General features: G+C 54.5%; 54 protein-coding genes and 3 tRNA genes (1 of these 57 running past the window's edge). 35 read left to right on the top strand and 22 right to left on the bottom strand.

The genetic code is table 11. The features are described from left to right. From AC1DUO_RS08350 to rimJ, 5 genes are all read right to left on the bottom strand, one after another. A partial coding sequence (locus AC1DUO_RS08350; protein ID WP_477987075.1) for a transposase domain-containing protein occupies nt 1–150 on the bottom strand: 150 nt, incomplete at its 3' end. A 119-nt stretch (nt 151–269) separates the two neighbouring features. Then, entirely contained in the window at nt 270–1,805 is a 1,536-nt protein-coding gene (gene murJ, locus AC1DUO_RS08355; protein ID WP_013575020.1) for a murein biosynthesis integral membrane protein MurJ, read from the bottom strand. A gap of 193 nt (nt 1,806–1,998) precedes the next feature. Next, nucleotides 1,999–2,910: a Gfo/Idh/MocA family protein gene (locus AC1DUO_RS08360; protein ID WP_112198647.1), complete on the bottom strand. Its 912-nt coding sequence runs from the start codon at nt 2,908–2,910 to the stop codon at nt 1,999–2,001. A 12-nt stretch (nt 2,911–2,922) separates the two neighbouring features. Continuing rightward, nucleotides 2,923–3,582 carry a DUF480 domain-containing protein gene (locus AC1DUO_RS08365; RefSeq protein WP_013575018.1) on the bottom strand — a complete coding sequence of 220 codons (660 nt, stop codon included), beginning with the start codon at nt 3,580–3,582 and terminating at the stop codon, nt 2,923–2,925. A gap of 10 nt (nt 3,583–3,592) precedes the next feature. After that, nucleotides 3,593–4,180 (bottom strand): ribosomal protein S5-alanine N-acetyltransferase, encoded by a 588-nt coding sequence (gene rimJ, locus AC1DUO_RS08370; protein WP_013575017.1) that lies wholly within the window; start codon nt 4,178–4,180, stop codon nt 3,593–3,595. A gap of 212 nt (nt 4,181–4,392) precedes the next feature. Here rimJ and mdtH point away from each other — a divergent pair, with 212 nt between their 5' ends. From mdtH to AC1DUO_RS08385, 3 genes are all read left to right on the top strand, one after another. Continuing rightward, nucleotides 4,393–5,598 (top strand): multidrug efflux MFS transporter MdtH, encoded by a 1,206-nt coding sequence (gene mdtH, locus AC1DUO_RS08375; RefSeq protein WP_013575016.1) that lies wholly within the window; start codon nt 4,393–4,395, stop codon nt 5,596–5,598. Nucleotides 5,599–5,775: 177 nt separating this feature from the next. Continuing rightward, a complete protein-coding gene (gene grxB / locus AC1DUO_RS08380) occupies nt 5,776–6,423 on the top strand; it encodes a glutaredoxin 2 (protein WP_013575015.1) in 648 nt (215 codons plus the stop codon). A 150-nt stretch (nt 6,424–6,573) separates the two neighbouring features. Next, entirely contained in the window at nt 6,574–7,137 is a 564-nt protein-coding gene (locus AC1DUO_RS08385; RefSeq protein WP_013575014.1) for a lipoprotein, read from the top strand. Between the two features lie 73 nt (nt 7,138–7,210). Here the strand turns inward: AC1DUO_RS08385 and AC1DUO_RS08390 are convergent, their stop codons facing one another. From AC1DUO_RS08390 to AC1DUO_RS08405, 4 genes are all read right to left on the bottom strand, one after another. After that, complete coding sequence (locus AC1DUO_RS08390) at nt 7,211–7,795, bottom strand: TorD/DmsD family molecular chaperone (protein ID WP_013575013.1); 585 nt, start codon at nt 7,793–7,795, stop codon at nt 7,211–7,213. Nucleotides 7,796–7,855: 60 nt separating this feature from the next. Further along, nucleotides 7,856–8,596 (bottom strand): phosphatase, encoded by a 741-nt coding sequence (locus AC1DUO_RS08395; RefSeq protein WP_013575012.1) that lies wholly within the window; start codon nt 8,594–8,596, stop codon nt 7,856–7,858. 68 nt (nt 8,597–8,664) lie between these two features. After that, nucleotides 8,665–9,606, bottom strand: a complete 942-nt coding sequence (gene ghrA, locus AC1DUO_RS08400) for a glyoxylate/hydroxypyruvate reductase GhrA (RefSeq protein WP_013575011.1) — start codon at nt 9,604–9,606, stop codon at nt 8,665–8,667. 125 nt (nt 9,607–9,731) lie between these two features. Beyond that, entirely contained in the window at nt 9,732–11,213 is a 1,482-nt protein-coding gene (locus AC1DUO_RS08405) for a peptide MFS transporter (RefSeq protein ID WP_013575010.1), read from the bottom strand. A 395-nt stretch (nt 11,214–11,608) separates the two neighbouring features. Between AC1DUO_RS08405 and AC1DUO_RS08410 the strand changes: the two genes are divergently transcribed. From AC1DUO_RS08410 to AC1DUO_RS08420, 3 genes are all read left to right on the top strand, one after another. After that, nucleotides 11,609–11,698 (top strand) — tRNA-Ser (locus AC1DUO_RS08410). Continuing rightward, nucleotides 11,656–11,799 carry a hypothetical protein gene (locus tag AC1DUO_RS08415; protein WP_153375011.1) on the top strand — a complete coding sequence of 48 codons (144 nt, stop codon included), beginning with the start codon at nt 11,656–11,658 and terminating at the stop codon, nt 11,797–11,799. The genes AC1DUO_RS08410 and AC1DUO_RS08415 overlap by 43 nt, the downstream gene beginning before the upstream one ends. 94 nt (nt 11,800–11,893) lie before the next feature. Then, a tRNA-Ser gene (locus AC1DUO_RS08420) sits at nt 11,894–11,983 on the top strand. A 246-nt stretch (nt 11,984–12,229) separates the two neighbouring features. Here AC1DUO_RS08420 and astE read toward each other — a convergent pair. The 6 genes from astE to AC1DUO_RS08450 all read right to left on the bottom strand — a co-directional run bounded on the left by astE (nt 12,230) and on the right by AC1DUO_RS08450 (nt 18,840). Continuing rightward, nucleotides 12,230–13,210 (bottom strand): succinylglutamate desuccinylase, encoded by a 981-nt coding sequence (gene astE, locus AC1DUO_RS08425; RefSeq protein ID WP_126124762.1) that lies wholly within the window; start codon nt 13,208–13,210, stop codon nt 12,230–12,232. A 20-nt stretch (nt 13,211–13,230) separates the two neighbouring features. Then, nucleotides 13,231–14,574, bottom strand: coding sequence for an N-succinylarginine dihydrolase (gene astB, locus AC1DUO_RS08430; protein ID WP_126124761.1), 1,344 nt, complete (start codon nt 14,572–14,574; stop codon nt 13,231–13,233). Nucleotides 14,575–14,584: 10 nt separating this feature from the next. Then, nucleotides 14,585–16,063: a succinylglutamate-semialdehyde dehydrogenase gene (gene astD, locus AC1DUO_RS08435; RefSeq protein ID WP_477987020.1), complete on the bottom strand. Its 1,479-nt coding sequence runs from the start codon at nt 16,061–16,063 to the stop codon at nt 14,585–14,587. Next, complete coding sequence (astA, locus tag AC1DUO_RS08440) at nt 16,060–17,133, bottom strand: arginine N-succinyltransferase (RefSeq protein WP_013575006.1); 1,074 nt, start codon at nt 17,131–17,133, stop codon at nt 16,060–16,062. Before astA ends, astD begins: the two co-directional genes overlap by 4 nt. 28 nt (nt 17,134–17,161) lie before the next feature. Next, complete coding sequence (locus tag AC1DUO_RS08445) at nt 17,162–18,382, bottom strand: aspartate aminotransferase family protein (protein WP_015689662.1); 1,221 nt, start codon at nt 18,380–18,382, stop codon at nt 17,162–17,164. Between the two features lie 260 nt (nt 18,383–18,642). Continuing rightward, nucleotides 18,643–18,840: a hypothetical protein gene (locus AC1DUO_RS08450; protein WP_126124174.1), complete on the bottom strand. Its 198-nt coding sequence runs from the start codon at nt 18,838–18,840 to the stop codon at nt 18,643–18,645. Nucleotides 18,841–19,198: 358 nt separating this feature from the next. On the opposite strand from AC1DUO_RS08450, the gene AC1DUO_RS08455 reads away from it, so the two are divergent. The 6 genes from AC1DUO_RS08455 (at nt 19,199) to AC1DUO_RS08480 (ending at nt 26,216) form a co-directional block, all read left to right on the top strand. After that, on the top strand, nt 19,199–20,185 hold the full coding sequence (locus tag AC1DUO_RS08455; RefSeq protein ID WP_013575004.1) for an autoinducer 2 ABC transporter substrate-binding protein: 987 nt from the start codon (nt 19,199–19,201) through the stop codon (nt 20,183–20,185). A 280-nt stretch (nt 20,186–20,465) separates the two neighbouring features. Then, a complete protein-coding gene (locus tag AC1DUO_RS08460; protein ID WP_112151794.1) occupies nt 20,466–22,004 on the top strand; it encodes a sugar ABC transporter ATP-binding protein in 1,539 nt (512 codons plus the stop codon). Further along, a complete protein-coding gene (locus tag AC1DUO_RS08465; RefSeq protein WP_379671644.1) occupies nt 21,997–22,986 on the top strand; it encodes an ABC transporter permease in 990 nt (329 codons plus the stop codon). Before AC1DUO_RS08460 ends, AC1DUO_RS08465 begins: the two co-directional genes overlap by 8 nt. 1 nt (nt 22,987) lies before the next feature. Next, complete coding sequence (locus AC1DUO_RS08470) at nt 22,988–23,941, top strand: ABC transporter permease (protein WP_013575001.1); 954 nt, start codon at nt 22,988–22,990, stop codon at nt 23,939–23,941. Nucleotides 23,942–23,970: 29 nt separating this feature from the next. After that, on the top strand, nt 23,971–25,611 hold the full coding sequence (locus tag AC1DUO_RS08475) for an FGGY-family carbohydrate kinase (protein WP_013575000.1): 1,641 nt from the start codon (nt 23,971–23,973) through the stop codon (nt 25,609–25,611). Next, entirely contained in the window at nt 25,608–26,216 is a 609-nt protein-coding gene (locus AC1DUO_RS08480) for an SIS domain-containing protein (RefSeq protein ID WP_477987025.1), read from the top strand. Before AC1DUO_RS08475 ends, AC1DUO_RS08480 begins: the two co-directional genes overlap by 4 nt. 9 nt (nt 26,217–26,225) lie before the next feature. Here the strand turns inward: AC1DUO_RS08480 and AC1DUO_RS08485 are convergent, their stop codons facing one another. Then, on the bottom strand, nt 26,226–27,659 hold the full coding sequence (locus AC1DUO_RS08485; protein WP_153375015.1) for an aminotransferase-like domain-containing protein: 1,434 nt from the start codon (nt 27,657–27,659) through the stop codon (nt 26,226–26,228). A gap of 367 nt (nt 27,660–28,026) precedes the next feature. On the opposite strand from AC1DUO_RS08485, the gene spy reads away from it, so the two are divergent. The 4 genes from spy (at nt 28,027) to AC1DUO_RS08505 (ending at nt 31,769) form a co-directional block, all read left to right on the top strand. Further along, a complete protein-coding gene (gene spy, locus AC1DUO_RS08490; protein WP_037035864.1) occupies nt 28,027–28,536 on the top strand; it encodes an ATP-independent periplasmic protein-refolding chaperone Spy in 510 nt (169 codons plus the stop codon). A gap of 286 nt (nt 28,537–28,822) precedes the next feature. Continuing rightward, entirely contained in the window at nt 28,823–30,889 is a 2,067-nt protein-coding gene (locus AC1DUO_RS08495; protein WP_477987028.1) for a carbon starvation CstA family protein, read from the top strand. Next, complete coding sequence (locus AC1DUO_RS08500; protein ID WP_477987030.1) at nt 30,882–31,187, top strand: YbdD/YjiX family protein; 306 nt, start codon at nt 30,882–30,884, stop codon at nt 31,185–31,187. The genes AC1DUO_RS08495 and AC1DUO_RS08500 overlap by 8 nt, the downstream gene beginning before the upstream one ends. 246 nt (nt 31,188–31,433) lie before the next feature. Beyond that, on the top strand, nt 31,434–31,769 hold the full coding sequence (locus tag AC1DUO_RS08505; RefSeq protein WP_015689658.1) for a phage holin family protein: 336 nt from the start codon (nt 31,434–31,436) through the stop codon (nt 31,767–31,769). A gap of 83 nt (nt 31,770–31,852) precedes the next feature. On the opposite strand, the gene nac is transcribed toward AC1DUO_RS08505, so the two are convergent. The 3 genes from nac to AC1DUO_RS08520 all read right to left on the bottom strand — a co-directional run bounded on the left by nac (nt 31,853) and on the right by AC1DUO_RS08520 (nt 34,853). Next, nucleotides 31,853–32,779 carry a nitrogen assimilation transcriptional regulator NAC gene (gene nac / locus AC1DUO_RS08510; protein WP_013574993.1) on the bottom strand — a complete coding sequence of 309 codons (927 nt, stop codon included), beginning with the start codon at nt 32,777–32,779 and terminating at the stop codon, nt 31,853–31,855. Nucleotides 32,780–33,128: 349 nt separating this feature from the next. Further along, the gene (locus tag AC1DUO_RS08515) at nt 33,129–33,914 is read right to left on the bottom strand and encodes an SDR family oxidoreductase (protein WP_443566564.1); all 786 of its coding nucleotides are present in this window, start codon (nt 33,912–33,914) and stop codon (nt 33,129–33,131) included. A gap of 39 nt (nt 33,915–33,953) precedes the next feature. Further along, a complete protein-coding gene (locus AC1DUO_RS08520; protein WP_013574991.1) occupies nt 33,954–34,853 on the bottom strand; it encodes a GntR family transcriptional regulator in 900 nt (299 codons plus the stop codon). Between the two features lie 192 nt (nt 34,854–35,045). Between AC1DUO_RS08520 and AC1DUO_RS08525 the strand changes: the two genes are divergently transcribed. The 7 genes from AC1DUO_RS08525 to AC1DUO_RS08555 all read left to right on the top strand — a co-directional run bounded on the left by AC1DUO_RS08525 (nt 35,046) and on the right by AC1DUO_RS08555 (nt 41,869). Next, a complete protein-coding gene (locus AC1DUO_RS08525) occupies nt 35,046–35,864 on the top strand; it encodes an ABC transporter substrate-binding protein (protein WP_477987034.1) in 819 nt (272 codons plus the stop codon). Nucleotides 35,865–35,910: 46 nt separating this feature from the next. After that, nucleotides 35,911–36,624 (top strand): amino acid ABC transporter permease, encoded by a 714-nt coding sequence (locus AC1DUO_RS08530; protein ID WP_013574989.1) that lies wholly within the window; start codon nt 35,911–35,913, stop codon nt 36,622–36,624. A 10-nt stretch (nt 36,625–36,634) separates the two neighbouring features. Continuing rightward, nucleotides 36,635–37,378: an amino acid ABC transporter ATP-binding protein gene (locus tag AC1DUO_RS08535; RefSeq protein ID WP_013574988.1), complete on the top strand. Its 744-nt coding sequence runs from the start codon at nt 36,635–36,637 to the stop codon at nt 37,376–37,378. Nucleotides 37,379–37,461: 83 nt separating this feature from the next. Further along, a complete protein-coding gene (locus AC1DUO_RS08540; protein WP_477987037.1) occupies nt 37,462–38,625 on the top strand; it encodes a M20 family metallopeptidase in 1,164 nt (387 codons plus the stop codon). Nucleotides 38,626–38,635: 10 nt separating this feature from the next. Beyond that, the gene (locus AC1DUO_RS08545; RefSeq protein ID WP_013574986.1) at nt 38,636–39,733 is read left to right on the top strand and encodes a mandelate racemase/muconate lactonizing enzyme family protein; all 1,098 of its coding nucleotides are present in this window, start codon (nt 38,636–38,638) and stop codon (nt 39,731–39,733) included. After that, a complete protein-coding gene (locus AC1DUO_RS08550) occupies nt 39,730–40,914 on the top strand; it encodes a M24 family metallopeptidase (protein WP_013574985.1) in 1,185 nt (394 codons plus the stop codon). The genes AC1DUO_RS08545 and AC1DUO_RS08550 overlap by 4 nt, the downstream gene beginning before the upstream one ends. A 34-nt stretch (nt 40,915–40,948) precedes the next feature. Then, on the top strand, nt 40,949–41,869 hold the full coding sequence (locus AC1DUO_RS08555) for a dihydrodipicolinate synthase family protein (RefSeq protein WP_013574984.1): 921 nt from the start codon (nt 40,949–40,951) through the stop codon (nt 41,867–41,869). Between the two features lie 59 nt (nt 41,870–41,928). Here the strand turns inward: AC1DUO_RS08555 and AC1DUO_RS08560 are convergent, their stop codons facing one another. After that, entirely contained in the window at nt 41,929–43,131 is a 1,203-nt protein-coding gene (locus tag AC1DUO_RS08560) for a glutamine amidotransferase-related protein (protein WP_162906059.1), read from the bottom strand. A gap of 203 nt (nt 43,132–43,334) precedes the next feature. Between AC1DUO_RS08560 and AC1DUO_RS08565 the strand changes: the two genes are divergently transcribed. Beyond that, nucleotides 43,335–44,543 (top strand): pyridoxal phosphate-dependent aminotransferase, encoded by a 1,209-nt coding sequence (locus tag AC1DUO_RS08565; protein WP_013574982.1) that lies wholly within the window; start codon nt 43,335–43,337, stop codon nt 44,541–44,543. 151 nt (nt 44,544–44,694) lie between these two features. Next, nucleotides 44,695–44,770: transfer RNA gene (locus AC1DUO_RS08570), tRNA-Asn, on the top strand. 297 nt (nt 44,771–45,067) lie between these two features. On the opposite strand, the gene AC1DUO_RS08575 is transcribed toward AC1DUO_RS08570, so the two are convergent. Further along, nucleotides 45,068–45,718, bottom strand: coding sequence for a DUF1028 domain-containing protein (locus AC1DUO_RS08575; RefSeq protein ID WP_112151786.1), 651 nt, complete (start codon nt 45,716–45,718; stop codon nt 45,068–45,070). A 143-nt stretch (nt 45,719–45,861) separates the two neighbouring features. Here AC1DUO_RS08575 and AC1DUO_RS08580 point away from each other — a divergent pair, with 143 nt between their 5' ends. From AC1DUO_RS08580 to AC1DUO_RS08600, 5 genes are read left to right on the top strand one after another with little or no spacing between them, the layout of a single operon-like run. Next, nucleotides 45,862–47,436, top strand: coding sequence for an ABC transporter substrate-binding protein (locus AC1DUO_RS08580; protein ID WP_153375024.1), 1,575 nt, complete (start codon nt 45,862–45,864; stop codon nt 47,434–47,436). Between the two features lie 14 nt (nt 47,437–47,450). Then, nucleotides 47,451–48,398 (top strand): ABC transporter permease, encoded by a 948-nt coding sequence (locus AC1DUO_RS08585; protein ID WP_013574978.1) that lies wholly within the window; start codon nt 47,451–47,453, stop codon nt 48,396–48,398. Further along, complete coding sequence (locus AC1DUO_RS08590; protein WP_013574977.1) at nt 48,395–50,191, top strand: dipeptide/oligopeptide/nickel ABC transporter permease/ATP-binding protein; 1,797 nt, start codon at nt 48,395–48,397, stop codon at nt 50,189–50,191. Before AC1DUO_RS08585 ends, AC1DUO_RS08590 begins: the two co-directional genes overlap by 4 nt. Further along, the gene (locus AC1DUO_RS08595; protein ID WP_013574976.1) at nt 50,188–50,973 is read left to right on the top strand and encodes an ATP-binding cassette domain-containing protein; all 786 of its coding nucleotides are present in this window, start codon (nt 50,188–50,190) and stop codon (nt 50,971–50,973) included. The genes AC1DUO_RS08590 and AC1DUO_RS08595 overlap by 4 nt, the downstream gene beginning before the upstream one ends. 16 nt (nt 50,974–50,989) lie before the next feature. Continuing rightward, nucleotides 50,990–51,763, top strand: a complete 774-nt coding sequence (locus AC1DUO_RS08600) for a FadR/GntR family transcriptional regulator (RefSeq protein ID WP_013574975.1) — start codon at nt 50,990–50,992, stop codon at nt 51,761–51,763. Between the two features lie 274 nt (nt 51,764–52,037). On the opposite strand, the gene AC1DUO_RS08605 is transcribed toward AC1DUO_RS08600, so the two are convergent. Next, the gene (locus AC1DUO_RS08605; RefSeq protein ID WP_015689651.1) at nt 52,038–52,742 is read right to left on the bottom strand and encodes a B3/B4 domain-containing protein; all 705 of its coding nucleotides are present in this window, start codon (nt 52,740–52,742) and stop codon (nt 52,038–52,040) included. A gap of 43 nt (nt 52,743–52,785) precedes the next feature. On the opposite strand from AC1DUO_RS08605, the gene AC1DUO_RS08610 reads away from it, so the two are divergent. From AC1DUO_RS08610 to AC1DUO_RS08630, 5 genes are all read left to right on the top strand, one after another. Beyond that, a complete protein-coding gene (locus AC1DUO_RS08610) occupies nt 52,786–53,382 on the top strand; it encodes a helix-turn-helix domain-containing protein (RefSeq protein WP_013574973.1) in 597 nt (198 codons plus the stop codon). A gap of 338 nt (nt 53,383–53,720) precedes the next feature. Further along, nucleotides 53,721–54,635 (top strand): GGDEF domain-containing protein, encoded by a 915-nt coding sequence (locus tag AC1DUO_RS08615; protein WP_013574972.1) that lies wholly within the window; start codon nt 53,721–53,723, stop codon nt 54,633–54,635. Nucleotides 54,636–54,848: 213 nt separating this feature from the next. Then, on the top strand, nt 54,849–55,886 hold the full coding sequence (locus AC1DUO_RS08620; protein ID WP_013574971.1) for an extracellular solute-binding protein: 1,038 nt from the start codon (nt 54,849–54,851) through the stop codon (nt 55,884–55,886). Beyond that, complete coding sequence (locus AC1DUO_RS08625; RefSeq protein ID WP_013574970.1) at nt 55,870–57,558, top strand: ABC transporter permease; 1,689 nt, start codon at nt 55,870–55,872, stop codon at nt 57,556–57,558. The genes AC1DUO_RS08620 and AC1DUO_RS08625 overlap by 17 nt, the downstream gene beginning before the upstream one ends. Nucleotides 57,559–57,568: 10 nt before the next feature. Further along, a protein-coding gene (locus AC1DUO_RS08630; RefSeq protein WP_015689650.1) for an ABC transporter ATP-binding protein crosses the window boundary here: on the top strand, nt 57,569–57,671 show its 5' portion. 593 nt of this gene lie beyond the right edge of the window; the window shows 103 of its 696 coding nt (coding positions 1–103); its start codon is at nt 57,569–57,571; its stop codon lies off the right edge, out of view.

The raw sequence follows: 57,671 nt of genomic DNA on the forward strand, positions 1-57,671 counted from the left end.
CTCGAGGGGGAGTTTACGCTTGCGTAGGGTGACGGTGTCAGTGAGAGAAAAAGCTTGCTGAATGAGGTCAGGAGACAGGAGGTCAGCGAGGCTTTGAACTTCATCGGGGGCAGTGAGATTGATAATACCGAGAGCTTGTGAAAGTTCCATTTAAAAAGGGTCCATGATGAGCATGAACCCTTTTTACACGAGCCACCGGATCGGTCAACTGATCCTTAAACGATCGGCATTAGGCGCTCATGCGCCCTTTTGTGTTTCTGTAATCTGCGTCAGTCCAGCTTACGGGCAAATTCTTTCACCCTGAAGCCCAGCAGGCCAAGCACGGCAAAGTAAGCGACTACGCCGACAGCAACCACTGCCGCCAGACGCGCCAGACGATACGCCATTCCCCCCACATCCCATGCAGGCATCAGCCACATCATGCCGAGCAATGCTGCTGACATGGCAACCACCGCGACAATCAGCTTAATCAGGAACACTCTCCAGCCCGGCAAAGGCTGGAAGATATCCTGCTTACGCAGTTGCCAGTAAAGCAGCGAAGCATTCAGACAGGCGGCCAGACCAATCGACAGGGAAAGCCCCGCGTGTTTGAGTGGGCCGATAAAGGCCAGGTTCATCACCTGCGTCATCAGCAAGGTAATGATGGCGATTTTCACCGGCGTTTTGATGTTCTGACGTGAATAAAAGCCCGGAGCCAGCACTTTCACCACGATCAGCCCCATCAGCCCGACGGAATAGGCCACCAGTGCACGTTGCGTCATCGAAGCATCAAACGCGCTGAACTTGCCGTACTGGAATAATGCCACCGTAAGCGGTTTGGCCAGAATCCCCAGGGCGACGGAACTTGGCAACGCCAGCAGGAAACACAGACGCAAGCCCCAGTCCATCAGGCGATTGTATTCACCGTGATTTCCGCTGGAAAAGCTTCGCGCCAGCGAAGGCAGCAAAATCGTGCCCAGCGCCACGCCCAGCACACCGGAAGGAAACTCCATCAGGCGGTCAGCGTAATACATCCATGAAACTGAGCCGGAGACCAGAAACGAGGCAAAAATCGTGTTGATGATCAGTGAAATCTGGCTGACGGAAACACCCAAAATCGCCGGTCCCATCTGGCGCATTACGCGCCATACACCGGCATCTTTCAGGTTCAGGCGCGGCAGCACCAGCATGCCGATTTTCTTCAGGTGTGGCAGCTGATAACCGAGTTGCAGCAAGCCACCGGCCACCACGGCCCAGGCCAGCGCCAGCACCGGCGGGTGAAAATACGGCGCGGCAAATAACGCAAAACCGATCATGCTGACGTTCAGGAAGGTCGGCGCAAACGCCGGTATCGAGAAGCGGTTCCAGGTGTTGAGTATCGCTCCGACCAGCGAGGCCAGAGAAATAAGCAGGATATACGGGAAGGTGATCCGCAGCAGAGAACTGGTGAGCGCAAATTTGTCCGGTGAATCCACAAAACCCGGCGCAGTGATATAAATCACCCACGGCGCCGCGAGCATGCCCAGCACGGTGACAATCGCCAGAACCAGCGTCAGCAACCCGGAGACATACGCAATAAAGGTGCGCGTAGCTTCTTCGCCCTGCTGAGTTTTGTACTCGGCAAGAATTGGCACGAACGCCTGTGAGAATGCGCCTTCGGCAAAAATACGACGCAACAAATTGGGCAGTTTGAACGCCACAAAAAAGGCGTCGGTGACCATTCCGGCGCCAAATACACGTGCCACAATGGCATCGCGGGCAAAACCTAATACACGTGAAAACATCGTCATGGAACTGACGGCTGCCAGAGATTTAAGTAGATTCATGTCACTTTTCTTGTTTACCGGTTTACATGTATATCAAATAGTTAAACCATCACGCCTGCATCAGCAGGCGTGAGAGATGAAGCCGCATGGCTCAAAGATGCGCTTAGTCTACGCATCCGCAATACAATAGCCACCGGCAGTTGTTTTATGTTGTTATAGAGTGTTAACCACGCCATCCCGCGCGGCTTTTTTGTTAAGAATTCAGAATCTTCTCGATCATTGCCTGCGCATAAATCGCCTGCTCGCCGCTGGTTTCCGGCGCCGTCTGATTACTCACGCAGGCCACAAAGTGTTCAATGGCACCGACAAATCCGCGCTGTGTCAGGGTACTTTGCCAGCCCGGTACCGGCAGTTGTGTGAGAATATCCTGCTGTTCCTCGCGCCAGATTTGCATATTGTCCAGCTGATACACCGCGCCTTCAGTCACCGCCTGCACGCTCTCGCGGAAAGTCCCTGCCCGGCGATGCATCGATGTCGTCACCAGCGTTTCGCCACAGAGGAAATGATGTTCGCCGTACAACATCTGATTCGCTTCGTTAATCTGAATCAGACCGCTTTCCAGACTGGCATTACCGCCTGCCAGCCACAGCGCGGTATCGACCACGTGCAGATAATCGTCCAGCAAGGTGAATCGCAGATCGTTTGGCCCCACGCTATCGGTCCGGTGTTTGTCCATGCGCAAAGATGCGGCGCTCTGCATGTTATCTTTGAGCTGACGATACAACGGTGCAAAGCGACGGTTGAAGCCGACCATCAGCGTTTTGCCTGCCTTGCGCGCCTGTTCAACCAACTGCTCAGCCTGCTCAAGTTCAGCGGCCAGCGGTTTATCGACATACACATGCACGCCCTGCGCCAGCAGTTGTCCAACCACATCGAAATGGCTGGCGGTGCTGCTGTGCACAAAAACCGCGTCGCACTGGCCCGCCAGTTCATCCATGCGGGAAAAACACGCCATACGATAACTGTCGCAAATGGCCTGCGCCTTTTGCTGATTGGGGGAAAAACCACCGACCAGCGTCCAGTTTTCAGCGTGACTCAGTACCGGCAGATAGGCTTTTTGCGCAATCCCACCCAGCCCGATAACACCAATACGTAATTTACTCACAACCCGCTCCTGTTAATCAGCCAGATGTTGCAACAAATTTTCCAGACGCTGTTTCAGCTCCGCCACTTCAGCTTCCAGTGTTTCCACGCGCGCGATCAGAGTCAGATCAGCGCTTTGTGCCTCGGCGCTGAACAGCGGTTCTTCATGGGTACTGGCCACATTGCTGACTTCGCCGCTGAACAGATGCATATAGCGGCTTTCACGTTTCCCCGGTTCACGGGCCAGACGCACGCAGAACGGGCCGTCTTCGCGGTTTGTCAGTTCAGTCAGCGTTTGTTCAACTTCGGCAACGTCCGAGAAATCATGCAGACGGTTAGTGCGGGTACGCAACTCGCCCGGCGTTTGTGCGCCGCGCAACAACAGCGTGGTCACCACCGCCACTTCCTGCGGGGAAAATTTGAGATTGCCGAATTCAGAATTACAGAAACGGTGCTCATACTTCATGGTACGTGAGCCGCTCAGGGTGCGGATAATGTGTTTGCGCAGCAGCAAATCCAGCGTTTGCTGAACGTCACTTTCGCTCAGTTCCATCACCGGCTCGCGGTTCGTCTTCTGATTGCAGGCCGTGGTCAGGCCGTTAAGGGTCATCGGATACTGTTCTGGCGTGGTGAGTTGTTTTTCCAGTAAACAGCCCACAACACGGGCCTCCCGGGCGCTGAGTTCGTGTTTCATGTTGCTCTCCTTATCGGGACGGGGGTGTCCATTCTTGCCAGGTTAATGCCGTCAGCACGTGGTCCTGCCATTTGCCGTCAATCAGCAGGTAATCTTTGGCGTAACCTTCGCGTTCAAAGCCGAGACGTTCGAGAAGCTGGCCGCTGCGTTTATTGTGCGGCATGTAATTGGCCATGATGCGGTGCATTTTTTGCTGGCGTTGCATATAGCGGATAAGCGTCTGCAACGCTTCCTGCATCAGACCTTTACCCTGCCATTCCTGGCCGAGCGAATACCCGAGGAAACAGGCATGGAAAGAACCGCGCAGCACATTGCTGAAATTCGCCACGCCCATCACGCGATTTTCATCGGGGTCGAGCAGGATGAAGTAATACGCACTGCCTTGTTTTTGCATCTCGGTAATCAGCCCCAGACGCGCCTGCCATCCTGAGGGATAACAATGGCTTTCATCCCTGACCGGTTCCCACGGTTTCAGAAACGCGCGGTTCTCAGCGTAGTATTCAGCCAGCCGGTGCGCATCACGGTCATGAACCAGGCGCAGGACCATCCGATCAGTGGTAAGCCGCACCTTTGGCACGGCAGATTTGTAGCCAAACATCCCTTCCCTCCACATCCCGCATGGGTCGATAAATAGAATTTATAGGAAACGACAGATCACCGCTAATTCTGCCAGTCAGAGCGCGGCTTGACGATAAAAAAATATTATCAATAGCGCCCTATCTAAATGCCTGTTTCCGGTTCAGACTGGAACGGTCTTTTCTCCTTTCTGTATCTGCCGGACAGGATACATATAATCGCTCATGGTGAAGCATGTCTCTGGTATCACAAGCTCGGAGCTTGGGTAAGTATTTTCTGTTATTAGACAACGCGCTGGTTATTTTAGGCTTTTTCGTGGTTTTTCCGTTGATCTCGATCCGATTTGTCGATCAGCTTGGCTGGGCGGCAATGGCCGTCGGCCTGGCCCTCGGCGTTCGTCAGCTTACGCAACAGGGACTGGGCATTTTTGGCGGGGCGATTGCTGACCGGTTTGGGGCGAAACCCATGATTATCACCGGCATGTTATTGCGCGCGGCGGGCTTTGCCACGATGGCGATGGCCGATCAACCGTGGATTCTGGTCTGTTCGTGTATTCTCTCCGGTCTTGGCGGCACGTTGTTTGATCCGCCGCGTACCGCGCTGGTCATAAAACTGACCCGTCCGCACGAGCGCAGCCGCTTCTTCTCCCTGATGATGATGCAGGACAGCGCGGGTGCCGTCATTGGCGCACTGATCGGTAGCTGGCTGCTGCAATATGATTTCCATTACGTCTGCTGGACCGGAGCCGCAATCTTTTGTCTGGCAGCGGCCTGCAACGCCTGGCTGTTACCGGCTTACCGCATTTCCACCCTGCGCACCCCTATGCGCGAAGGCATGATGCGCGTGCTGCGCGACCGCCGTTTTCTGGCCTACGTGCTGACGCTGACTGGCTATTACATGCTGACCGTGCAGGTGATGCTGATGTTGCCGATTGCGGTCAATGATGTCGCGGGCAGCCCGTCGGCGGTGAAATGGATGTACGCAATTGAAGCCGTACTGTCGCTGACGCTGTTGTATCCGATTGCCCGCTGGAGCGAAAAACGTTTCCGTCTTGAACAGCGCCTGATGTTCGGTCTGCTGATCATGACACTGAGCCTGCTGCCGGTCGGGCTGGTTACCTCAATCAATCCGTTATTATTGCTGATTGGCTTTTTCTACATTGGTTCGATCATCGCCGAACCGGCGCGTGAAACCCTGGGTGCATCTCTGGCCGACGCCCGCGCACGCGGCAGCTACATGGGCTTCAGCCGTCTGGGACTGGCTCTGGGCGGCGTCATCGGTTATACCGGTGGCGGCTGGATGTACGACACCGGCCGTGCGCTCGAACTGCCTGAATTGCCGTGGTTATTACTCGGCGTCGTTGGCTTCATCACCCTCACCGGTTTGTACTGGCAGTTCAACCTGCGCCGCATCGAACCGGCCATGCTCAGCGGCAGTTGATCTTCCGTAATTTCTTATGCAGTACCCTGATGGAAACCGCGTTCCAGAGAATGCGGTTTGATCTCACATCCATCTATACCCATACTGAATCATAGCGTTAGACAAAATCCGAACCTACATCCGGCAGTTTTCATGCACCCTACAGGTCACCGCCGGCGATAACAGGAGCTACGTACTATGAGACTTTACGTTTACGAACATTGCCCTTTCTGCGTGAAAGCCCGCATGATTTTCGGTTTGAAGAACATCCCGGTTGAGATCAAGGTGCTGCTCAACGACGATGAAAAAACACCCATTTCAATGGTGGGTAAAAAGATGGTGCCTGTCCTGCAAAAAGAGGATGGCGGCTTCATGCCGGAAAGTATGGATATCGTGCATTACATCGACAAAAGTGACGGTAAACCGCTGCTGACCGGCCCGCTGAACGCGTCTGTTGCCGCGTGGTTGCGTCAGGTTTCTGAATATACCGGACGTCTGTTGTTGCCGCGTTTTGCCACCGCACCACTGGAAGAATTCTCCACGCCGGAAGCCCGTAAATACTTCGCCGATAAAAAGCAGGCTGCCAGCGGCAGTTTTCAGGAGCATCTGCAACATTCCGAAGGTCTGGTGAAGAAAATCAGTCAGGATTTGCGCGCACTCGACAAACTGATCGTCGAGCCGAATGCGGTGAACGGCGAGCTTTCCGAAGATGACATTAATCTCTGGCCGTTGCTGCGTTCGCTGTCGATTGTGCAAGGCATCGACTGGCCTTCACGGGTTCAGGCCTACCGCGATAATATGGCGAAACAGACTCAGGTAAATCTTCTCTCCCGTCTCGCAAGCTAAGCCCGTTATACTTTTTGCCGGAAGTCCGCTTCCGGCAATTTTCCCTTTTATTCCCTCCCTTCAGCACTTAGGCTAATCAGCGTTGTCTGATTGGAGCCATGATGCTTTACGGTCATGCTGACGAAATAGTTTTTACGTAATGAGGGAAGAATGACAAAGCGATTTCTGGGTGCCGCAGTACTGATGTGTGCCAGCTTACTGGCAGGCTGTAATCAACTGACGCAGTACACCATCAGTGAGCAGCAGGTGAATGATTACCTGCAAAAGAACAACAACTTTGAAAAACAGTTGGGCGTTCCGGGACTGGTGGATGCCAAACTGGTGCTGACCAATCTCAGCAGCCAGATTGGCCGGGCTGAACCCGGTATCGTGACGCTGACCGGCGACGCCCATGTCGATGTATCCTCACTGTTCGGCCCGCAGAAAGCCGATATGCGCCTGACCCTGAAAGCGCATCCAACTTATGATCGCGAGAAAGGCGCCATTTTCCTGCGGGATATGCAGGTGGTGGATTACACCATCAAGCCTGAGAAAATGGACAACGTGATGAAAGGCCTGATGCCTTATCTGAACAATTCGCTGAACACCTATTTCAACCAGCGTCCGGCTTATGTGCTCAATGGCGATCACAGCAAAGGTGAAGCGATGGCGAAGAAACTGGCGAAAGGAATTGAAGTGAAACCGGGTCAGTTGGTGATACCTTTTACTGATTAGTCTGAGTAAACCGATAATAAGAAAGCCCGGCGTGATGACTCACCGCCGGGCTTTTTACATGCTGTGTTCAGGATTACTGGTCGTCTTCTTCCGCGTCATCCAGATCCGGCGGCAGTTGCTCTTCGAGTTCGTCGCGCATCGCCTGCAAGGCTTCGCGGCTGATTTCAGACAGCGTGCGGTAGAAACCGCTGGTGGCATGGGCTTCCACTTTACCGAGGAATTTACCGCACCACGGGAACAGGTAGTCATCAAACAGCGTAATTTGCGCGCTGACTTCATCTTCCTGCGACTGATCTTCCAGCCAGGAGGCGGCCAGTAACATGGCACCGAAATGATCAGCAGGCGTTTCGCCCAGCGGCATACCGCGCTGTTGCAGGAATGTGCGCACATCCATTTCATTTGCGCCGTCAACATAATCACTGCGGAACGGCGATACCGCACATTCTGAACCGACAAACAGACGGTTAAATTCAGCGGCCAGCGCTTGCGGATTGGCACTTTCCTGCAAGCGGATCAGCAACGCATCCTGCTCCAGCGGCCAGTGCTCACGCAGCTTTCCGTCCTGAATCAGGCCAAACAACGGAACCAGCAACGGATCCTGCGGCTGACGGTAAAACAACGTGCCCAGCACGCGGCAGACAATCGAAAATTCATTCATAACAGTAACCTGATCAGATAATGAAAAGGGTTAATCCCCCGCAATTTGGTCGCGACAATGTCACAGTTCGCTTAATTCAGCAATGGGCGCGCGACCCCGGGCCTCGAGAAAATCGAGGAAACGACGCGGGCTGACATTAAGAATACGGTCTTGCGGAAAATCAATTTCACGCAGGATACGTTCGCAATGTTCAAAGCCCCCGAGTGAATAAGCGATGTGCGAATCTGACCCCAGCGCCAGCCAGCCACCGGCTTCTTTTACTGCCAGCGCAATCGCACGGCAATTTGGCTCGCTGCCCGCACGTGAATGAATAAACGATGAGTTATTCAGCTCCAGCGCGACGTTATATTTCGCGGCAGCCGCCGCCACAGCAGGAATATCAATCGGGTATTTCGGGTTGCCCGGGTGCGAAATAATATGCACTTCACCCCCCGCCATCGCTGCAATCATCGCAGCGGTATGGGTTTCTTTATCGACGGGCTGCATCACCGGCTCATGGAAACCGGCAATAATCACGTCGATTTCTTTGAGCATCGGGCCGGTACAGTCGATATCACCATGAATGTTTTTAATATTCGACTCGATGCCACGCAGAATACCGATGCCATTCACCAGACGCGGCCAGACCCGCATATTCATAAAATGCCAGTAGTGCGGCGCATCAGCCATATCAGGACCATGATCAGTGATGGCAAACAGCTTAATGCCCTTTTCGGCGGCTTCATCAATGTAATCATGTAACGTGCTGTAGGCGTGGGTGCTGGCAACGGTATGCATATGTAAATCAACCGGGTAAGGCATGTACTCTCCTTGAAAGTATTCCGCTGCGGCAACATAACCGCAGCATTTATAATGTTAGCAGATGAATATCAGTAACCCCGGCCGGGATCGACACGTCCCGTCGGCTCGCGCCCTGCCTCTATCGCCAGAATGTTACTCACGATGCTGTCCATCGCCTGCTCCGGCAACGTATCCGCACCGACGTGTGGCGTGATGCTGACCCGCGGATGCGACCAGAACGGGTGCATGCCCGGCAACGGTTCTTCAACGAAAACGTCGAGCGTGGCAGCGGCAATCTGCCCGCTGTCGAGCGCACGCAGCAAATCGCCTTCCACCAGATGTCCGCCACGACCAAGGTTAATCAGGTACGCATTATGCGAAAGATTTGTGAACAGTTTATGATTGAGAACACCGGCGGTGTGCGGCGTGTTGGGCAACAGATTGATCAGCACTTTGCAGCCGCTGGCAAACGCTGCCAACCGATCGTCACCATAGAAACTCTCTACGCCTTCCTGAGACTTGGCGCTGCGGCTCCAGCTACGCACGGTGAATTGCATATCCACCAGTGCTTTCGCCACGCTGCTGCCGAGCACACCGGCACCAAGAATACCGATAATGAATTCACTGCGTGAATGCGGAACAAGCGGGCGCCATTGTTTTTGTTGCTGGAAGAGCTGATATTCATCCATCCGGCGGAAATAACGTAATACCGTCGCCAGCGCATATTCCTGCATCTGCAACGCCATGCCGGTATCTTCCAGGCGCAGCAACGGTACGCCGGCGGGCAATGTGCCCGGCTGACGCTGTTCCTGTGTCAGGATGGCATCCACTCCCGCCCCCAGCGCGAAAATACCTTTCAGCATCGTGCGCGGCGCGAGCATGGCATGCGGTGGCCGCCAGACCAGCGCGTAATCCGCCGGGTCCTGATCATTCGCCTTCCACGCACGCACGTTGGCCTGCGGTAATCTTTTTGTTATTCCGTCAATCCAGGGTTTTGCATCAGATGTAGGGTGGTAAAAAATAATGTTCATCGGGGAAGCCTCCTGTGAACAGATAGATTTCCCTGAATATCATCGGGATGCAACCCTGTGGCGTAAAAAAGAACAAGCCCCGGAATTCGGGGCTTGTGAAGTGAGTGACGGAGACTGCGAATAAATCAGGCGGCAACCGGCTCACGGTGGATCATCCGGCGCAGCAGCGGGATAAGCACCAGCAGCACCACACCCGTGATAACGGAACCCCAGCCCAGCGCATTAAACACCTGACTGTAGCCCGGATTGGTCAGCGCTGGCGTACTGCCCGCGTTCTGCGGCATCAGCCCGGAAATGTAACTGGCCAGCACCGACGCCACGCCGGTGACCATCATCCAGCAGCCCATCATCACACCCTGATAACGCGGCGGTGCCAGCTTACCGATCATCGCGTAACCGATCGGTGAAATCAGCAGTTCGCCGATGCTTTGCAGCAGATAGCTGAGGGCAATCCATTTAAACGCCACCAGGCCGTCGCCGCCCGCCAGATGAATACCCAACGGCAGCACCAGCATGCCCAGCCCCATACAGAACAGGGATGCGGAGAACTGCGCCGGAATATCAATGTTCCAGCCGCGCTGACGCAGGCGGTTGAACCACAGTGCCATCAGCGGCCCACCGATCACGATAACCACGGTATTTATGTTCTGGATCCACTGCGGTGCCACGCGGATACCATATACATTCAGGTTGATGTTGTTTTCAGAGAACAGCATCAGCCCCATGGGTGCCAGCTGATACAGTGTCCAGAAAACTAACGAACCCAGCGCCAGCAGCAGATACGCCTTCATGCGGCGGCGTTCATCCGCATCGCGATGGCGAAAAGTGACCAGCGCCATTAATGCGAAAATCACAATGCCCAGCGCGACCACAAAATAACTGCTGAATTCTGCGTGGGTCAGCAACATGCGGATAACCGGCACCAGTACAATCAGGATGGCAATACCGACCGCCATCCGGCGCAGTAACTGGCTGCGGCTGGCCTCTTTCAGCGGCGTGCTGATATCGGCCAGAATCGACCAGCGGGAAAGTGTCACCACAATCGCCGCGACATTCCCTAACGTGGCGAACAGGAACAGCGCGCGGTAGTTTTCACTGAGCTGGAAATAACCGGCGACCGCAAAACCTATAAAGAAGCCCAGGTTCATCCCGGCATAATTCCACAGGAAGGCCGATTCACGGCGGTCATCGTCCGGAGCAAAACGCTGGGTCAGCATCATATTCAGACAGGTCACATTCAGTCCGCTGCCGGTCAGGAACATGGCTAATCCCCAGTACAACCCGGTCACACCTTCCAGCGCAATCAGCGCACAGCCAAAGACCTGCAACACCATGCCGAGCACGAACAGATTACGGTTGCTGAGATAACGCCCGCCAAGGTAGCCGCCGAACATATGCAGCCCGTAGTTGAATGCGCCGAACACGCCCATGATGGCGTTGGCGTTATCTTCACTGAAACCGAGTTTTTTGGTGGCGTACAGGACCAGCGTGGAATACAGCACCGCAAAGCCGAGCGTTGCGAATGTCTGAACGAAGAATAATGTGCCCGCTCCGGCAGGAATTGCCGTCCGGTGTTGCGACGCGGTCGCGTTATTTGACTGACTCAAGAATAACCCCTGCCCTTATGTGATAAATAACCCTGCTTCAAAGGATGACTTGTACAGTTCTTATGCGAAGCATTTTTTCAGAGTGCATTGTTATACCGCTACCCTGAATGATTACCACAACATATCTTGCTATTTAGCCGTAACAAAAAGTGTTTGCGGGATAATTGTGCTTTCATGCAAAAATTCTACTTATTTATGCATTCTGATAAGCAATTTTAATCACGCCCTGCAACCAGATACCGGCTGTTCATCCTTAACGCATTTTTTGCTCTTTAAATCATCAGATTGCTCTAAGTTTGTCTAAACGGCATGGAACCTGCAAAAGAGTGTTGACGGTGAGGCGACTTTTCCCTACATTAGCGCCGGTCAGCAGCACTGCGGTGCAGCCGACGACTGGAGAGGTGTCTGAGTGGCTGAAGGAGCACGCCTGGAAAGTGTGTATATGAGCAATCGTATCGAGGGTTCGAACCCCTCTCTCTCCACCACATTAAACAAAAAAGGTTCTGATGAAAATCAGAGCCTTTTTTGTTTTTGGGCGCTTTCAAAATCCGCCAGCCACGGCATTCTCCCGGCGAACAGACTCTGAGCGCCTGACACAAAACGCTGAAAATTTTCTTGACCCTTCGCGGCGGTCTCCCTATAGTAGCGCCCCGTTGCAACGCTCGCGCTGTAACGAACACGGTGAGGTGTCTGAGTGGCTGAAGGAGCACGCCTGGAAAGTGTGTATACGAGAAATCGTATCGAGGGTTCGAACCCCTCTCTCACCGCCAAATTAAAGAAAAAGGGTCCTGATGAAAATCAGGACCCTTTTTCTTTTGGTGCAACGCATCCCGATAAAGGGAATGAGTTGCGGCTGAGATGCCATTAATACCCCACCCCGACCCTCCCCTTCGCAGGGGAGGGAGCTGATCGCGTTCTACTCTGCGCGCACCGTAAGCGGGTTTTTGCCCTGCTCCTCCCCCTGCGAAGGGGGAGGTTGGGAGGGGGTTTTGCAGCTACTGCGGTGCTTTTACTCATCAGATTTTCATCAGCATCAGCCCTGCCCTTAACCCCAGCGCCACATTCGGATTCGGGAATAACACGACTTCTTCCTCTGCTTCAACCTTGTAGGTTTTACCGCTTTCTTTAGCAATGACAAACCCCTGCCTGAACGCCGTAAAATTCAGGGCATCTGCCGGGACAAATAACTCGAAATCTTCCTGTGACCGGATCACATCCTGCACCACACGGTAATGCACCAGCGGCGCGGCGGCGTCACGGGCAGGCATCGGTTCGCCACTCACCAGCGTTTGCAGCGCGCGGCGGATACCGGTGAACTGCGCGTGATCGTTACTGCCGAACGGCAGCGCTTTGCCCAGTTCCAGCGTGCAACTGTCGGCCTGAAAAACATCGCTGCTGAAATGCGTAAAAGTACCGCCCGGCGATCGGTGATGCACCAGCGCATCCAGCCCGGCGGCGTCGAGCCAGGCGAGCATCGCTTCGCTTTTCGGACGATTTTGTAAAGGCAGCAGCCCGAAGCGCACGTGTTTTGATCCGCGGATCGCCGTGTGCAAATCATAGTGGAATCGCTGCGTGGTTCCCGCCGCCGTGGCACTGCGGTAAAACAACGCCATCACCTGTTCGAGTTCCTGCGCCCGGCGGGTTTCATCATTCGGTGTATAACGCGCATGACGCCCGCCGAACATGCGGTTCATGTCAGCCTCCACAAACCGCTTATTGACACGCATTGACGGCGGATTGCCCAGTAACACCAGCAGCCGGACCCGCAACAGCCTTTCGCCAGACAGCAGCTCGCTGACCAGTTGATTGAGCAGTTCAACCGGCGCAGTTTCATTACCGTGAATACCGGCGGAAATCACCACCGCCGCCTCACAGGACTGACGCGGTGAAAGCTCGAGAATGCCTTCACCACGCCATTGCCAGTCCAGCGTTTCGGTTTGTCCGGCAGGTTCTTTCACCGCATCACCGGCAAGCGTCGTCGCCAGTAAATCAAACATACATTCACTCCTGTGATGGCTCAGCGCTGGAACGGATAAATCGCACCCAGCCCGAGAATATTGGTCAGTTCGTCGAGCGCAGTACGCACTTCGGTCAGAAGCTGTGGATCGGCCAGATCTTTGGCCTGCATCCGGTCACGATAATGCGTGTCCACCCAGGTATTGAGCCGCGTGAACTGGCTGTCACTCATCAGGGAAGCCACATTGATTGCATTAAGTTCGTTGCGGTTGAGCGCGACACGCAGGCGCAAACACGCCGGGCCACCGCCGTTGCGCATGCTTTCACGCAGATCAAACACTTCAATCTGATCAACCGGGCCACCGCTGTCTTTCAGTGCTGAAAGATACGTCCAGACGCCGGTGTGCTGGCGGGACTCTTCCGGCACCACCAGCATCATTTTGCCGTCGGATTTGGTCAGGAGCTGGCTGTTAAACAGATACGTCGCGACCGCATCGTCGAGAGACACTTTTGAATGCGGCACTTCAATCGGGTGGAAATCCAGCTCAAGCGCCGCCATTTTGCGACGAATTTCCTCCAGCGCTTTGCCTGAATTCACAAACGCCTGCTCGTGATGGAAAAGCACGTTGCCGTTGCTGACAGAAATGACGTCGTTATGAAAAACGCCGCTGTCGATGGCTTGCGGATTTTGCTGAATAAACACCGTGCGCTTTTCATCAAGCTGATGCAAACGCGCTACGGCATCACTGGCTAAACGGGTCTGACGTGCCGGATAACGCACCGGTTCGTTGTCGCCGGTCGCCAGCCCGTCGCGTCCGTAAACAAACACCTGTACGCCGGGTTTATCGTACTCACCGCATAACCGGTTATGATTTGCCGCGCCCTCATCCCCCAGCGCCGCCACCTGCGGCAGCGCATCGTGATGGGCAAAATATTTATCGGCATGGAAGGTCGCGCGTAAAATGGCAGACGTGGTTTCTGCCTCAATGGCCCGGTGAAACTTATTATTCAGGTTGGCAACTGTGAAATGCACACGCCCGTCTGCACTGTCTGCCGAAGGCGACACCGTGGCCGCATTCGCCACCCACATGGAAGACGCCGAACTCAGTGACGACAGCAAACGCGGCGAATAAGCCTGCGCCTTAGTCAGCACTTCGCGATCGCTGCCACCAAAACCCATTTTGCGCAATGTGCTCAGATGCGGACGTTCATGCGGCGGCAAAATCCCCTGCGCAAAACCGAGATCGGCCAGCGATTTCATTTTCAGCAAGCCCTGTTTTGCCGCCAGACGCGGGTTCGCCACCGCATTCTGGTTTTTAGTCGAAGCTTCATTGCCAAACGACAGCCCCGCGTAATGGTGCGTCGGCCCGACTAAGCCGTCGAAATTTGCTTCACATCCAGACATTGCTGTCTCCTCAGGTTGTACGGAAATCAATACCAGGCGACAGCGTCGCAGGGAGTTCCAGCTTGTCTGTTTCCAGCGAGGCCATCGGCCAGGCACAATAATCCGCCGCATAATAAGCACTTGGACGGTGATTGCCTGAAGCACCGATGCCACCAAAAGGCGCGTTGCTTGATGCGCCAGTCAGCGGTTTGTTCCAGTTCACAATGCCCGCCCTTGCTTCCAATAATAGCTGCTCAAACTGAGAGCACTCAGCAGAGATAAGCCCGGTGGCCAGCCCGAAACGGGTCTGATTGGCGAGGGCGACGGCATTATCGAAATCGCTGTAACGGTAAATGCTCAGCAACGGGCCGAAGTATTCTTCATCGGGAATGCCCGCCACACCGGTCAGATCGATAATCCCCGGCGTCAGCAGGGTATTGAGCGGATCCGGGCGCGTCAGCAACAGCAGAGGTTTACCGCCCAGCGCCAGCAGTTCGTCCTGTGCTTTGAGCATATTGCGTGCCGCCACGTCAGAAATCACACCGCCCATAAACGGCTGCGGATCATCATTCCAGCCGCCCACGCGCAGTTGCATGGTGACATCGAGCAAACGCGCGATAAATGCATCACCTGCCGCGCCCTCTTTCACCAGCAGACGGCGCGCACAGGTACAACGCTGTCCGGCAGAAATAAACGCCGACTGAATAGTCAGATTAACCGCTGCATCAATATCTTCTACCGGCTCGACAATCAGCGCGTTGTTGCCGCCCATTTCCAGAGCCAGAATTTTTTCAGGCTGACCGGCGAGCTGGCGGTGCAACTGATAGCCGGTGCCCGCGCTGCCGGTAAACAGCAACCCGTCGATATTGCCGCAGGCCGCCAGCGCCTCACCGGTCGAACGACCGCCCTGCACCAGATTCAGCACACCTTCCGGCAGTCCCGCCTGTTGCCACAACTTCACGGTTTCTTCGGCGGTCTTAGGCGTCAGTTCGCTCGGTTTGAAGACCAGCGTGTTGCCCGCCAGCAAGGCCGGAACGATATGGCCGTTCGGCAGATGTCCGGGGAAATTATACGGACCAAAAACCGCCAGCACGCCATGCGGCCGGTGGCGCAGCACGGCTTCACCGTCGGGCATGGCGGTGTGTTTCTCGCCAGTGCGTTGCTGGTTGGCTTCCAGTGAAATCGACACCTTGCCGATCATCGCCTGAATCTCGGTCAGCGTTTCCCAGCGTGGTTTGCTGGTTTCCAGACTGATAATTTCCGCCAGCCGTGCTTTATGTTCCGTCAGTAAATCCGCAAAACGTTGAATCACTTCGGCGCGTTCGGCCACGGTTTTACGTGCCCAGGCGGGAAATGCCGTGCGGGCGGCTGTACAGGCAGCATCGACATCTTCCGCATTGGCGCTCAGTGCCGACCACAACAACGTATTATCTGCCGGATTGGTTTTGTTCAGTTGCGCGCCTTGTCCGCTGCGCCACTGGCCCTGAATAAAAAGTGCAGGTTGCATCATGCGAGACTTTCCTTTTTGAGAATAGGGGTTGCAGGAGCCGGTTTATCGCCGGGGAAAAGCGCCACGGCGCGCAGGGTATCGCCCTCGCGCAGGCCAAGCATGTCAGCCTCGCGGGAATTAAGCGTCAGTGAATCGGCTGAATCTCCGCCCGGCACCAGCAGGGCGCGGAAATGCTGATATTGCTCGTTGGCCACCAGGTACAGCGGCTCATCACGACCGCTGCGGTGTTCCGCCAGCCGCACTGGCAACAGACGGCTTTCTTTGACGGCGCGTAACTGATCGATTTCACCTTCGAGCGTCGGACCGGCATCGAAGATATCCACATAACCTTCGTAACGCAGCCCTTCACCTTCAAGTACGGCACGCGCCGGGGCGGTTTGCGGATGTACTTCGCCGATCACTTCACGGGCCTCATGGCTGAGCAATTCGGTATATAAAGGATGCTTTGGCATCAGTTCGGCAATAAAGGATTTCTGTCCCATGCCGGTCAGACGGTCAGCTTCGGCGAATTCCATACCAAAAAAATGACGCCCGACACTGTCCCAGAACGGGGAATGGCCGCTGTCGTCAGACATGCCGCGCATCTCCGCAATTACCTTGCGGGAGAAATACTCACGAAATGCCGCCAGAAACAGGAAACGGACCTTCGACAACAGTTGCCCGTTTTTGCCGTGACGGCAGTCCGGATCGAGGAACAGCGTGCAAAGTTCGGTATAACCGGTGTGATCGTTACTCAGAAACAGCGTCGGCACCGGCTTATAAATATTCAGGCTTTTGGAGGCGTGCACCAGCGTGCCGAGGCGGAAGTTGTACCACGGCTCACTCAGCCCGACCGCCACTTCAATAGCGCTGACGCCGACAACTTTTTGCTGTTCGGTGTCTTCGAGCACGAACAGATAGCCCTGTTCGCCTTTTTCCAGGCGACCTTCCCAGGTCGCCACTGAGCGCTCAATGCGCCCGCGTAAATGCGCTTCATCCTTGGGCAAAGACGTTAAACCGATGCCGGTTTTGCCTGACAACTGCAGGATATCGGCGAGATCGCCGGGCCGCACAGGTCGAATCAACATCATGATGCTCTACCTCATTTAACCCAAAGAATCACACGCACAGGCGCGCGACAGCCCGCTCAAGGCGGTTCAGCCCTTCTTCAATATCCGCGCCCGGAATAATCAGTGATGGCGCAAAGCGCAGTACATTTGGCCCGGCAATCAGGGCGATCAGTCCTTCTTCTGCCGCCAGCGTGTTCAGCTGTTTGGCCTGATCTTTATACCGTTCACTCATCACAGCGCCGATCAGCAGCCCCTGCCCGCGCACTTCGCTGAACACCTTATAACGGTCATTGATGCGTTTCAGACCATCGGCAAACCACTGATGACGCTTTTGCACACCGGACAACACTTCCGGCGTGTTAATCAGCTCGAAGACTTTGCCCGCCACCGCCGTCGCCAGCGGGTTACCGCCGTAAGTGGTGCCGTGCGTGCCCGGCTGGAATAACGCAGCATAGCGGTCAGTGGTCAGCATCGCGCCAATCGGGAAACCGCCGCCCAGCGCTTTGGCGCTGGTCAGAATGTCCGGCACCACGCCGTAATGCTGATACGCATACAGCTCGCCGGTACGCCCGACGCCGGTCTGTACTTCATCGAAAATCAGCACAGCCTGATGTTTGTCACACAGCTCACGCAGACCTTGCAGGAAACCGGCCTCTGCCGGTACCACACCGCCTTCGCCCTGGATCGGTTCGACAATCACGGCACAGGTGCGGGAAGAAATCTGGCTGGCAACGGCGGCCAGATCGTTAAACGGCAGATGGGTAATCGCCTGCGGTAAAGGCGCAAAATCTTCTGAATATTTCGGCTGACCGCCGGTCGTCACCGTAAACAGCGTGCGACCATGAAACGCGTTTTTGAAGGCGATGATTTCATTCTTTTCGCCGCCGGATTTATTACCGTACAACCTGGCCAGTTTCAGCGCCGCTTCGTTGGCTTCCGCGCCGGAGTTACAGAAAAACACTTTGTCCGCAAAGGTGGCGTCGATCAGTTGCTTCGCCAGACGCAGCACCGGTTCGTTGGTGTAGCCGTTGCCCAGATGCCAGACTTTATCCGCCTGTTCATGCAGGGTTTTACGAATTTCCGGATGCGCATGTCCCAGGGCATTCACGGCAATCCCGCCTGCGAAATCGACATAATCTTTACCCGTCTGATCCCACAGCCAGGATCCTTCGCCACGCACAGGAATAAACGCCGCCGGGGCATAAACCGGCACCATCCAGTCATCAAAGTTCTGGCGGCTGACGTTTTGTGGTTGCTGTTGGTGTTCCATATAAACCTCTTTTTCGCTGATTTCAGGGTGCACCCCCCCGTCCCCCATACAGACAGGAAGTGCACCGGGTTCCGATGTTTTTGCACATTTAGCGGGCAATCGCGCTGGCGAGAAATGGCAGTTACTAATTTGTTATTTAAAAGTTAACAAATAATTTCACTCAGTCTCATCATAGATTGCAGTCTTCATGCCAGCAAAGGAAAAAAGTGAATAAAAAAAATGACATCGAGAAAAAACAACCACTTAATATCGCCTGTTATTCACTTTAATTGCATAAAAAATGAATAAAAGAAAAAATCCCCTTTTGCAGCAACGAGGGCACAAGAATGAGTATGCAGGGAAATATTTTGATTTCGGGTGGAATGTTTTATGCAGGATTGTGATCCGGCGCGGATCACCCGCGCTTCAATGCAGAGCAATGCCAGATAAAGGTGCAACAGCGCACGATTTTGGCGCACCCGCGTCCCGTGACGCTGCTCACAGTCTGTGCAAATAAAAAAAACCACGCGGTCTTTCTTTCAGGAAAAAGACCGTTATTACTTTCTCATGTTTCTTAATTGTTAAATATTAGGTATTTTTTTGTTTAATTGTTATCGGTAACATTTATCAAATCCCAGGCTATGATGGTTTTTATATTTTTAATTAACTTAATTTTTACATATAAAACCACTTAATTTAACATTTTAGGGCTTTGATCACATTCCGTTCACGACCACGCGAAAACAGCTTTCCCCTTAAGTTAATCTCTGAATGTGGAATAAATAACCACCACCCGTTCCCTACACCAAAACAGAACCTCATAAGAAAGGTACAGACATGAAATTTAACCTCGCATTAGTCAGTGCATGTGTGGTTTCAGCATGCATGTTATTCACAACACCGTCGTTCGCCGCCAAACCCTATGACATTGCCGTCGTCGCTAAAGTCACCGGTATTCCCTGGTTCACCCGCATGGAAGTCGGCGTAAAAGAAGCCGCGCAGAAGCTGGATGTCAACGCCTATCAGGTAGGCGCATCCACGCCGGATCCGGCACAGCAGGTCAAAGTGATTGAAGATTTGATCGCCAAAAAAGTCGACGCCATTATCGTGGTACCGAACGACGCCAAAGTGCTGGAGCCGGTGCTGAAAAAAGCCCGTGATCAGGGCATCGTGGTGTTAACGCATGAATCTCCCGATCAGCAGATTGGTCAGTGGGATATCGAAACCATCGACAGCCAGAAATATGCCGAAGCCAATATGGACGAGCTGGCGAAAGATATGGGCGGTAAAGGCGGTTATGCGATTTATGTCGGTTCCCTGACCGTGCCATTGCATAACGCATGGGCTGATGCCGCCATTAAATATCAGAAAGAAAAATACCCGGACATGCATGAAGTCACTTCACGCCTGCCGGTCGCAGAAAACATCGATAAGTCTTACTCCACGACGCTCGATTTAATGAAAACCTACCCTGACCTGAAAGGGATTATCGGTTTCGGTTCGCTCGGCCCGATCGGTGCCGGTCAGGCCGTTCAGCAGAAACGTGCGAAAAATAAAATTGCCGTTGTCGGTATCGCTATGCCAGCTCAGGCCGCGCCCTATCTGATGCGTGGCGATATTAAGAAAGTGCTGTTGTGGGATCCGAAAGATGCCGGTTACGCCTTAGTCACCGTTGCTGACCAGATGTTGCAGGGTAAAGAAGTGACTAAAGATCTGAGCATTGACGGGCTGGGCAAAGCTGATGTGGATATGGATAAGCATGTGATCCGCTTTAATAAAATTCTGGAAGTCACACCAGAGAATGCGAAATCACTTGGCTTCTGATTTAACTTTTTAATGCTTTTATTTACCGGATATTTACCGGAGATAAATTTATCTCCAGCGCCACACCAGGCAAATAGAAACAGATACGGCGATGTTTGCTGTGCCGTATCTGAATTTCTAATCAGACATTGAAAACTTATACCCTAAATAATTCGAGTTGTGGGAAGGCGGCAAATGAGTGAATCCCGATGAGCTTACATAAGTAAGTGATTCGGGTGAGCGAGTGCAGTCAACGCATCCACAGCGCGAAGTATGAAGGGTATGTTGTAAGGATAATGTGATGAATACTCTCACTCCGTCGTCCAGTTCGCGCACGTCCCCTGCCCCTGCTGAGGCCTTTATCAGCCTCGAAAAAATCAGTAAAAAATTCCCCGGCGTATTAGCGCTGGATAATGTCAGCCTGACGCTGAATAAAGGCGAAGTGCATTGCCTCGCGGGTCAGAATGGCTGCGGCAAGAGCACCATTATTAAAGTCATTTCCGGGGTCTATCAGCCGGAAAAAGGGGCGGCAATTACCCTCGACGGGAAATTATTTCATACCCTGACACCACAACTTTCTTCTTATTACGGCATTCAGGTTATTTATCAGGATTTATCTTTATTCCCGAATTTATCGGTGGCTGAAAATATCGCTATTCACCGTTATTTACCGGGCGGCGATTTCTGGGTACATCGCGAGGCAATGCGCAAAAAAGCGGTCGCGGCGATGCAACGCGTCGGCGTCTCTCTGGACCCGGATCGTAAAGTCGAAAAGCTGTCGATCGCCGACCGTCAGTTAGTGGCAATATGCCGCGCAATCGCCGCTGACGCCAGTCTGGTTATCATGGATGAACCAACCGCCTCACTGACCCGCACCGAAGTAAACGGTCTGCTGCGGGTGGTGAATGAGCTGAAAGCCGCCGGTATTTGCGTGGTGTTTGTCAGCCACCGTCTTGATGAAGTGATGGAAGTCGCTGACCGTATCAGCGTGATGCGTGACGGCAAACTGGTCGGCACCTATGCGGCCAGCGAACTCGACAGCAATGAGCTGGCCTTCCTGATGACCGGACAGCGTTTTACCTACAGTCATCTGCCGCACCGTGCGCCCGCAGACGTGACGCCGCTGCTGGAAGTCCGCCGCCTGAGCCGCAAAGGTCAGTATCAGGATATTTCGCTGTCGCTGCGTCAGGGCGAGATCACCTCGATTATCGGTCTGCTCGGTTCAGGGCGAACCGAGCTGTGTCTGAGCCTGTTTGGCATGAGCCAGCCGGACAGCGGGGAAATCCGCGTTAACGGCAATGCGGTGAAATTCCACAGCAACCGCGATGCTATCCGCCACGGTATTGCTTATGTGTCGGAAGACCGTCTGACACAAGGGTTGATCATGGAGCAATCCATTTACGACAACACGCTGGTGTCGATTTTCGACAAGTTGCACACCCGCGCAGGGCTGATGGATCACCGCAAAGCAGCGTCAGTGGTGAAAGACCTGATCCGTGATCTGAACATTAAAGTGTCGGACAGCGGCCTGCCAGTGAAAACCCTGTCCGGCGGCAATGCGCAGCGTATCGCTATCGCCAAATGGGTGGCGACGCAACCGCATATCCTGATCCTCGACTCCCCCACGGTGGGTGTCGATATCGCCAACAAAGAAGGGATTTATCGCATCGCACGTGATCTGGCGGAGTCCGGCATGGCGGTGCTGATGATTTGCGATGAAATCCCGGAAGCTTATTACAACAGTCACCGCGTGCTGGTGATGCGCAAAGGCGAACTGGTGGCGGAATTCGCCCCACACCAGAGCAGCGAAGCGCAAATTGCGGAGGCGATCAATGGATAATAAATCTCTCTCGAAACTGTTTTCTCAGCACGAATTCTGGCTGGGATTACTGGTTCTGCTGCTGGTGATTGGCCTGAGTGTCAGCACCAGTGAATTTATGACGCTCGGCAACCTGACCGATGTCGCCACCAGTTACGCCATTCTCGGTATTCTGGCCTGTGGCCTGTTTGTGGTGCTGATCGCCGGTGGCATCGACATCTCCTTCCCGGCCGTCACCGCCATCGGTCAGTACGTGATGGCGAGTTACATCATTCATCATGGCGGCAGCTTTCCGCTGGCGTTTGCCATGTCGATGGGTACCGGTTTGTTACTCGGGCTGGTGAACGGTTTTCTGGTTTACTGGCTGCGCGTTCCGGCCATTATTATCACCATCGCCACGCTGAACCTGTTCTACGGTTTGCTGGTGTATCTGACCAACGGCACCTGGCTGTACGGTTTCCCTGACTGGTTTATGAACGGCATTAACTGGTTCTCCTTTACCGCTGCCGATGGCTATGACTATGGCCTGACGCTGCCGCTGCTCAGCCTGCTGGGCGTGATTATCGCCACCGGCGTGCTGATGAACCGCACCCGCGTGGGACGTCAGATTTACGCGATGGGCAGCAACCGTGACGCCGCGTCGCGTCTCGGTCTGAACATCCTGCGGCTACATTTTTACGTCTACGGTTTTATGGGATTGCTGGCGGGTATCGCTGCCGTGGTGCAGGCACAAATTACGCAGTCGGTGGCACCTAACTCACTGCTCGGTTATGAGCTGACGGTGCTGGCAGCGGTGGTGTTAGGCGGCACCAGCATGACCGGCGGTCGCGGCTCGCTTACCGGCACCATTCTCGGTGTGATGCTGCTGGCCTTCCTGCAAAACGGTCTGACCCTGCTGAGTATTTCGTCTTACTGGCATCAGGTTTTCAGCGGCGTGATCATTCTGGTCAGCATCAGCAGCACCGCGTGGAATGAAAAACGCAAACTGGCAAAGGGGATGTGACATGACAACTTTAAACCGATTCTTCCCCGGCGACCGCATCATCCGTTTGCAGTTGCTGATCATCGTCGCCGTTGCCGTGTTGTTCTCATTCACGCTGGGCGGCAGTTTCTACAGCGTCGGTAATTTCCAGTCGATCTCTTCGCAGTTGCCGATTCTGGGCATGCTGGCGCTGGGGATGGGCATCACCATGCTCACCGGCGGTATCAACCTTTCGGTCATTGCCGGTGCCAATGCCTGTTCGCTGGTCATGGCGGCCATTCTGGTGGCACATCCGGATCAGCCGCAATATTTCGTGCTGGCGATGCTCGCCGGTCTGGCTGTCGCGGTTGTCATTGGTGTACTTAACGGCGCGCTGATTGCGTATATCGGTGTCTCACCGATTCTGGCAACGCTCGGCACCATGACACTTATCGCCGGGCTGAATATTCTGCTGACCAACGGCGCGGTGATTTCCGGCTTCCCGGCGGCGATACAGTATCTGAGCAATGGCAGTCTGCTGGGCATTCCCGTCGCCCTGCTGCTTTTCCTGCTGGTGGCGCTGTTGTTGTGGGTTTTACTCGAACACACCACGCTTGGCCGCAGTTTGTATCTGATGGGTTCCAACGAACAGGCCACGCGCTTCAGTGGCGTCAATACGCACAAAGTGACCATCGCGGTGTATGTGCTTTCCGCCCTGCTCGGCTGGGGCGCGGCACTGCTGATGATGTCCAAATTTAACTCGGCAAAAGCAGGCTACGGTGACTCGTATTTGCTGGTAACCATTCTGGCCTCCGTGCTCGGCGGAATTAACCCCGACGGCGGCTTCGGGCGGGTCATCGGACTGGTACTGGCGCTGATCGTCCTGCAAATGCTGGAAAGCGGCCTGAACCTGATGGGCGTCAGCAGTTACCTGACAATGGCTCTGTGGGGCGGCGTCCTGATCCTGTTTATCGCTCTGCAAAACAGAAAATCTTAAGCGAAAGCTTTTTACCGAAGGGAAAGAACATGGCGAGTTATTTTATTGGAGTAGACGTAGGAACCGGCAGCGCCCGCGCGGGCGTCTTCGACATGACCGGCCGCATGGTCGGCCAGGCCAGCCGTGAGATTACGTTGTACCGCCCGAAAGCCGATTTCGTTGAGCAATCTTCTGATGAGATCTGGCAGTCCGTTTGCAATGCCGTGAAAGACGCGGTCAATCAGGCGGACATCAACCCGATTCAGGTGAAAGGTATCGGTTTCGACGCAACCTGTTCGCTGGTGGTGCTGGATAAAGAAGGCAAGCCGCTGACCGTCAGCCCGTCCGGGCGCAGCGAGCAAAACATTATTGTCTGGATGGATCACCGCGCCATTACTCAGGCCGAGCGCATCAACGCCACCGGTCACCGCGTGCTGGAATTCGTCGGCGGGATTATTTCGCCGGAAATGCAGACGCCAAAATTGCTGTGGCTGAAACAGCATATGCCCACCACCTGGAACAACGTCGGCCACCTGTTCGACCTGCCGGATTTTCTGACCTGGCGCGCCACGCAGGACACCACCCGTTCGCTGTGTTCTACCGTCTGTAAATGGACGTATATCGGCCATGAAGACCGCTGGGATCCCAGCTATTTCCGTCAGATCGGACTGGAAGATTTACTGGAAAACAACGCGGCGAAAATCGGCAGCGAAGTGAAAACCATGGGTGAACCGCTCGGACACGGTCTGACCCAGCGTGCCGCTGCAGAAATGGGGCTGATGGCCGGTACTGCCGTCAGCGTTTCCATTATCGATGCCCACGCAGGCAGCCTCGGTATTCTCGGTGCCAGCGGCGCCTCCGGTGAATCGGCCGATTTCGACAACCGCATTGCGCTGATTGGTGGCACGTCCACGGCACATATGGCGATGTCCCGCAGCGCACGCTATATCGGCGGTATCTGGGGGCCATACTATTCGGCCATTCTGCCTGATTACTGGCTGAACGAAGGTGGACAATCCACTACCGGGGCACTGATTGACCATGTGATTCAGTCGCATCCGTGTTATCAGGATTTACTGAAACAGGGCAAAGACAGCGGCAAAACCATCTATGAAGTGCTCAACGGCATTTTGCGAAAAATGGCCGGTGAACCGGAGAATATTGCCTTCCTGACCAAAGACATTCATATGCTGCCCTATTTCCACGGCAACCGTTCACCGCGCGCTAACCCGACGCTGACCGGTACGCTGACCGGCCTGAAACTCTCGCGTACGCCGGAAGACATGGCGCTGCATTATCTGGCCACCATTCAGGCGCTGGCGCTGGGCACCCGCCACATTATCGAGACCATGAATCAGAGCGGATATCGCATTGATACCATGATGGCAAGCGGCGGCGGCACCAAAAATCCGGTGTTTGTTCAGGAGCATTCCAACGCCACAGGCTGCGCGATGTTATTGCCGGAAGAAAGCGAAGCGATGCTGCTCGGCAGTGCCATGATGGGCACCGTCGCGGCGGGCGCCTACGACTCTTTGCCAGAAGCGATGGCCGCCATGAGCCGCATCGGCAAAACCGTGACACCGCAAACCAACAAAATTAAAGAGTATTACGACCGTAAATACCGCGTATTTCATGAGATGTACCACGACAGCATGAAATACCGCCGCCTGATGCAGGGGGAAACCCAATGAATGCGGATGAAGAATTTACCCTGGCGTGTCAGGGCTGGCAGACCTACAGTCAGGAATTACTGGCGTTACAGCATCATCTCGATGCTGATATATGGCAGCAGTTACTGACGCTGGTCACCGGCTGCACGGGCAAAATTGCCGTCACCGGCGTCGGCACGTCGGGCATTGCCGCGCGGAAAATAGCCCACATGCTGGCGTGCGTCGAGCAACCGGCGGTGTATCTGAGCGCCACCGATGCCGCCCACGGTGACCTGGGATTTATGCGCAGCAACGACCTGATGATCCTGATTTCCCGTGGCGGCAATTCTGAAGAGCTGACGCGCCTGTTACCGACGCTGAAAGCCAAAGGTGTGGCAATCATCAGTGTGACGGAGAATCTGGATTCGGCGATTGCCCGCGCCGCCACGCTGGTGGTGAAAACGCATATCCAGCGGGAAATCGACCCGCTCAATATGCTGGCCACCACGTCTGTGGTGCTGGTGCTGGCGGTGTTCGATGCATTGTGCGGCAATATCATGCTGCGTAACGGCTTCGATCAGCAAAGCCTGCTGAAAGTGCATCCGGGCGGAAATGTGGGCAAGACGCTGCGTGAGCAGGATCTGTGAACAACATCCTCAACCTTTAATCTCTTCCGCCACCAGCGCCGCCAGAATGGAGATGGCGCGCGCGGTGTGCGGCCCCCATTCGAAAGAGGTATTGATACGGATGCAATGGCTGAAGCGCTTGTCGGCAGAAAACATGGTGCCGGGCGCGACGCTGACGCCTTTTGTCAGCGCGCGCTGATAGACCCGCGCCGCATCCACATTGTCACCCAGATCCAGCCACAGAAAATAGCCGCCTGCAGGTTGCGTCACCGACACCTGCGCCGGAAACTCCGCCAGAATCGCATGACGCATCGCCATCTGCCGTTGTTCCAGCACACGCCGTAAGCGTCGCAGATGGGTATCGTAACCTCCCTGCTGCGCCCCCTTTTGCAGATAATCGGCTAACGCCAGCTGAACCGGCACGCTGGCCGATAACGTGCTCATCAGTTGCAGGCGCTGAATACGTTCAGCATAAGCCCCCGCCGCCACCCAGCCCACGCGAAAGCCCGGCGCGAGGGATTTCGAAAACGATGAGCAATGCAGAATGTCGCTGCGATAATCTGACGCCTTCAGCGGCACCGTTCGTTCGCTGCCAAAATACAGTTCGCTGTATACGTCGTCCTCGATCAGAGCCACTTTATGTGCCTGCAAAATACTCACCAGCCGTGCCTTTTTCTCCGGCGGCAAACTGCATCCGAGCGGGTTCTGAAAACTCGACATCAGCCAGCAGGCTTTGATCGGATAAAGTTTCAGCGCCTGTTCCAGCGCATCGGGATCCATGCCGTAACGCACGTCAGTCGGAATGGCGATGGCTTTTAATTTGCGCCGTTCAATCGCCTGCAATACGCCGTAAAAAGCTGGCGATTCGATAGCAACCCAGTCACCCGGCTCTGTCACCACCTGCAAACTTAACCCGAGCGACTCCATCGCACCCGACGTAATGACGATTTCATCGGGCGCGACTTCAATACCATTTTGTGCATAGCGCTGTGCAATGCTGCGGCGCAGTTCTTCATTACCCGGTGGCAGATTCGCAATGGCGCTGTGCGGGGACATCCGGCGCACCGCGCTGGCCAGGGAACGCGCCAGACGTGGCTGCGGAAAAAGTGTCGGATCAGGAAACGCGGAACCGAGTGGCACCACGGCGGGATCTTGCCCGGCTTTGAGAATGTCGAAAATGGCGTCATTGACGTCCACCTGCTCTGCAGCATGCAAATACCCGTCGGGAGATGGGCGCACCGGCCGCTGTATACCCGCTGCCACGTAATAACCGGACTGCGGACGCGCGACAATCACCCCCTGACTTTCCAGCAACTGATAGGCCTGCAAAACCGTCATCAGACTCAGGCCAGACTGTTTGCAGGTATCACGTAAGGAAGGCAGCCGGTCGCCCGGCAACCAGACCTGCGTATCAATTTGTCTGCGCAACGTACGCGCCAGCGTTTCATAACGGGATTGAGTCATAATTCATCAGCACTGTTATAGGAAGTGTTAATCAAATGATAACTATTATGCCTGATTTTGCGCTTTTCCCCGGAGTAAACTGTTCATCAACAGCAATCAATGTTTACCCGGGAGGTATGGCGGCGAAACATTCGCCATGGTAATGTGTTAATTCATCGCATTACTCAGATTTATCTGAGCTTCCCTTCACACCTGTTCGCGCAACCTTACGCTTTCTAAACACTTTCTCCACGATCGCTGGAAAAGTAACACCACGCCTTTCACTCTTTTACATCCACACCGCATTACTATTCATTGGATTGCGTAGACTTGTTTTCGTCGAAACAAAACGGGCGAATTGCCTGAATCTCCAATGAGGAATTTAATTATGCGTAAACTTACCGCAATGATTGTGGCTTCAACTCTGGCTTTGAGCTCTGCTTCTTTCGCATTTGCTGCTGAAACCGCAGCCACACCGGCCACTGATGCCACGACCGCGACGCACGGCAAAATGCTGCATCATAAAGGACCGCAACATATGAACCCGTTTGCGGCGCTGAACCTGACTGAGCAGCAGAAAACGCAGATGAAAGAAATCATGAAAGACAGCGGCGCGCGCCCTGACCGCGCAGCGATGAAAGCCCAGATGGATCAGATGCACAACCTGGTGGCTTCCGACAGCTTCGATGAAGCCAAGGTGAAATCGCAGATTGATACCATTACCAAAGCACAGTCTGATCGTATGCTCGACCGTGCCCGCGCAGAGAACAAAATGTATAACCTGCTGACACCAGAGCAGAAAAAACAGTTCAATGAGAACTACCAGAACCGCGCGGCCAAAATGGAACAGATGCGTGACCACAAACCGGGTCAGGAAAAACCAGTAACCGCTGAATAATTGACTGACCAGACAGGAAAACCGGCCCCGTGGCCGGTTTTTTTGCTTTTTTACTTACCCGCCACAACTTTATTGTCATCCGACCAGTCTTCTCTGCGCAAAGCGTCAGCCCCATCACAAATTCATCTTTAACTTCATACTTTTCTGTATAAACACATTATTTTTAAACAGTAATTCAACAAAGTCGCAACCGCATTCGGCCATGCGACCCTTACCTCTCCACATCACACTCTCGACATAAAAAGTGGCTGGCTATCACCGGACCACTCATAAGGAGTTGTACATCATGAAAAGCGTCAAGTCCGGGATAACCTGGCTGGTGGTGGCGTTAATCGGGGCTTTTGCCTTTGGAATGCTGGCCCTGAGCCGGGGCGAACATGTTAACGCCCTGTGGCTGGTGGTCGCTGCCGTTGCCTGTTACAGCATTGCCTACCGTTTCTACAGCCTGTTTATCGCCGAAAAAGTCTTCGAACTCGATGACAAACGCATGACACCTGCCGAGCATCGTAACGACGGGCTGGATTATGTGCCGACCAATAAATGGGTTTTGTTCGGCCACCACTTTGCCGCCATCGCAGGCGCGGGTCCGCTGGTCGGCCCGATACTGGCTGCGCAAATGGGTTTCCTGCCGGGCACGATCTGGATCCTGGTCGGCGTGATGCTCGCCGGTGCGGTGCAAGACTTCCTGATCCTGTTCATCTCCACCCGTCGTGACGGCCGTTCACTGGGCGAAATGGCAAAGCAGGAACTGGGCAGTTTCGCGGGCGTGATCACCATGCTCGGCGCGCTGGGCGTGATGATTATCATTCTTTCCGCGCTGGCGTTAGTGGTCGTCAAAGCGCTGGCCGATAGCCCGTGGGGTCTGTTCACCATTGCCGCGACCATTCCCATTGCCCTGTTTATGGGCATCTATATGCGTTTTCTGCGTCCGGGGAAAATTGCAGAAGTGTCGGTGATTGGCTTCGTGCTGATGATGCTCGCCATCGTTTACGGCGGCAACGTCGCGGCGGATCCTTACTGGGGACCGTTCTTTACCCTGCACGGCACCACGCTGACCTGGGTGCTGGTGATCTATGGGTTTATTGCCTCGGTATTGCCGGTCTGGCTGCTGCTGGCACCGCGCGATTATCTCTCAACGTTCCTGAAAATAGGCGTCATTGTCGGGCTGGCGGTCGGTATCGTCTTTGCTATGCCAGAGATGAAAATGCCAGCGGTTTCGCGCTTTATTGACGGCAGCGGCCCGGTATTCTCCGGCAGCCTGTTCCCGTTCCTGTTTATCACTATCGCCTGCGGGTCGATTTCCGGTTTCCATGCACTGGTCTCGAGCGGCACAACGCCGAAGCTGATTGAGCGCGAAAGCCATATCCGCTTTATCGGCTACGGCGCGATGCTGATGGAGTCGTTCGTGGCAATCATGGCGCTGATTTGTGCGTCGGTTATCGACCCGGGGGTGTATTTTGCGATGAACTCTCCGGCGGCGCTGATCGGCACCACGGCAGAGAGCGCTTCACAGGTGATTAACGGCTGGGGCTTTGTCATCACGCCAGACATTCTTACGCAAATAGCCAAAGATGTCGGCGAGCAGTCAATCCTTTCCCGCGCCGGTGGCGCACCAACCTTCGCTGTCGGGATGGCACACATCATCACCGATGTGTTTAACAGCCGCGCGATGATGGCCTTCTGGTATCACTTCGCGATCCTGTTCGAAGCCTTATTTATTCTGACCGCAGTGGATGCCGGTACCCGCGCCTGCCGCTTTATGGTGCAGGATCTGGTGGGGGTCGCCGTCCCTTCGCTGGCGAATAACCGTTCGTGGATCGGCACTTTCGCCGGTACCACCGTCGCGGTTGCGGGCTGGGGCTTCTTCGTTTATCAGGGTGTCGTCGATCCGCTGGGCGGCATAAATACTCTGTGGCCACTGTTTGGTATTGGTAATCAGATGCTGGCCTCGATGGCGTTGATTCTGGGCACCGTGGTGCTGTTCAAAATGAAGAAACAGCGCTACGCCTGGGTCACGATTTTGCCGACTATCTGGCTGTTTATCACCTCGATGACTGCGGGCTGGCAGAAGATTTTCCACGAAAAACCGTCGATTGGATTCCTGGCGCAGGCGAAGAAATTCTCTGCCGGGATCGACAGCGGCGAAATCATTAAACCGGCCAAAACGCTGGCGGACATGCAAACCATCGTGCTGAACAATCAGATCAACGCCATCCTGTGTGGATTCTTTATGCTGGTGGCGGTCACCATGCTGATTTCAGCGTTCTTCGTTATCCGTCGCGCGCTGCAATCGAGCACACCGACAGTGCATGAAACGGCTGTCGTACAACGTCGCGAGGCCCGCCATGTCTGATTCAAGAGCATTATTTAAAACCGCGCGCCCTGCGGCGTTACACGTCATCCGCTGTCAGCCGTTGTTCACCGTGCAGCCCAAACCACACAATGTGACCGGCTGGCTGAAACTGGCGATAAAACGCACTGCTCAGAGTTTTCGCCTGATGGTCGGCGTGCAGGATTATCAGAATTATGTCCGGCACATGAAGGTCAGACACCCGGAAATGACGCCGATGACCGAACGCGAATTCCACCGGCGATGCCTTGAAGCGAGGTTCCCGAGCAAAGGCGGGAAAATGGGAAAATGTCCGTGCTGACATCAGAGTGACCCCTCCGGCTCAGTCACGATGTCGTGTTTTACACCTTCCTCTTCACACAGGGGAAGGTGTCGTCACACCACCTGAAATGCAAAGCCTTTTATATTTTTTAATTGCCCGGTGATGTCAGCCTGAAAACCTCACACTGAAATGTGTTGTCTTGTGATTTTAGCCCCCTCGTATCTGGTGATAATTTAGCCGCATTAGTTTTATTGAGAATTCATTTTTACTTCTGAGGGCATCACTATGATCGAGGCAACACATATCCGGGACATCCTCCTGATGGATCACCGTATTGTACTTTGCGTCATTGGAATGGCGGCGTGGGGCGGGATTGTTCGCTATATCATGCTCAGGCAGCAGAAACCCATCCTGGATGAAATCAGGGCATGCCTGTTGCAGATTGTTGTTTCCTGCTTCAGCGGAATGCTGTTGAGTATTTTCGTTCTGTCACGCAATGCCAACGATGACCGGTTACTGGTCATTGCCGGTTTGGGCGGGGTATTTGCCGGGCCACTTCTCACCCTTATCGGTAAGAGAATCGCTGGCTTTGTTGACAACTACAGTCCGGCGTCTAAATAAGCGCATTCACCTCTTCCCCGGCAAAATCTATGCGCCGGGGATTTTTTTGCCTTGCCCTGGTTAGCTGAATGTTAACGCCCCGCTTAACTCGCCACTAACATCGGCTCTGCCACCGGAGCCGTCTGTTCGAAAACCAGAGACAGCAGGATCTTCTTCACCGCCATGGCTTCCTGCGATAACGCCAGCGTTTCACAAACGCACAGCGAAAGCGGAACCTGAATCGCCGGACTGCTGATGCATGACATCCAGGCTTTAGCCGGACCCGTCATGGTGCGGGCAGCGGATTCAGGCAAAATAGTCGCCCCCAGACCGCTGGCAACGGCGGCAGTCAGCGTGGCGGAAGATTCAATTTCACCAATGATATTGGCACTTAAACGGCGCAACGCCATCGCATCATCCACCAGACGGCGGGTGACATTGTGGGAACGCGGCATGAACAGGTTTAGTTTTGCCACCTCAGCCAGTTCGACATATTTACCCGGATTCGGCACAGAATGCGCGCCGACCAGATACAAATCTTCTTTCATCAGCGGCTGACTGCTCAACCCTGAGGCCACGCTGGTGCCATAAAAGACCGCCATATCCATGCGCCCGTTGAGCACTAAATCGCCCAGCGCAGTGCCGAAATTCTCGTTGAGATACAGCAGAATGCCCGGGTGCTGCTTGCGGACAGCCTGTAGCAACGGCAACGCCAGCCCGGAGGCGGCAGTGCCCGGCGCAAGGCCGACAGAAACCTGTCCGCTGAGCGATTGTCCGGCGTTATTCACGGCACTGTGGATTTGGTCGCACTGGCGCAAAATGGCCTGGGCGTGGGAATAAAGAATATTACCTGCTTCGGTAGGAGTGACGCCGCGCTTGGTGCGAATCAGCAATTGTTGCTGCAATTCCCCTTCCAGTGTCGCCAGTTGCTGGCTTAATGCCGGTTGGGCGATATGCAGAACATCAGCGGCCTGTGTCAGGCTGCCAATATCGACGATTTTCACAAAGTATTTCAGACGTCTGAGATTCATCTCTGTCTCCATTTTGCGCGAAAAGGGATAACCCTGGACTGTTGTTATGAAGGTAAGTTATCTACGCAAACGATTAGCGTGACTGATAAAAGCAAGATTTACGCCAATCTCCGGCACGCAGATTAAAAACGCCTGCTTCAGAGGCTAATACCGCAAAATATAAGAGAAAACTATTACGCGTGACGTGTGGGAAACGGAGGGCGCGGGGAATCTCAGAGGGAATTCACTGCGCTGATAAAGAAGGATGCACCAATATCATGCATTCTTATAGGTCACCCTTATAAATTAGCAGGGTTAATAACAGCGATGCCACGAAACAGATTCGCAGCATCACGTCCTGACGTCGCGTTTATATTGACGGGATCATGCCGCCATCGACGCGGATCACCGAACCGGTTACATATGACGCCTGCTGGCTGGCAAGAAACGCCGCCACAGCGCCATACTCTTCCGGTTTACCGTAGCGTTTTGCCGGAATGCTGGCGGCACTTTTTGCCGCTACCTCTTCGACCAATGTCCCTTCCCGCCCGGCGCGTGCGGCATCGAGCTGGCCCAGACGCTGCGTGGAAATACGCCCCGGCACCATCACGTTAACCGTGATGCCGTCACCCGCCACTTCGGAGGCCAGCGTTTTCGACCAGCCGACCAGCGCCATGCGTAAAGTATTCGACATGCCGAGGTTGGCAATTGGCGCGATCACGCCCGACGACGTGCTGGTAATAATCCGCCCCCAGCCCGCATTGTGCATATCCGGCAGCACTTTATCGGTCAGTTGAATAAGCGAACTCACCATCGTGGAGAACTGAGATTGCCACGCATCCGGCGCGACGCCAGCCGCCTTCGTCGGCGGCGGCCCGCCTGAGTTGTTTATCAGAATACCCACCGGTCCGAATGTGCGGCGGATTTGCATCAGCACATCATCAAAGCTTTCCGGTGCTGTCAGATCCAGCACCCACGCCTGCGCGGTACCGCCCTGTTTTTCAATCAGGCTGACAGTTTCCTGCAACGCACTGAGCGTTCGCCCGCAAACCGCCACCTGAACGCCTTCGCCTGCCAGGGCAATGGCCATCGCACGGCCTAAACCGCCGCCTGCGCCACTGACCAGCGCCACGCGGCCCTGAATACCAAAATCCATCACTTTTTCCTCTGGTTTATGTAAGACAAAAACAGCGGATCACCCCACTTTGCTGACTTTGTTAAGCACCATCTGATAAGCCGATTGCAGGTGGCTGCGCATCATGTCCGCCGCCGCTTCCATCCGCCCTTCCAGCACGGCGTCGATGATGGCGACATGTTCCTCACACCATTCGCGCACACGCTGTTTATTGGTGTAACTGCCGAACTCCAGCAGGCGGCGCAGCCGGTTTTGCTGCTGAATTGCCTGTAAAACAAAAATATTGCCGCTGAACTCCGCCAGCATTTCATGAAAGGTGGCGTCCGTTTCGAAAATCTGACGGCCATCAACGGCCAGAATATCCGGATGCGTAATCAGATAAATATGCTGCATCCGCAGGCGGCGCAGCGCGCTTTTATCGGCGTGAAAACCTGCCGCCATGAGCGCGCCCGGCTCAATCATCAGACGGAATCCGTAGCCGTTACTCAGCGCTACATCGGTATTCAGGGTCGGTAAGAATGACCAGCCATGCCCTTTGTTGCGGGCGATCAACCCGTCTTCCGCCAGACGCAGCAACGTGCGCGCCAGCACGCCACGATCGACGTCATAGCGCTGGGCGATTTCCGTCTGCGTCAGGGAATCCGGCAACTTTCCGGCGATACGGTCTTTCACCAGTTGCTCGTATAAATCCTGATCATTACTGGCGGGGATATCAATGCTGATGCGCTGAAGTTCATCGAAGGCTTTCAGCAGGAAAAAACCCTGATTGCGCCGCGCTTCGATAATGCCTAATTCACACAGTAATTTCAGGGCAGTACGCACCGGCGTACGCGACACACCGAGCATATCAGCCAGTTGTTGCTCCCTGAGATGATGACCTGGCTCAAATTTTGCTTCACGTATCAGGTCAAGGATTTGGTTTGCCAGACGCCTTCCGCTGGCTGTCGTAGTTTGGGTCATGGAATAGCAGCACCTGAAAGTATTTGTTGTTTAGGTTTGTACAATATCACAAGCCTTGAGGATGGTGAAGTCTGGTTACAAAGCCCCCAAATCGTGCAATTAATGCACCAAAAAAGAGCCTTGACTCACAAATTTAATTGTATTTAATGAGACAAAAAGAGCAATCCTGCTCATGGGAAACTGGAGTCTGTCATGTCAAAAAAAGCTTTTTTGCGTCGATATGCCGCCGTCTCTCTGGCCGCTATTTGCCTGAGTGCCCCGTTGTTCAGCCAGGCTGCTGCGCCAGTTCTGGTCAGTAAAGGTCATCTGACGTATGGCACCGCCGCCACGTTCATGCCGTTTGAATTTACTAAAGATGGCAAGCTGACCGGTTTCGATATCGATCTCATCACCGCCCTGTCGAAAAAACTGGCGCTGACACCGGAACCGATGTCGATGGAGTTCAAAGGACTGATCCCCGCGTTGCAGGGCAAACGTCTCGATATCATCAACTCAGCGATGTACATCAACCCGACCCGTTCTGAGCAGGTGGATTTTGTGCCGTACCTGAAAATCGGCAGMCGCGTCATTGTGGCGAAAGGCAATCCGGAAAAAATCACCGGTCGAGATTTGTCCCTGTGCGGCAAAAACATCGCCGTGACGCTGGGCGGCATTGAAGAAAGTCAGGCGCGTGCAGACAACCAAAAATGTCTGGATGCGAAAAAACCGGCGCTGACCGTGCTGACCTTCCCGGCTGCCACGGATTCCGCCGTCGCAGTGGCACAAAAACGTGCTGATGCAGAATTCCTGTCAACGCCGGGTGCTGTGGCGCTGCTGAGTGAAAAAGGCGATACCTTCGAAGCCGTCGGCGCTGAGTTTGAAGCAGACACGCACATCGGTTTTGCCGTGCGTAAAGGCGATACCGAAATGAAATCGCTGCTGGAAAAAGGCCTTCAGGACGTGGTGAAAGACGGAACTTATCAAAAAATCATCAGCAAATGGCAGTTCCCGGCTTCGGTGTCCATTTTCTGAAACCGTGATGTTAAGTAAAGCGTTGCCCTGACGTTGAGGAAAGTTCATGTCACTTGATCTTGTTTGGCAATACCTGTTCTCACCGGCGTTCTTTCAGGGCGCATTAATGACCTTGTTGTTAACGGTGTGCTCGTTGTTCTTTGGCATTATTGCGGGGCTGGTGCTGGCCCTGCTGCAGGAATCCCGCTTCCGGGCGGGATCCGTTCTGGCCTTCTTCTATCTCTGGTTATTTCGCGGCACACCGGTGCTGTTCCAGATTATTTTCGTTTACAACGTCCTGCCAACCTTCGGCCTGCGCTTCTCCGCTTTCACCTGTGCGGTGATGGCGCTGTCCTTAAATGAAGGGGCGTATATGGCGGAGATTTTACGCTCCGGCTTACAGGCCGTACGCAGCGGGCAGCGAACGGCGGGGATGGCGCTCGGCATGACTCAGAGCCAGATCATGCGCAAGATTGTGTTGCCACAGGCCGCGCGCATCGTGTTGCCGCCGATGGGCAATCAGATGATCAGCATGCTGAAGTCGAGCGCACTGGTGTCGGTGATTGCCGTGCAGGAACTGCTGCTTATCGCCAATCAGACCGCCAGCGCCAGCTTCCGATATTTCGAAGCACTGTGCGCCGCAGGTATTTACTACCTGGTGCTGACTTCCGTATTCATGGTCGGACAGGCCTGGCTGGAACGTTCGCTTGATCCGAAAAAGCGCAAGAAACCCGCGCTGTCACTGACTGAACGCCTGCTGCGCAGCAGCACGCCAAACTGAGGAGAAGTCCGTGAGTCAATCCAAACCGGTTCTGGAAATCATCGGCGTCGATAAACATTTTGGCGCACAACACGTGCTTAAAAACTGTTCCCTGAATGTGGTTCAGGGCGAAACCGTGGTGCTGATTGGTCCGTCAGGTTCAGGCAAATCTACCCTGCTGCGCTGCATCAATTTGCTGGAGCCGATCCAGGGGGGGTCGATCTTCTTTCGCAATCAGGACATCACCCACGCCAGTATCGAGCCGCATAAATTACGCCGTGACATCGGCATGGTGTTCCAGAACTACGAACTGTTTTCCCATCTGACGGCGGCCGAAAACATCATGCTCGCGCCGATGACCGTGCTGGGCGTCAGCCGCAGTGAAGCCGAGGCGCAGGCACTGGAACTGCTCGGCAAAGTACGAATTCCTGATAAAGCCGATTCGTTCCCGGATGAACTTTCCGGCGGCCAGCAGCAACGTGTCGCCATTGCCCGTGCACTGGCGATGAAACCCAAACTGATGCTGTTTGACGAGCCGACTTCGGCGCTCGACCCGGAAATGATCCGCGAAGTGCTCGACGTGATGGCCGATCTCAGCGCCGAAGGCATGACCAGCATTGTGGTCACGCATGAAATGGGCTTCGCGAAACGTGCAGCCAATCACATCGTCTTTATGGAAAACGGCGAAATCATCGAAAACGCGACCGGCGAAAAATTCTTCGGCGGCGATGTCAGCCTGCGGGCGCAACGTTTCTTAGATCAAATCTTACATTGATCCTTTTCAGCATTCTCAAAACACCTATTGCGCCCTCACCAGGGGCCTGACTTTTGCCACAACACTGTTTTCAGGAGACACCGATGAGTCTTTCATCGCCCGATATCAGCAGAATGAAACGTGATCTTGCCGCACTGGTGGCGATCAATACCGAAAACCCGCCGGGACGTGAACGCGAGGCCGCAGAGCTTATCAGCGCCATGCTCAGCGACATCGGCCTCGACATGACGCTCAGCGAGTACGCACCGGGACGCACCAACGTGATTGGCAGGCTGGAAAACGGCAGCGGCCCGTGCTTTGCCTTTAATACCCACATCGACGTCGTACCGGCCGGTGAAGGCTGGCAGCAGGATCCGTTCACCCTCACCGAACGCGACGGGCGGTTGTATGGCCGCGGAGCCTGCGACGCTAAAGGCCCGCTGATCGCCATGATCGAAGCCATGCGCTGGCTCGCGGCCAACCGCAATGACTGGCGCGGCACGCTGATGGCGATTTTTGTCGCCGACGAAGAAGTCGCCAGCGAAGGCGCGAAGTTTTATGTGCGCGAAGCCTCGGCGCATATCGATTACGTGGTGATCGGCGAACCGACGTCCAACACCACATACTCGGCGCACAAAGGCAGTTTACGTCCGCTGGTTCGCGTTCATGGCGTCACCGCGCATTCCGGCACACCGGAGCTGGGCGAGAACGCTATTTTCCGTGCCGCGCAACTGCTCGGTCTGGTGGAAGAAACGCATGAACATACCGTGCGTTGTCGCTGCCATCCGCTGGTCGGTAACGCCAGCCTGACGGTCACGCGCATTAGCGGCGGACATGCCGATAACGTGCTGCCGGGCGCCTGCGAATTATTGCTCGACCGGCGTATGGTGCCGGGCGAAGACGAAAACGCCGTGAAACAGGAAATTCAGGATTTACTGCAACTGGCGCAGGAAAAATTCGGTGTACGCAGCGAAATCATCACCTACAAACCCACCACCGGCGGTGCGACCGAAACCGATTCTGACGATCCGATTGTGCGGGCGGGCGTTGAAGCCTGCGCCGCCCAGGGCAATCCTGAACCCGGCCCGTTCGGTTTTCAGGGAGGATGCGATCTGGTGCATTTTCGCAGTCTGGGCACTAAAGGCATCATCATCGGCCCCGGTTCGCTGGCCGTCGCGCATAAACCTGATGAATTTATCCCCATCGATGAATTCGTAGCAGGCAGCAAAATTTACTGCGATGTCGCCTTAAAAATGCTCAAACGCTGAGGGGAAAACGGTGAAAGCGACATTATATCGCGCCGACCTGCGGTATCCGCATCTGCAACTTTATACCGCCTCGTCGGGCAGTGTGCCGGGGCTGGACACCTTGTATCTGCTGCTTGAAGACAAAAACTTCAACGGGCTGGGCGAAGTGCGCATCAACATGGCGTATCTCAATGGTTACAGCGCCGAACGGGTGTTGAGTGATGTGATCCGTGCGTTGCAGCAACTGGATCTCAGTCAGCCTGCCAGCACAATTTTGCTCAATCTGCCGCAACGGCTGGCGGATTTTCTGGCACCGACACGCATGCTGCTGGATATCGCGCTGCATGATCTGATCGCGCGTCAGGAAGGCATCAGCGTGGCGCAACTGGCGGGCGCAGATAATAGCGAAACGGTGAGTTATCACACCAACCAGACGCTGTTCTGGACGCCGATGGCGCAGATGCTGCAACAGGCGACGGCGTATGTGGATCGCGGTTTTACACAGCTTAAACTGCGCGTCGGCGTGGCTTCGTTCGAAGAAGATGAAGCACGGCTCAGTGCGCTGCGCCGACGTTTCGGGCACGAAATCAGTTTGTCCGCAGATGCCAACGGCCAATGGCAGCCGGAAGCCGCGCGCAGCCATTTAATCTCGCTGGCGAAGTTTGACATGAGTTATCTCGAACAGCCGGTTTCTGACGCTAATGCGCACTATTATCCGACGCTGGCCGAAGCCAGTCCGGTGCCGCTGATGCTCGATGAAAGCATGAGCAGCGAGGCGGATTTAGAACGCATTTTGGCGCTGAACGGCAAGATTATGGCGCATCTCAAACTGGTCAAAATGGGCGGCATTGCGCCGACAATGGCTGCCGCACGACGTCTTACGGCAGCGGGCGTGCCCTTCATGATTGGTCAGATGAACGAAGGCGGTGCCGCTACCGCCGCCGCCCTGCACGTCGCCCGCGCCTGCCAGCCCGCTTACGCCGAACTTTACGGTGCCGACGGGCTGGGTAACGACCCGGTTCACGGCCTTTCCTATCATCAGGGGTTACTCAGCAGCCCGCCGGGCGCGGGGCTGGGTATCCGCTTCACCCCTTCCCAGGCAGAATTTATTCAGGAGTTTGAACAATGACAGCAACATCATTACCCGATACGGGCCGCGTCGTGCCAGGCGCAGAATCTGCATTTCACGAAGAAGAATATCGGCAGCGCATGGCGAAGGCGCGTCAGTTACTGGTGAAAGCCGGTCTGGACGTGATGGTGATCACCGGGCCGGAAAACATCTTTTACCTGACAGGTCAGCAAACACCGGGCTATTACACTTTCCAGACGCTGGTACTGCCGGTGGAAGGCGATCCGGTGTTTGTTATCCGCCAGCTTGAGTATTTCAACTTCATCTCCAACACCTTTATCCGCGACGCGGCGATTTATACCGATGGCGATAATCCGGTGAATTTCCTGCTCGATGTGCTGAAAACGCGTGGCTGGATGAAGAGCCGGATCGGGATCGATAAACGCGGCTGGTTTCTGCCGATCGCAATATACGAAGCCTTACAGGCTGAAATCGGCACGATCCACGATGCGGCTGGTGTTATCGAGCAACTGCGCGCCGTGAAATCAGCCGCAGAACTGGAAAAAATGGCGCACGCCGCCCGTTACGTTGACGCTGGCATGCTGGCAGGCCGCGCGGCGATTGCCGCAGGTGCGACAGAAAACGATCTGGTTTCCGCCATGATGGGCGCGGCGATTGCCGCCGGTTCCGAATATATGGGCATGGAACCGCTGGTCTCCAGCGGCCCGCGCACCGGTGTGCCGCACGGTACATGGCGACGCCGTAAAATTCTCGGGGGCGACCCGATTTTCCTTGAAATGGCCGCCACTCATGACCGTTATCACGCGGCCCTGATGCGCTCCGCCTGGCTCGGCAAACCGCCAGCCGTGGCGCTGGAAATGGAAAAAGTCTGTCAGGAAGCGTTGCAGGCTGCACTCGATGCCATCCGTCCGGGCGCGACATGCGAAGCGCCGCATCTGGCCTGTCAGGCCGTTATCGACCGCGCTGGCTATACCGATAACTTCAAAAAACGCACCGGTTATTCGATTGGTATTTCGTTCGCACCGGACTGGGGCGAAGGCGCGATCCTCAGCCTTTACAGCGGCATCACCACCGAATTACAGCCGGGAATGACCTTCCACATTCCGCCTGCATTGCGCATTTACGGCGAATTCACCGTCGGTGTCAGTGAAACCATTGTGGTGACCGAAACCGGCTATCGCGCCCTCGGCACAGTGGATCGTCCGCTGACCTTACTTTGATTTTGCTTTTAACCAGATGATGAGAATTGAATAAATGAAAGACATCAGTGAAAGTCAGGCGCGCCTGAAAGGTATTTTTAATATTACCGTGACGCCTTTTACGGCGGGCGGCGAGTTTGATTTTGCCGGGTTATCCCGCAACATTGAGCGGGTCATCGGCCTCGGTTATGACGGCATTTTGATTGGCGGCACGTACGGTGAATTCCCGGCGATGACCGCCGACGAACGCGCCACGCTGTTCCGCCATGTGATGGAAGTGGTGGGTGACCGCGTGCCGGTGATGTTGTGCAGCGCAGGTTCAGATGTCCGTGTCGTGCGCGATTTAACGCAACTGGCGGGCGATCTGGGTGGCCTGCCGATGGTCACGCCGCCGTTTGTTTCTGAAGTGACCGACGCGCAAATTATCAGCTTCTTCAAACAGATGGCACCGTTATCACGCACCGGTATTTTGGTATATAACGCACCGGGTATCGGCATTACGTTGCCGCCGGTAGTGCTGGAGCAACTGGCCGACATCGACGGCGTGGTGGGTATCAAACAAGGTGATCTGAACCCGACCGCCATCGATCAGATTGCCAACCGTCTTGGCGGGCGTCTGCGTCTGTTCTGCGCCTCCGATCTGGCATTTTTAGGGCCGATGATGTGTGGTTTTGACGGCATCAGCACCACCAACAGCGGCGCTTTGCCGGAAATTATTCTGGCAACCTATCGTGCGCTGGAAAGCGGCGATGCCAGCACAGCCCGCGAACTGCACCGTCTGTGGTATCCGTACCGGGCGCTGGCCCGCCGTTTCGGTCAACCGCAACTGGTGAAAGCGGCCATGAACCTGCGCGGTTTTGACGGTCACCATGTGCGCGCCCCGCTGATTGATCTGCAAGCTGACGTCATCGGGCTGGTGGAGCAGGAACTGCGCCGTCTGGCCGCCGATCCGCGTTCCGGCGTCACCCTGAAGTAACCCGCTTTAAGCAAAAATCCCCGTCTTTGCAGGCGGGGATTTTTCATGGTGCCGTCAATTTATCCGTGCTGAGCTGACGCCGCTTTCAGAAAAGCTATCAGCAACGGGTGAGGTTTCACCGGCAGTGATGACAACTCCGGGTGGCCCTGCACGCCGAGATAAAACGGATGGCGGGTGAATTCGATTCCGTCAGCAATCTTGCCGGTGGCATCGGTCCCGCTGATCAGTAATCCGTGATTTTCCAGATCCGGTTTCAGTTCAGGTGCAAGGTGAAAACGGTGGTTGTAGCGCACGATAAATTCATCGCCAAGAATCTCATGCAACCGGCTGCCGGGGCGGGAATGCATCCGATGATCCCCGAGGCGGTGAACCGGAAATGTGGGCGTATTCGTCAGCGGCACAAAAGTTTTAATATCAGCATCAGGATCCGCTTCCGCCAGATTGGCTTTCGCAGAACCCATCATGTTCTGCACGATGGCCGTAGTCATGGTTTGCATGCCCAGGCACAACCCGAGAATGGGAATATGGCGATTCAGGGCGTAATGTGCGGCACAAATCTGTCCGGTAACATTACACATCGCGGATCCGCCCGGCAGTAAAATACCATCGACGTTTTCCATCACTTCATGCAGATGATCTTCCAGCACCTGGGGCGCGGCATACACCATATCAAGCGACACTGATAAAGCATCCGCGGCATCACCCAGCGCAGCGAGCGTGGCCGGATAGGTCGTGCACTGCTCGGACTGCGCACCGACCAGCGCGATACGCAGCGAAGTGGTGGTTTGTGGCGGCGTATCGTGATTTATCCAGCGCCCATAACGATCACGCCACCAGCATCCGGCGGCTTCATCCGTCAGTCCGTGCCGCCTGAACATATACCCCTGATTTTCGCGCTCAACCGTAATCAATTCATAGTCAAACGCTTTTTCGCGAACCTGCCGTGCAATTTGAGTGAACTGAATGATCTGCATTGGCCCGAGGGGGATCACCACATCCCCGGTGCCATACGTCTTCAGCAATTCTTCCAGCTTCATCACTTTACCGGCACTTTGCAAAATCAGCCGTTCTGCCCAAAGCAACCCGCTGGTTACCCGTTGCCCTTCACCAACGACGTGCTGGCAGGCATCAGGGTAGCGTGCGGTATCCCAGCTCACCGGCAGATGCGCCAGCGGTAAATCCTTTTGTGCCGCCAGTATTGCCGCCATCGCACCGTACAGCGACGGCTCAGGTGTGTCATGTGCAACAAAAATAAGAGCCATAAGACAACCTTGAAATATAAATGAAAAGTTCAGACAGCCCGCAGGCTCACCGCCAGCCATACCCGCTGCCCTGCCGTTTCCGTCAGTAAAATACCGCTCAGCACGAAGAAATTATGAGCAAAGCAAAAAGAAGAATGGTAAGTTTAAATTGGTTTTAATGATTCACATAATACAATTTTGTTATTGTTCATACAGGGGAAACAATGTCTGCTGAATTTCTTGCACCTCGTTTGCGTCGCGTGCGCCCTTCGCCGACAGCGGCGATCTCCGACCAGGTTCGTGCGCTCAGCGCGGCAGGTACTGATGTCATCAACCTGGGCGAAGGTGAGCTGGATTTCGATACTCCCGCACATATTAAGCAGGCCGGCATCGACGCGATTGTACAAGGTGACACAAAATACACTGCCGTTGCCGGTACCGCCGCGCTTAAACACGCCATCATGACTAAGTTTAATCGTGAAAATAGGATCAGCTACCGCCCGGATGAAGTCATCGCGGGCAGTGGCGCCAAGCAACTCATTTTCAACGCACTGTTGGCCACCGTTTCGTCTGGCGATCAGGTGATTATCCCGGCCCCTTACTGGGTGTCTTATCCGGATATGGTGGCACTGGCGGAAGGTGAACCGCGGATTGTTCATTGTCTGGAAAGTGATGGCTGGAAATTGCAGCCGGAAGTTTTAGCCGCCGCAATCACCCCGAAAACACGTTGGGTCATCCTCAACTCCCCGAACAATCCGACCGGGGCAGTCTATTCAGCTGACGAACTCCACGCACTGGCCGCCGTTCTGCTGGAGCACCCGCAGGTGCTGGTGATGGCAGACGACATCTACGAACAAATTTGTTTTGTGCCCGGTATTTTCGCCACACTCGCCGAAGTCGAACCTCGTCTGAAAGAGCGTATCCTGACCGTAAACGGTGTTTCTAAAGGCTATTCAATGACCGGCTGGCGTTTGGGTTATGCGGGCGGCCCCGCGTGGCTGATTTCTGCCATGCAAATTTTGCAGTCGCAAAGCACTTCCAACCCCAGCTCCATTTCTCAGGCCGCGACTGTTGCCGCTCTGGAACAGGGCAATGCATTCATCGCGGACTGGATCGACATCCTGACGCACCGTCGCACCCTGATCATGAACTGCGTGAATGCCATTGACGGCCTGAGTGCCGAAACGCCGCCGGGCGCATTTTACGTTTTCGCTAATTGTCAGGGGATGTCAGGTAAAACGACACCTTCAGGCGATATTCTCAGAACAGATGAAGATTTTGCAGCTTATCTGCTGAAATCAGGCCATGTCGCCACGCTTCAGGGTTCTGCTTTTGGTGCGCCGGGTTATTTGCGTATTGCTTATGCCATCGATGACAACCGGTTGCAGGAAGCCTGCGAGCGAATCACCCGCGCTTGTCGTGAATTGCGTTAAGACCGAAAAAGGCCTGCTTCAATATGAAAACGGGCCTTTTTGACTCTATTCTCAACAACTTGGCTAAAGTATCAGCAAACGCACGCATTTATTCAGTTTCCCCTTTGACATGCCACGGGGCAGTCGCTATTATTCGCCCCGTTCCAACGATTCCTCTGTAGTTCAGTCGGTAGAACGGCGGACTGTTAATCCGTATGTCACTGGTTCGAGTCCAGTCAGAGGAGCCAAATTAGAAAATCCCGCTTAAGGAAACTTAAGCGGGATTTTTGCTTTTTATGCCCGGAGCCCGGGCCTGTATGGCGTTGATGCAATCAGTGAGTGTGAAAATAGTCCTGATGCATTTTCAGTTTTCCCTCGGCGCCGGGAAAATTTGGTGGTCAGATTTGGGGTCAGGTGAGTTCGATGACACAGTGACCCCCAAATATCTCTTAACGACTCAAAAATCCGCAAATTAAAATCACCCGCAAAACCCTTTAATGTTTCTGATTCTCATGGCCTGTACCTTTATGCAATCTTATGACTGATTAACGCAGCTGGCCTTTCGGTAAGGCGGAAAAAAAATCGGCATGAGAAGGAGAGCGCGTCTGTTGCAGAATCTCCGCTAACGCCTCCAACGGCGCATCGGACCAGTCAGCGCGCAGATCAACGCTGGCATACTGGCGGTCGCACCAGATTTTCAGCGCCGCAGATTTAAGCCCGCGCCGGTCGCCGCCGGCCTGCGCACCGGCGTTCATGGCCCCCAGAAGGCGGTCGGCCAGCGGCAGGTCAGTTTGCAGGTGATAATTTTCCAGCATCGCAAACAGCGTTCGTTCCCCAGTCAGTAAATTCCCACCGACGACACATTGATGCCCCGCGATGCTTCCGGCCCAGACTCCGCAATCTGCCCCGCTCCACTGCGCCGTATTGCCCTGATTATCGACTATCAGTAGCTGCCTTCGGGCAGCGTCCGCATCCTGCGCCAGCAGGTTTTTCAATGTATATGCCGCATCGGCCCCCTGCTGTAACAACGTCAGACCCCGCTCCCCGTAAAGTGGATTGGTCATTGCCTGGGTGGCAATCGCGCCGGTCTGCGCACGTCCGTGTACCACCAATGCACCCACGGCAGGGCCAGCGGTAGCGGTGGCGACACCCACCGCACCTGAGTGTGGGTCCCGCGCCACGATTGAAAAAGTCATAAGTACTCCGCGACAGTCTGGTTAAATTTATACGTATAAATTATTGCAATTCAGTTAATTTATACGCATAAATAATAAACAGGACAACGCCTGATTTTTTTCTGAGGTTTCCACATAGCGTTTTATTAAGCGACGAGGTCGATATGCTGCCAGCTTTGCAAAAGTCATTTATGCCAATCTGTTTTTGTCTCTTTGCGCTGTCGTGGCAGGCTCAGGTGCAGGCCAGAACCCCTGCGGATGCGCTGTTGATTGGTCAGGTGGCTGAGCCACAATCGCTGGATCCACAGGTTGCTACCGCAGCCAACGACTCGCGCATTCTGGTGAACGTTTACGACGGACTGGTGCGTAACGGTGAGGGGAAACTGGATATCGAACCGGCGCTGGCCACCCGTTGGACAATCAGTCCCGACGGCCTTACTTACCGCTTTTATCTGCGCGAGGGGGTGAAATTTCAGGACGGAACACCGTTTAATGCCGATGCGGTGAAATTTACCTTTGACCGTATGCTGGATGATAAAAATCCGTGGCATGACACCGGGCCTTTCCCGTTGTCGTTTTTCTTCTCTTCGATAAAAAACATCGAAACACCGGACCAAAATACGCTGGTCTTTACGCTGAAAGAGCCGTTCTCACCGTTTCTCTCCAACCTCGCCACGCCAACCGGCCTTATCGTGTCACCAGCGGCAGTGAAAAAATACGGCAAAGAGTTTGGCCGTCACCCGGTCGGCACTGGCGCATTCCGCTTTGCAGAATGGAAAGCCAATCAGCGCGTGGTGGTGACGGCCAATAATGATTACTGGGACGGTAAACCTGCGGTACAAAACGTGGTGTTCCGCCCCATCACCGATGGTAATACGCGGGTCGCCGAGATGCTTTCCGGCGGCATTGATGCAATGGTAGAAGTGCCTCCTGACACGGTGAAACTGTTCAAGGAGAAAAGTGACCGCTTCCGCCTGTACCAGACTACCGGCCCACACGTCTGGTACGTGATGCTCAATACACAAGTGCCACCCTTTAACGACGTGCGGGTGAGGCAGGCGGTGAATTACGCCATCAATAAACAGTCGCTGACAGATAAAATTTTGCAGGGTTCGGCCGACGTAGCCGAGGGCCCGATCCCCCACGCCTTTAACTGGGCGACCAATAAAGAGGTGACGCCCTATCCTTATGATCCGACTAAAGCCCGCGCACTGCTGAAAGCCGCCGGAGCAGAAGGGACAACGCTGACCTTCTACGTCGCCGAGGGGGGATCAGGCATGCTGGATCCCATCCCGATGGCCACCGCCATTCAGGCTGACCTGAAAGCAGTAGGTCTGAATGTTTCGCTCCAGACCTATGAGTGGAATACCTATCTATCGAAGGTTAATGCCGGTCTGGACAATCACACCCATATGGCGGAAATGGCCTGGATGACCAACGACCCTGACACCCTACCTTTCCTGACGCTACGCACCGACGCCTGGCCGAAAAAAGGCGGTTTTAACTCCGGTTATTACAGCAATCCGCAGGTGGACAATCTGTTGCAACAAGCGCGCATGACCACAGACACCGCAACGCGCGCCGCGCTTTACAGGCAGGTGCAGCAGCTCGTACATGACGATGCACCGTGGATTTTCGTCGCCAACTGGAAACAGAACGCCGTAACCTCCACACGAATTCAGCACTTCGCACTGCAACCGAATTTCAATCTGTTGCTCAACCGGGTAACCAAACAGTAATCGGAGAGAAACTTATGGGGAGTTACGTGCTTAAAAGGCTGCTCTCGACCATTCCGGTGTTTATCGGGTTGTCGCTGATTGTTTTTTTGATTATGGCAATGATCCCGGGGGATCCGGCTCAGGCGTTGCTCGGTGCCTGGGCCACGCCGGAAAACGTCGCACGGATCAATCAGGAACTCGGGCTGAATAAACCGCTCTATCAACAATATCTGATCTGGGCGGGCAATATTTTGCACGGCGATTTTGGCCGTTCTTACGTGCTTAATCGCCCGGTCATTGATGAAGTGATGGAGCGTTTTGGCGCCACGCTGTTGCTCGGAGGCTGCGCACTGCTGTTAAGCACCGTGCTGGGGCTGCTGGCCGGAATACTCTCCGCCGTCCGCCAGTTTGGCCTGGGCGACCACATCATTACGTTGCTGGTGCTGCTGGGAATTTCCATGCCTTCGTTTTGGATTGGTCTGCTGCTGATAATGCTGTTCGCCGTAGAGCTACAATGGTTCCCTGCTTCTGGTATGTATGCCATTTGGGCCGGTGGCGGCTGGCTCGACTTGCTGCATCATCTGACCTTACCCGCTATTACGCTGGCGATTGTTGCCACCGGCGTTATCGCTCGCCTGACCCGCACCGCGATGCTCGAAGTGTTGCGTCAGGACTTCATTCGTACCGCCCGCGCCAAAGGCCTGTCCGAGCGCAAAGTGATCTATAAGCACGCCTTTCGTATGGCGCTGGTGTCAGTCATTCCGGTGATCGGTATTCAGGCCGGTTTTGTGCTCGGCGGCGCGGTCTATATAGAGACGGTATTTCAGTGGCCGGGGCTTGGCGCAATGATGGTGAAAGCCGTCGCCACCCGCGACTTGCTTCTGGTACAGGGTGGCGTGCTGGTTGCCGCTGCGGCCTATGTACTGATCAACCTGTGTGCTGACATTTTACAGGCGCTTCTCGACCCGAGGTTAAAATCATGAGCCAGAACATCACCACTGTCACGCCTCGTCATCGCCAGCCGTTGTGGGCGCTGCTGTTGGCCAACCGGCTGGCCACGCTCGGCCTGATCATGCTGGTGCTGGTGGCAGGTGCCGCCCTCGCCGCGCCGTTGCTGCCGTTACCAGACCCTGACGCCACCGATCTGCTCAACCGTCTGCTGCGACCGTTTTCGCCCGGCCACTGGCTCGGCACAGACCCGCTGGGCCGGGACATGCTCTCCCGCCTGCTGTGGGGAACCCGCGTGTCACTGGCAATGGGAGTTTGCGCCACGCTGCTGGCCGCACTGTTCGGTACACTGATTGGTCTGGTCGCCGGGTATGCCGGAGGTAAAACCGACAGCCTGTTGATGCGCCTGATCGATATGCTGATGGCCTTCCCTTATATACTGTTGGCGCTGGTGATCGTCACGGTGCTGGGTCCCGGACTGCTCAATGCGCTTTACGCCATCTCGGTGGTGAATATTCCTTTCTTCGCCCGTAATATTCGCGGTCTGACCGTTGGCCTGCGTCAGCGCGATTTTATTCAGGCGGCGCGGCTGTCGGGCAAAAATCATTTGCAAATTTTGCTGACCGAAGTGCTACCCAACATGATGCCGGTTGTGGTGGTCACCATGTCAACCACCGTCGGCTGGATGATTTTAGAGACCGCCGGGTTGTCGTTCCTCGGACTGGGAACCCAGCCACCCAACGCTGATTTAGGCTCGATGCTGGGTCAGGGACGCGCACAGATGTTCAGCGCACCGCACGTTTCCATCGTACCTGGATTGACGATTTTCATTCTTGTCATGAGTTTTAATCTGCTGGGTGACGGCGTCCGCGACCTGCTCGATCCACGCCTGAAGTCCGGCATTCTATTGCGCGGGAAAGCCGTCACTACGGTCAATCGTGCCAGCGTTCCCTCTGCCATACAGGGCAAGAATGCGCTGCTGGAAGTGGTGGATTTACAAGTGAATTTCCGCTCGGGAAAACAATCCGTCGCAGCGGTCAAAGGCGTAAGTTTTTACGTTGCCAAAGGAGAATGTCTGGGGCTGATTGGGGAGAGCGGATCTGGGAAAAGCGTCACTGCGCTGTCCGTGATGGGACTGGTATCTTCCCCACCGGGAGAAATCACCGCTGGCGCGATTTACGTCGGCGGCGAAGAGATGCTGTCGCGAACGCAAAGCGAGCTGCAACAGTGCCGCGGCGCGCGGGTGGCCTATATTTTCCAGGACCCGCTGACCACCCTGCACCCTCAGTTCAGCATTGGCGCACAAATCATTGAAGCCATTCAGGCCCATCAGCCGCTGTCAAACCGGCTGGCTAAAGAGAAAGCACTGACGCTGCTCCACAGCGTAGGAATTGATGAGGCTGCGGCGCGCTTCGACGCCTTTCCCCATCAGCTTTCTGGCGGGCAGCGTCAGCGTGTCGGCATCGCAGTGGCACTGGCCAATGACCCGGAAATCATCATCGCCGATGAACCCACTACCGCGCTGGATGTCACGGTACAGGCACGTATTCTCGAGCTGCTGCAACAGCTGCGTCGTGAACGTGGCCTGACGCTGCTATTCATCACTCATGATTTTAGCGTGATCGCCCAGATTTGCGACCGGGTGGCAGTGATGCGTAACGGCGAAATTGTTGAAAGCGGTGAAACCCGGTCAGTGCTGCGGGACCCGCAGCATGATTACACCCGCAGGCTGATTGCCAGCGTGCCGAAACTCGGCCAGGGACGCGATTTCCTCAAACAGGTCGGCGAACTGTATGCCAACTCAAAACCACAGCCGGGGGCAATATGAGCAACGTGATTGAAGTCAACGGGCTGGTGAAAACCTTCGGCAGTACCTCAGGCTGGTTCTCCGGCCGCAAACTGCAGGTTGAAGCGGTAAAAGGGATATCTCTGCATCTGGCTGAAGGCGAAACGCTGGCGGTAGTGGGTGAAAGTGGTTCAGGTAAAAGTACGCTGGCGCGAATGCTGGTCGGTCTGGAACGTCCGACGTCCGGCACCATTAAACTGATGGGCGAAGCGATGTCGACACATGCTAAACGCAGCGACAAAGCCTTCGGCCAGATGATTCAGTATGTTTTTCAGGATCCTGTGGCCTCGCTCAACCCCCGAAAAACCATCGCTGATACGCTGGATGTGCCGCTGCGTTATTTATGCGCCTACCCCACCATGCGACGTAAAGCGCGAATGCTGGAATTGATGGAGGCAGTGCAGATGCCTGCCGACGCGCTCAGTGGTTATCCGCATGAGTTTTCTGGCGGTCAGGCTCAGCGGTTAGCGATTGCCCGCGCACTGGCGGCCGAGGCCCGTATTCTGGTGCTTGACGAGCCGGTCAGTGCTTTAGATGTATCGGTACAGGCACAGGTTTTGTTATTACTCGATCGCCTGAAACGTGAGTTCGGTCTGTCGTATCTGTTTATCAGCCATGATTTAGCGGTGGTGGAGTCCATTGCCGATCGCGTGGCGGTGATGTATCACGGTGATTTAGTAGAATGCGCGGATAACGATCGGTTGTTCAACGCACCGCAGCACGCCTACACGCAACGTCTTCTGGCCAGTGCGCCAAGGGTTTAAATCAATGAAGGGATTTATGAGTATTGAAATGACACACCAACCGGAACCGGTACGCCGCAAGCGCACTGATGAAATTGTCGATGCCATCAAAGAGAGCATCATCAGCGAGAATCTGCTGCCCGGCGACCGTCTGCCGCAGGAGAAAGATCTGATAACGCGTTATGCCGCAGGCAAAGGCACAGTGCGTGAAGCGCTGAAATCTTTAGAGGTTCAGGGGCTGATCCGCACCAAAACCGGCCCCGGTGGCGGTGCGTTTATTGATTCAATGACCGAATCTCGCGCCATGAGTTTGCTGTCCAATTATCTGTTTACCCGTCAGCTTTCCATCAGCAATATCTACGCCTTGCGCAAAGCGCTGGAGCCTCTGGTGGCGGTCAGCGCCATTGGCAATATCGACGCCAAAGGCTTCGTGCAACTGCATCAGCTGATTGCCGTCTACGATCATGAACCCGCTGACGAAGCTGAACGCTGGGAACAGCGCATGGCCGAACTGGATTTTCACGGCGTGGTGGCCAGTTATTCTGACAACGTGCTGCTGGCGTTTATCTGCCATTTCCTGCAACGTCTGCTCAAAGATTTGGCCGTCTGCAAAGATATTTACCAGCGCCCCGAGCCGGTGGCGCGCAGCGTCGGCATTGATTATCAATATCGCCTGATCGACGCGATGCGCCGTCAGGATGCCGCCACCGTTCAGCAGATCATGACCGAACACATGCAGCATGCCGAAGACGCCATGCTTGGGCTGGAAGCCACGCTTGAGGAGCGTTTTTTGAGCGACCGGGCGGAGTGACGCGTATTCTGAAACCTGTTTCAGCGTGTAAGTATCCCGCTTAAGCGGAAGTTAGATCATAAAAGGTATGGGTGCCGCTGGTGTTGTGAGCAGCCAGGTATTCATCTATTTTTATTATGCTGATGAAAATAAGAGAAAATGTCATGCGCCTGTACATGCTTTACCTGGGGACTATGCAGCCGGGTGATATACCTGTACCGGGATATTTGATTCAGACAGACGAAGGAATAAATATCCTTGTCGACAGTGGCTGGCCGCGCCAGGAGAGCAAAAGTTATTCCGCGCTACCCGATGCGTTGCTGATGAAAACGGTCTGACAGCGCACCCCGGGCATCATTTTTTCCAGGCCGTCTGTCAGCATTCTGCCGGCCGCATGCAGCTCTTCCACAGGCATTTCAGGCAGGCTCTCAAGGATGAACCACATGCTGCTGTCTGCCACGCTCAGCCGCGTCCGGACGCCTTGTCGCCAGTTCCACCGGCGGCAGGTCACGCCGGTGTCATCGCGCCAGACAACTTCTCCCGCCTCCGGTGACTCGCTTCCCGGCTGACCGTCTTTCATAGTGTCAAAAATTTCGGTTCCGTCAGCAACAACCAGCTGCGGCATCCCGGCGTAAGCCGCAAGGTTTTCACCACCTACCGGAATGGCATACCGGATGCTGACCGCGTTATACAGATCAACCACCGGATCGAGAGCGGCCATCGTGCCATCCTTTATGACGCGCTTTCTCAGGGCTTCTGCCGAACAGGGCGTACGCTTAGGTTTTGCACCGAAGGCGCGGAATACCTCCGCCCATGCGCTGAGGTGGGCCTCAGCCCAGGCAGGCTGCCCGGCCTGAGCGGCCTCGCAGGCTTCCCGCAGCGCGACTTCCCCCACCCGCTCATCGGCCACGGGGGCCGCTTTCACGCAGATGCTGAGCGCACGAAAACCCGGTGCGATGCGGTAAATTTCAGGGCTGATTGACGGTGACACGGCTGGCATAGGATAATCCTGTAATGACTGATTTATTACATGATAATGACCGATGACCAGTAAAGTCAATATAACGACCGATACCGATGCTGCCAGAATAAACGAGGCCGTTTCCGCGCGCATAAAGCTTTACCGCAGCCAGAAAAAAATGTCGCTCGATGAGCTTTCCCGCCGTGCGGGCGTCAGTAAGGGAATGCTGGTTGAGATAGAAGGATGCCGGGCCAACCCCAGCATTGCCCTGCTCTGCCGCCTTGCGTCTGCGATGAACGTCTCCGTGGCCGATTTTGTCAACGTAGCTGGCAAGCCCGCTGTTCATCTCATCAATGCCAGTGACATTCCCGTACTCTGGAAAGGAGAAAAAGGTGGCAGCGCGCGCCTGCTTGCGGGCACGAGCGGGCCGGACATGGTCGAGCTGTGGGAGTGGGTGCTTTACCCCGGGGAAACCTTTGAGTCTCCCGGCCATCCGGAAGGCACCAGTGAACTGCTTCATGTGTCCGGCGGGACCCTGACGCTCGTCGTCAGCGATACCACTTACGTGATTAGCCCCGGGGGGGCAGCGGTTGCAAGAACCGACGCGCCGCATGCCTATATGAACAGTGGCACGGAGGTGACCGTGTTTACCATGACGGTGAATGAGAAAGGCCGCTGAAAACGGTGGCTGCTGTTTCCCCGTGTGTGATTCTGAGTAGTTCAGCTACCTGTCAGCCCGGTGAGAAAAGTTCGAGGTGCGCTAAATAACCTTGTAAAAACAGCGTGCGAGAGTGAGCAGTCTCGGGCAGGGTCAGCCTGCTCACGCCCCGATGTCACGCCTAAACTGTCATCTTGACAGTTTGCTGGCTCATCTGATAAAGAAGAAGTCCCGATTGATCCCCCATCATCACTCAGCCTGTTTTGTGCGTGTTGCGGCGCTTTCTCAGACAATAAGAAGGTCAGAGTCTGACACTCCCGAAATCTGATTTTAGTATCTACCTGTATCAGGGACTAACTATGCCATTTTTGAAGTATGAAAGCGGACTTTTTACTAAAAACAAATCACGTAAAATTCTGTATATGCCAATGGCATTATCGGTGATGCTGTGTATTTTTGTTATGGTGTTTAATCTTGTCGCATTTTCTACAAAACAGAACGAGGGTTCCTGGATACAAAATTCTGGCTGGATATTTGATGGCATCCAATTGCTGATACTTAACTTTATCTTGTGGAACTTTAATCGATTATTATTGAAAACCAGTCTTCGCCGATGGATAAACGCGGGGCTGATGATATGGATTGTGTCTGCAGCATTTGATCTGATGGATGAAATTATTCGCCAGCCGATGTGGGTCGGGTATTATCTTGAGGATCTCAGTAAGCTGGCAGGTATGGTCTGCGTCTCGGCAGGCATCTATTTCATCGTACGTTATGTGAATAATAAATATTCGGATATGAGTATTAATTCATTCCGTGATGAGCTTACACGTTTGCCAAATCGTCGTTATTTTAAAAACGCCCTTATGGACTTAGATAATGTCAGTGTTTACGTCTTTTTAATCGATATTGACTTCTTCAAAAATATAAATGACAAATACGGCCACTACATTGGCGATGATGTCCTGAGAGCCTTTAGCCTGATGCTCAGTGAACTCTTTAAAAATAACGTCATCGCCGCCCGCGTCGGCGGAGAAGAATTTGCCGTCATCGTGCAAACGTCAGTATTTGAAGAAGCACGATTAATGGCCGAAAAAATATTAGTTCATGTCAGAGAATTAGTGATTAATGATGAAATTCGCTTCACCGTCAGCATCGGTGCCGGGATAAAAAAAGAAAATGAAAGCCAGGAAAGCTTGTTCCGACGTATAGATATCGCGTTGTACCAGGCGAAGCACTCTGGAAGAAATCGTGTCGAATGGGTGGAGGAGTAAGAGATACAACGATCGGGTATCAATCCCCCTGCATAAGCCCTCCCGATTCCGTGTCCGGCCATATCATCGCGTTGATTAAAGTTGTGTAAATGTGAATCATTTACACTTTGCAATGATTGTAACTGTGAGTGATTATCATTTATTGTGCGCATGCCGCAGGGATCTTGTCCTGCCCGGGTCACAATTAGTTTCAATTACTCTGGGATATCAACGATGAATGCTTTGCCTCGCACCGGACTGCGCCGTATCACGCTTGCATCGGCTCTGGTTTTCTCCGTCAGCCTTCCGGCTTTCGCCCAAGATACTTTGACGCTTTATACCACTCGCGAACCCGGTCTGATCCAGCCATTGCTGGATAGCTGGACACAATCGAGCGGCATAAAAGTCAATACGGTTTACATCAAGGATGGCATGCTCGAACGTGTTAAAGCGGAAGGCCAGAACTCCCCTGCCGACCTGCTAATGACGGTAGATGCAGGAAATCTCATTGATTTAGTGGAAGCAGGTGTGACACAGCCTGTGGAGTCACAAACGCTTAAGACGGCTATTCCGGCAAACTTGCGAGGAGCAGATAATCAGTGGTTTGCGCTTTCTATGCGCGCTCGCGTGCTTTACGCCGAGAAATCGCTGGCGATGGATAACTGGCATTACGAACAGCTTTCCAGCCCGGAATACAAAGGCAAAGTGTGTATTCGCTCCGGCCAGCATCCTTACAATACCGGACTGATTGCCGCCATGATTGCCCACCACGGTGAAGCGAAAACCGAAGAGTGGCTGCGTGGTGTGAAGGCTAATCTGGCACGTAAAGCGACTGGCGGCGATCGTGACGTTGCTCGCGATATCCTCGGCGGTATTTGCGATATTGGCCTCGCAAACTCTTACTATATCGGCCATATGAAAAACGCCAAAGAAGGCACCGATGCGCGTAAGTGGGGCGATGCCATTAAAGTGGTGAAACCTACCTTTGAACAAGGCGGCACGCACGTGAATATCAGTGGTGCTGCAGTGGCTCGTTATGCGCCGAACAAAGCTGATGCCGTAAAACTGATGGAATATCTGGTTTCCGCACCCGCCCAGCAACAATACGCCAAAGCGAACTTTGAATACCCGGTGCTGAAAGGTGTGGCGCTTGATCCGGTGATCACCGCCACCATCGGTGAAATCGATGTCGATAAAATCCCGTTAACCGAGATGGTGAAATACCGTAAACAAGCGAGCCTGCTGGTAGATAAAGTTGGATTCGATCAATAAATCACTTCGTCTTCCGACGTTACGCGGCCTGGTTTCCGGGCCGCAGTCATTATTAACGCCGCTGCATCTTGCCGCGCTAGGTATTGCGCTTGGCGTACTCACACCTATCGTTGCGCTAATCTGGCAGGCGACACAGGCTGATTTCTCGCACTGGGATAATCTCATTACTTTTGTGCTGCCTTCGGTGTTGAAAAATACCGGGCTTTTGCTGGCAGGTGTCGCCGTGATCGTGGGGGTGACTGGCGTCGGCAGCGCGTGGGCGGTCACAGCATGGGATTTCCCCGGACGCAAAATACTTAGCTGGGCGTTACTGCTGCCGCTAGCCATGCCGACTTATATTGTGGCCTTTGCCTGGCTTGACCTGCTGCATCCCCTTGGCCCGCTACAAACATTCATTCGTTTTTTGCTGGGCTTCGACAGTCCGCGGCAGTTCCGTTTACCGGATTTACGCTCCCTGCCCGGCGCCATTATTCTGCTCGGCTTAGTGCTGTATCCTTACGTTTATCTGACGACCCGTGCGATGTTCATCAGCCAACCTGCACATTTGCTGGAAGCCGCTCGTACCCTGGGTTGCAGCGCTGCCGGTGTTTTCTTTCGTGTTGCCCTGCCGATGGCTCGCCCGGCGCTGGCTGTCGGTATCAGCCTGGCGCTACTGGAAACGCTCAATGATATCGGCGCATCTGAATTTCTTGGCGTACAAACGTTAACCGTCACCGTCTACACCACCTGGATTTCGCGTTCCGATCTTGCCGGTGCCGCGCAAATCGCCTGCATGATGCTGATGTTTATTTTCTGCATTCTGACGCTGGAATTTTATGGTCGCAGAAAACAAGGCCTTAGCAGCCGCAGCTTGCGAGAGATTCAACCTACCAGAGTACGCGGCTGGCGTGGATGGCTGCTCAGCTCGGTTATTGCGTTACCGGTTATTCTGGGGTTCCTCGCACCGGTTGTATTTTTAGCCTGGGAAAGCGCAAAGCGTTTAGGTGAAGAAAATCCCCTCTCCCCTTCGTTGCTTTCAGCCTTACAAAATACGCTGTCGCTGGCGGCAGGCACCACTCTGGTGGTGGTTTGCGTCAGTTTACTGGTGGCCTGGAGCGCGAGGCACAGTGCCGCAGATAACACGATGTCGGGCTTTCGTCGCGGCGTAATGCGCCTTGCGTCCTTAGGCTATGCGGTGCCTGGCACCATTCTGGCGATTGGTTTTCTCACTCCGGCAATGGCAGCAGACAAATGGTTGGCAGATTTAATGGATATTCGCGGCTTACCGCTGATGTCAGCCGGTATCTTGCTGGTTATCTGCTGCGCGATGCGCTTCCAGGCCATTGCCATCGGCGCACTGGATTCCGGGCTTGGCCGTATCCCTCTTTCGCTGGAACAAGCATCGCGTTTGTTGGGGGAAAATGGTGCGGGGACTTTCGTGCGGGTTCACTTCCCGTTGCTGCGCCCCGCGCTGGTTAGCAGCGCATTATTAGTCTTTGCCGACGCGATGAAAGAACTGCCGACAACCTTGCTTTTACGCCCGGTAAACTTCGAGACGCTGGCAACGTTACTCTATGCAGAAGCAGCTCGTGGAACCTATGAAGAAGGGGCCATTGCCGCCTTAATGATTGTTCTCGCAGGCACGCTGCCGGTTATATTGCTGGTGCGTCATCAGATGACTCGCCACGGCTAAAGGAACCACCATGTCAGAAATTGCGTTACGCCTTCAGGATGTGCATGTGGCTTATGACAACGGCCAGCAACCGGTATTGAAAGGATTTTCAATGTCAGTACGTGAGGGGGAGC

This window comes from Rahnella sp. P4_A8 (assembly GCF_056402435.1).

Bases quoted from the DNA above. Each gene is read 5' to 3' on its own strand.
- spy (WP_037035864.1), top strand. From the start codon at position 28,027: ATGCGTAAACTTACCGCAATGATTGTGGCTTCAACTCTGGCTTTGAGC.
- AC1DUO_RS08585 (WP_013574978.1), top strand. From the start codon at position 47,451: ATGGGGAGTTACGTGCTTAAAAGGCTGCTCTCGACCATTCCGGTGTTT.
- AC1DUO_RS08600 (WP_013574975.1), top strand. From the start codon at position 50,990: ATGAGTATTGAAATGACACACCAACCGGAACCGGTACGCCGCAAGCGC.
- AC1DUO_RS08475 (WP_013575000.1), top strand. From the start codon at position 23,971: ATGGCGAGTTATTTTATTGGAGTAGACGTAGGAACCGGCAGCGCCCGC.
- astA (WP_013575006.1), bottom strand. From the start codon at position 17,133: ATGATGTTGATTCGACCTGTGCGGCCCGGCGATCTCGCCGATATCCTG.
- AC1DUO_RS08575 (WP_112151786.1), bottom strand. From the start codon at position 45,718: ATGACTTTTTCAATCGTGGCGCGGGACCCACACTCAGGTGCGGTGGGT.
- AC1DUO_RS08605 (WP_015689651.1), bottom strand. From the start codon at position 52,742: ATGCCAGCCGTGTCACCGTCAATCAGCCCTGAAATTTACCGCATCGCA.
- grxB (WP_013575015.1), top strand. From the start codon at position 5,776: ATGAGACTTTACGTTTACGAACATTGCCCTTTCTGCGTGAAAGCCCGC.
- AC1DUO_RS08390 (WP_013575013.1), bottom strand. From the start codon at position 7,795: ATGAATGAATTTTCGATTGTCTGCCGCGTGCTGGGCACGTTGTTTTAC.
- AC1DUO_RS08610 (WP_013574973.1), top strand. From the start codon at position 52,786: ATGACCAGTAAAGTCAATATAACGACCGATACCGATGCTGCCAGAATA.
- AC1DUO_RS08615 (WP_013574972.1), top strand. From the start codon at position 53,721: ATGCCATTTTTGAAGTATGAAAGCGGACTTTTTACTAAAAACAAATCA.
- rimJ (WP_013575017.1), bottom strand. From the start codon at position 4,180: ATGTTTGGCTACAAATCTGCCGTGCCAAAGGTGCGGCTTACCACTGAT.
- murJ (WP_013575020.1), bottom strand. From the start codon at position 1,805: ATGAATCTACTTAAATCTCTGGCAGCCGTCAGTTCCATGACGATGTTT.
- AC1DUO_RS08460 (WP_112151794.1), top strand. From the start codon at position 20,466: ATGAATACTCTCACTCCGTCGTCCAGTTCGCGCACGTCCCCTGCCCCT.
- astB (WP_126124761.1), bottom strand. From the start codon at position 14,574: ATGTCTGGATGTGAAGCAAATTTCGACGGCTTAGTCGGGCCGACGCAC.
- AC1DUO_RS08520 (WP_013574991.1), bottom strand. From the start codon at position 34,853: ATGACCCAAACTACGACAGCCAGCGGAAGGCGTCTGGCAAACCAAATC.
- AC1DUO_RS08555 (WP_013574984.1), top strand. From the start codon at position 40,949: ATGAAAGACATCAGTGAAAGTCAGGCGCGCCTGAAAGGTATTTTTAAT.
- AC1DUO_RS08595 (WP_013574976.1), top strand. From the start codon at position 50,188: ATGAGCAACGTGATTGAAGTCAACGGGCTGGTGAAAACCTTCGGCAGT.
- mdtH (WP_013575016.1), top strand. From the start codon at position 4,393: ATGTCTCTGGTATCACAAGCTCGGAGCTTGGGTAAGTATTTTCTGTTA.
- AC1DUO_RS08470 (WP_013575001.1), top strand. From the start codon at position 22,988: ATGACAACTTTAAACCGATTCTTCCCCGGCGACCGCATCATCCGTTTG.
- AC1DUO_RS08530 (WP_013574989.1), top strand. From the start codon at position 35,911: ATGTCACTTGATCTTGTTTGGCAATACCTGTTCTCACCGGCGTTCTTT.
- AC1DUO_RS08455 (WP_013575004.1), top strand. From the start codon at position 19,199: ATGAAATTTAACCTCGCATTAGTCAGTGCATGTGTGGTTTCAGCATGC.
- AC1DUO_RS08495 (WP_477987028.1), top strand. From the start codon at position 28,823: ATGAAAAGCGTCAAGTCCGGGATAACCTGGCTGGTGGTGGCGTTAATC.
- AC1DUO_RS08580 (WP_153375024.1), top strand. From the start codon at position 45,862: ATGCTGCCAGCTTTGCAAAAGTCATTTATGCCAATCTGTTTTTGTCTC.
- ghrA (WP_013575011.1), bottom strand. From the start codon at position 9,606: ATGAACATTATTTTTTACCACCCTACATCTGATGCAAAACCCTGGATT.
- AC1DUO_RS08385 (WP_013575014.1), top strand. From the start codon at position 6,574: ATGACAAAGCGATTTCTGGGTGCCGCAGTACTGATGTGTGCCAGCTTA.
- AC1DUO_RS08540 (WP_477987037.1), top strand. From the start codon at position 37,462: ATGAGTCTTTCATCGCCCGATATCAGCAGAATGAAACGTGATCTTGCC.
- AC1DUO_RS08590 (WP_013574977.1), top strand. From the start codon at position 48,395: ATGAGCCAGAACATCACCACTGTCACGCCTCGTCATCGCCAGCCGTTG.
- AC1DUO_RS08550 (WP_013574985.1), top strand. From the start codon at position 39,730: ATGACAGCAACATCATTACCCGATACGGGCCGCGTCGTGCCAGGCGCA.
- AC1DUO_RS08515 (WP_443566564.1), bottom strand. From the start codon at position 33,914: ATGGATTTTGGTATTCAGGGCCGCGTGGCGCTGGTCAGTGGCGCAGGC.
- AC1DUO_RS08415 (WP_153375011.1), top strand. From the start codon at position 11,656: ATGAGCAATCGTATCGAGGGTTCGAACCCCTCTCTCTCCACCACATTA.
- AC1DUO_RS08620 (WP_013574971.1), top strand. From the start codon at position 54,849: ATGAATGCTTTGCCTCGCACCGGACTGCGCCGTATCACGCTTGCATCG.
- AC1DUO_RS08485 (WP_153375015.1), bottom strand. From the start codon at position 27,659: ATGACTCAATCCCGTTATGAAACGCTGGCGCGTACGTTGCGCAGACAA.
- AC1DUO_RS08480 (WP_477987025.1), top strand. From the start codon at position 25,608: ATGAATGCGGATGAAGAATTTACCCTGGCGTGTCAGGGCTGGCAGACC.
- AC1DUO_RS08505 (WP_015689658.1), top strand. From the start codon at position 31,434: ATGATCGAGGCAACACATATCCGGGACATCCTCCTGATGGATCACCGT.
- AC1DUO_RS08395 (WP_013575012.1), bottom strand. From the start codon at position 8,596: ATGCCTTACCCGGTTGATTTACATATGCATACCGTTGCCAGCACCCAC.
- AC1DUO_RS08565 (WP_013574982.1), top strand. From the start codon at position 43,335: ATGTCTGCTGAATTTCTTGCACCTCGTTTGCGTCGCGTGCGCCCTTCG.
- AC1DUO_RS08465 (WP_379671644.1), top strand. From the start codon at position 21,997: ATGGATAATAAATCTCTCTCGAAACTGTTTTCTCAGCACGAATTCTGG.
- AC1DUO_RS08560 (WP_162906059.1), bottom strand. From the start codon at position 43,131: ATGGCTCTTATTTTTGTTGCACATGACACACCTGAGCCGTCGCTGTAC.
- astE (WP_126124762.1), bottom strand. From the start codon at position 13,210: ATGTTTGATTTACTGGCGACGACGCTTGCCGGTGATGCGGTGAAAGAA.
- AC1DUO_RS08365 (WP_013575018.1), bottom strand. From the start codon at position 3,582: ATGAAACACGAACTCAGCGCCCGGGAGGCCCGTGTTGTGGGCTGTTTA.
- AC1DUO_RS08500 (WP_477987030.1), top strand. From the start codon at position 30,882: ATGTCTGATTCAAGAGCATTATTTAAAACCGCGCGCCCTGCGGCGTTA.
- nac (WP_013574993.1), bottom strand. From the start codon at position 32,779: ATGAATCTCAGACGTCTGAAATACTTTGTGAAAATCGTCGATATTGGC.
- astD (WP_477987020.1), bottom strand. From the start codon at position 16,063: ATGATGCAACCTGCACTTTTTATTCAGGGCCAGTGGCGCAGCGGACAA.
- AC1DUO_RS08445 (WP_015689662.1), bottom strand. From the start codon at position 18,382: ATGGAACACCAACAGCAACCACAAAACGTCAGCCGCCAGAACTTTGAT.